The 54980-nt window shown below is 74.8% G+C and carries 53 protein-coding genes and 1 tRNA gene (1 of these 54 running past the window's edge); 19 read left to right on the top strand and 35 right to left on the bottom strand.

Features of this window, described 5'->3' with window-relative positions; all coding sequences use genetic code 11:
• Window positions 1-281, top strand: the 3' portion of a protein-coding gene (locus ACH5AR_RS05215) for a response regulator (protein WP_396300033.1). The gene continues 514 nt to the left of window position 1, outside the view; only the last 281 of its 795 coding nucleotides appear in the window; its start codon lies off the left edge, out of view; it ends in the stop codon at window positions 279-281.
• Window positions 278-1504, top strand: a complete 1227-nt coding sequence (locus tag ACH5AR_RS05210; RefSeq protein WP_396300032.1) for a sensor histidine kinase — start codon at window positions 278-280, stop codon at window positions 1502-1504. Before ACH5AR_RS05215 ends, ACH5AR_RS05210 begins: the two co-directional genes overlap by 4 nt.
• Before the next feature lie 66 nt (window positions 1505-1570).
• On the opposite strand, the gene ACH5AR_RS05205 is transcribed toward ACH5AR_RS05210, so the two are convergent.
• A tRNA-Thr gene (locus ACH5AR_RS05205) sits at window positions 1571-1644 on the bottom strand.
• Between the two features lie 282 nt (window positions 1645-1926).
• Here ACH5AR_RS05205 and ACH5AR_RS05200 point away from each other — a divergent pair.
• The 3 genes from ACH5AR_RS05200 (at window position 1927) to ACH5AR_RS05190 (ending at window position 4542) form a co-directional block, all read left to right on the top strand.
• Window positions 1927-3018: an ABC transporter ATP-binding protein gene (locus tag ACH5AR_RS05200; protein ID WP_396300031.1), complete on the top strand. Its 1092-nt coding sequence runs from the start codon at window positions 1927-1929 to the stop codon at window positions 3016-3018.
• A 162-nt stretch (window positions 3019-3180) separates the two neighbouring features.
• Complete coding sequence (locus ACH5AR_RS05195; protein ID WP_396300030.1) at window positions 3181-3636, top strand: hypothetical protein; 456 nt, start codon at window positions 3181-3183, stop codon at window positions 3634-3636.
• A gap of 54 nt (window positions 3637-3690) precedes the next feature.
• The gene (locus tag ACH5AR_RS05190) at window positions 3691-4542 is read left to right on the top strand and encodes an NDP-sugar synthase (RefSeq protein WP_396300029.1); all 852 of its coding nucleotides are present in this window, start codon (window positions 3691-3693) and stop codon (window positions 4540-4542) included.
• A 178-nt stretch (window positions 4543-4720) separates the two neighbouring features.
• Here the strand turns inward: ACH5AR_RS05190 and ACH5AR_RS05185 are convergent, their stop codons facing one another.
• The 7 genes from ACH5AR_RS05185 to ACH5AR_RS05155 all read right to left on the bottom strand — a co-directional run bounded on the left by ACH5AR_RS05185 (window position 4721) and on the right by ACH5AR_RS05155 (window position 11767).
• Window positions 4721-6403: a DoxX family membrane protein gene (locus tag ACH5AR_RS05185; RefSeq protein WP_396300028.1), complete on the bottom strand. Its 1683-nt coding sequence runs from the start codon at window positions 6401-6403 to the stop codon at window positions 4721-4723.
• 168 nt (window positions 6404-6571) lie between these two features.
• Window positions 6572-7564 carry a 23S rRNA (guanosine(2251)-2'-O)-methyltransferase RlmB gene (gene rlmB / locus ACH5AR_RS05180; protein WP_396300027.1) on the bottom strand — a complete coding sequence of 331 codons (993 nt, stop codon included), beginning with the start codon at window positions 7562-7564 and terminating at the stop codon, window positions 6572-6574.
• Window positions 7565-7701: 137 nt separating this feature from the next.
• On the bottom strand, window positions 7702-9096 hold the full coding sequence (cysS, locus tag ACH5AR_RS05175; protein WP_396300026.1) for a cysteine--tRNA ligase: 1395 nt from the start codon (window positions 9094-9096) through the stop codon (window positions 7702-7704).
• Window positions 9097-9190: 94 nt separating this feature from the next.
• Window positions 9191-9583 carry a PPOX class F420-dependent oxidoreductase gene (locus ACH5AR_RS05170; protein ID WP_396300025.1) on the bottom strand — a complete coding sequence of 131 codons (393 nt, stop codon included), beginning with the start codon at window positions 9581-9583 and terminating at the stop codon, window positions 9191-9193.
• Window positions 9584-9726: 143 nt separating this feature from the next.
• The gene (gene ispF, locus ACH5AR_RS05165) at window positions 9727-10245 is read right to left on the bottom strand and encodes a 2-C-methyl-D-erythritol 2,4-cyclodiphosphate synthase (protein WP_396300024.1); all 519 of its coding nucleotides are present in this window, start codon (window positions 10243-10245) and stop codon (window positions 9727-9729) included.
• Complete coding sequence (gene ispD, locus ACH5AR_RS05160; protein WP_396300023.1) at window positions 10235-10960, bottom strand: 2-C-methyl-D-erythritol 4-phosphate cytidylyltransferase; 726 nt, start codon at window positions 10958-10960, stop codon at window positions 10235-10237. Before ispD ends, ispF begins: the two co-directional genes overlap by 11 nt.
• A gap of 324 nt (window positions 10961-11284) precedes the next feature.
• Window positions 11285-11767, bottom strand: a complete 483-nt coding sequence (locus ACH5AR_RS05155; RefSeq protein WP_014136563.1) for a CarD family transcriptional regulator — start codon at window positions 11765-11767, stop codon at window positions 11285-11287.
• Between the two features lie 437 nt (window positions 11768-12204).
• On the opposite strand from ACH5AR_RS05155, the gene ACH5AR_RS05150 reads away from it, so the two are divergent.
• On the top strand, window positions 12205-12879 hold the full coding sequence (locus ACH5AR_RS05150) for a DUF461 domain-containing protein (RefSeq protein ID WP_396300022.1): 675 nt from the start codon (window positions 12205-12207) through the stop codon (window positions 12877-12879).
• Window positions 12880-12983: 104 nt separating this feature from the next.
• Here ACH5AR_RS05150 and ACH5AR_RS05145 read toward each other — a convergent pair whose 3' ends face one another.
• The gene (locus ACH5AR_RS05145; protein ID WP_030061050.1) at window positions 12984-13679 is read right to left on the bottom strand and encodes a response regulator transcription factor; all 696 of its coding nucleotides are present in this window, start codon (window positions 13677-13679) and stop codon (window positions 12984-12986) included.
• Window positions 13680-13681: 2 nt separating this feature from the next.
• The gene (locus tag ACH5AR_RS05140; RefSeq protein WP_396300021.1) at window positions 13682-15160 is read right to left on the bottom strand and encodes a sensor histidine kinase; all 1479 of its coding nucleotides are present in this window, start codon (window positions 15158-15160) and stop codon (window positions 13682-13684) included.
• A 306-nt stretch (window positions 15161-15466) separates the two neighbouring features.
• On the opposite strand from ACH5AR_RS05140, the gene phoU reads away from it, so the two are divergent.
• The gene (phoU, locus tag ACH5AR_RS05135) at window positions 15467-16156 is read left to right on the top strand and encodes a phosphate signaling complex protein PhoU (protein WP_396300020.1); all 690 of its coding nucleotides are present in this window, start codon (window positions 15467-15469) and stop codon (window positions 16154-16156) included.
• Window positions 16157-16336: 180 nt separating this feature from the next.
• Window positions 16337-16516 carry a hypothetical protein gene (locus tag ACH5AR_RS05130; protein WP_396300019.1) on the top strand — a complete coding sequence of 60 codons (180 nt, stop codon included), beginning with the start codon at window positions 16337-16339 and terminating at the stop codon, window positions 16514-16516.
• Window positions 16517-16601: 85 nt separating this feature from the next.
• Here ACH5AR_RS05130 and ACH5AR_RS05125 read toward each other — a convergent pair whose 3' ends face one another.
• On the bottom strand, window positions 16602-17198 hold the full coding sequence (locus tag ACH5AR_RS05125; RefSeq protein ID WP_396300018.1) for a lytic polysaccharide monooxygenase: 597 nt from the start codon (window positions 17196-17198) through the stop codon (window positions 16602-16604).
• Window positions 17199-17473: 275 nt separating this feature from the next.
• Window positions 17474-18232, bottom strand: a complete 759-nt coding sequence (locus tag ACH5AR_RS05120) for a phosphoglyceromutase (protein WP_396300017.1) — start codon at window positions 18230-18232, stop codon at window positions 17474-17476.
• 147 nt (window positions 18233-18379) lie between these two features.
• Between ACH5AR_RS05120 and ACH5AR_RS05115 the strand changes: the two genes are divergently transcribed.
• Window positions 18380-19729, top strand: coding sequence for an MDR family MFS transporter (locus tag ACH5AR_RS05115; RefSeq protein WP_396300016.1), 1350 nt, complete (start codon window positions 18380-18382; stop codon window positions 19727-19729).
• A 20-nt stretch (window positions 19730-19749) separates the two neighbouring features.
• On the opposite strand, the gene ACH5AR_RS05110 is transcribed toward ACH5AR_RS05115, so the two are convergent.
• Together ACH5AR_RS05110 and mshA are read right to left on the bottom strand one after the other, a co-directional pair.
• Window positions 19750-20313 carry a YbjN domain-containing protein gene (locus ACH5AR_RS05110; protein WP_396300015.1) on the bottom strand — a complete coding sequence of 188 codons (564 nt, stop codon included), beginning with the start codon at window positions 20311-20313 and terminating at the stop codon, window positions 19750-19752.
• A gap of 84 nt (window positions 20314-20397) precedes the next feature.
• A complete protein-coding gene (mshA, locus tag ACH5AR_RS05105; protein WP_396300014.1) occupies window positions 20398-21768 on the bottom strand; it encodes a D-inositol-3-phosphate glycosyltransferase in 1371 nt (456 codons plus the stop codon).
• Between the two features lie 213 nt (window positions 21769-21981).
• Between mshA and ACH5AR_RS05100 the strand changes: the two genes are divergently transcribed.
• Window positions 21982-22815 (top strand): class I SAM-dependent methyltransferase, encoded by an 834-nt coding sequence (locus ACH5AR_RS05100; protein ID WP_396300013.1) that lies wholly within the window; start codon window positions 21982-21984, stop codon window positions 22813-22815.
• 192 nt (window positions 22816-23007) lie between these two features.
• Here the strand turns inward: ACH5AR_RS05100 and ACH5AR_RS05095 are convergent, their stop codons facing one another.
• Entirely contained in the window at window positions 23008-23571 is a 564-nt protein-coding gene (locus ACH5AR_RS05095; RefSeq protein ID WP_396300012.1) for an O-acetyl-ADP-ribose deacetylase, read from the bottom strand.
• Window positions 23572-23806: 235 nt separating this feature from the next.
• Here ACH5AR_RS05095 and ACH5AR_RS05090 point away from each other — a divergent pair, with 235 nt between their 5' ends.
• Window positions 23807-25300 carry a PP2C family protein-serine/threonine phosphatase gene (locus tag ACH5AR_RS05090; RefSeq protein ID WP_396300011.1) on the top strand — a complete coding sequence of 498 codons (1494 nt, stop codon included), beginning with the start codon at window positions 23807-23809 and terminating at the stop codon, window positions 25298-25300.
• A 160-nt stretch (window positions 25301-25460) separates the two neighbouring features.
• Here the strand turns inward: ACH5AR_RS05090 and ACH5AR_RS05085 are convergent, their stop codons facing one another.
• From ACH5AR_RS05085 to ACH5AR_RS05050, 8 genes are all read right to left on the bottom strand, one after another.
• Window positions 25461-25814 carry a DUF2516 family protein gene (locus ACH5AR_RS05085; protein WP_396300010.1) on the bottom strand — a complete coding sequence of 118 codons (354 nt, stop codon included), beginning with the start codon at window positions 25812-25814 and terminating at the stop codon, window positions 25461-25463.
• A 115-nt stretch (window positions 25815-25929) separates the two neighbouring features.
• Window positions 25930-26475, bottom strand: coding sequence for a hypothetical protein (locus tag ACH5AR_RS05080; RefSeq protein WP_396300009.1), 546 nt, complete (start codon window positions 26473-26475; stop codon window positions 25930-25932).
• Window positions 26476-26477: 2 nt separating this feature from the next.
• Window positions 26478-26885 (bottom strand): helix-turn-helix domain-containing protein, encoded by a 408-nt coding sequence (locus tag ACH5AR_RS05075; protein ID WP_396300008.1) that lies wholly within the window; start codon window positions 26883-26885, stop codon window positions 26478-26480.
• A gap of 82 nt (window positions 26886-26967) precedes the next feature.
• Entirely contained in the window at window positions 26968-27771 is an 804-nt protein-coding gene (locus tag ACH5AR_RS05070; protein WP_396300007.1) for an alpha/beta fold hydrolase, read from the bottom strand.
• Between the two features lie 43 nt (window positions 27772-27814).
• Window positions 27815-28912, bottom strand: a complete 1098-nt coding sequence (locus ACH5AR_RS05065) for a MerR family transcriptional regulator (RefSeq protein WP_396300006.1) — start codon at window positions 28910-28912, stop codon at window positions 27815-27817.
• A gap of 34 nt (window positions 28913-28946) precedes the next feature.
• Entirely contained in the window at window positions 28947-29873 is a 927-nt protein-coding gene (locus ACH5AR_RS05060) for an RNA polymerase sigma-70 factor (RefSeq protein WP_396300005.1), read from the bottom strand.
• A gap of 27 nt (window positions 29874-29900) precedes the next feature.
• The gene (locus tag ACH5AR_RS05055) at window positions 29901-30116 is read right to left on the bottom strand and encodes a hypothetical protein (RefSeq protein ID WP_396300004.1); all 216 of its coding nucleotides are present in this window, start codon (window positions 30114-30116) and stop codon (window positions 29901-29903) included.
• Complete coding sequence (locus ACH5AR_RS05050; protein WP_396300003.1) at window positions 30113-33349, bottom strand: SNF2-related protein; 3237 nt, start codon at window positions 33347-33349, stop codon at window positions 30113-30115. The genes ACH5AR_RS05055 and ACH5AR_RS05050 overlap by 4 nt, the downstream gene beginning before the upstream one ends.
• A gap of 182 nt (window positions 33350-33531) precedes the next feature.
• On the opposite strand from ACH5AR_RS05050, the gene ACH5AR_RS05045 reads away from it, so the two are divergent.
• Window positions 33532-34146 carry a YceI family protein gene (locus tag ACH5AR_RS05045; RefSeq protein WP_396300002.1) on the top strand — a complete coding sequence of 205 codons (615 nt, stop codon included), beginning with the start codon at window positions 33532-33534 and terminating at the stop codon, window positions 34144-34146.
• A gap of 112 nt (window positions 34147-34258) precedes the next feature.
• Here the strand turns inward: ACH5AR_RS05045 and ACH5AR_RS05040 are convergent, their stop codons facing one another.
• A complete protein-coding gene (locus ACH5AR_RS05040; protein WP_396300001.1) occupies window positions 34259-35251 on the bottom strand; it encodes a LysR family transcriptional regulator in 993 nt (330 codons plus the stop codon).
• 125 nt (window positions 35252-35376) lie between these two features.
• On the opposite strand from ACH5AR_RS05040, the gene ACH5AR_RS05035 reads away from it, so the two are divergent.
• Window positions 35377-36738, top strand: coding sequence for an MFS transporter (locus ACH5AR_RS05035; RefSeq protein WP_396300000.1), 1362 nt, complete (start codon window positions 35377-35379; stop codon window positions 36736-36738).
• Between the two features lie 9 nt (window positions 36739-36747).
• Window positions 36748-37227, top strand: a complete 480-nt coding sequence (locus ACH5AR_RS05030) for a macro domain-containing protein (protein ID WP_396299999.1) — start codon at window positions 36748-36750, stop codon at window positions 37225-37227.
• 43 nt (window positions 37228-37270) lie between these two features.
• Here ACH5AR_RS05030 and ACH5AR_RS05025 read toward each other — a convergent pair whose 3' ends face one another.
• Window positions 37271-37843: a GNAT family N-acetyltransferase gene (locus tag ACH5AR_RS05025; protein WP_396299998.1), complete on the bottom strand. Its 573-nt coding sequence runs from the start codon at window positions 37841-37843 to the stop codon at window positions 37271-37273.
• A 179-nt stretch (window positions 37844-38022) separates the two neighbouring features.
• Here ACH5AR_RS05025 and ACH5AR_RS05020 point away from each other — a divergent pair, with 179 nt between their 5' ends.
• Window positions 38023-38865: a TetR family transcriptional regulator gene (locus tag ACH5AR_RS05020; RefSeq protein WP_396299997.1), complete on the top strand. Its 843-nt coding sequence runs from the start codon at window positions 38023-38025 to the stop codon at window positions 38863-38865.
• A gap of 60 nt (window positions 38866-38925) precedes the next feature.
• Here the strand turns inward: ACH5AR_RS05020 and ACH5AR_RS05015 are convergent, their stop codons facing one another.
• Both ACH5AR_RS05015 and ACH5AR_RS05010 read right to left on the bottom strand, forming a co-directional pair.
• Entirely contained in the window at window positions 38926-40206 is a 1281-nt protein-coding gene (locus ACH5AR_RS05015) for a GNAT family N-acetyltransferase (protein WP_396299996.1), read from the bottom strand.
• Between the two features lie 40 nt (window positions 40207-40246).
• Entirely contained in the window at window positions 40247-40804 is a 558-nt protein-coding gene (locus ACH5AR_RS05010) for a GNAT family N-acetyltransferase (protein WP_396299995.1), read from the bottom strand.
• Window positions 40805-41010: 206 nt separating this feature from the next.
• Between ACH5AR_RS05010 and ACH5AR_RS05005 the strand changes: the two genes are divergently transcribed.
• Window positions 41011-41244 (top strand): hypothetical protein, encoded by a 234-nt coding sequence (locus ACH5AR_RS05005; protein WP_396299994.1) that lies wholly within the window; start codon window positions 41011-41013, stop codon window positions 41242-41244.
• Window positions 41245-41880: 636 nt separating this feature from the next.
• Here ACH5AR_RS05005 and ACH5AR_RS05000 read toward each other — a convergent pair.
• Window positions 41881-42483 (bottom strand): DUF6000 family protein, encoded by a 603-nt coding sequence (locus tag ACH5AR_RS05000; RefSeq protein ID WP_396299993.1) that lies wholly within the window; start codon window positions 42481-42483, stop codon window positions 41881-41883.
• Window positions 42484-42601: 118 nt separating this feature from the next.
• Between ACH5AR_RS05000 and ACH5AR_RS04995 the strand changes: the two genes are divergently transcribed.
• Together ACH5AR_RS04995 and ACH5AR_RS04990 are read left to right on the top strand one after the other, a co-directional pair.
• Window positions 42602-42859 (top strand): DUF6221 family protein, encoded by a 258-nt coding sequence (locus ACH5AR_RS04995; RefSeq protein WP_396299992.1) that lies wholly within the window; start codon window positions 42602-42604, stop codon window positions 42857-42859.
• A gap of 82 nt (window positions 42860-42941) precedes the next feature.
• Window positions 42942-43469 carry an SMI1/KNR4 family protein gene (locus tag ACH5AR_RS04990; protein WP_396299991.1) on the top strand — a complete coding sequence of 176 codons (528 nt, stop codon included), beginning with the start codon at window positions 42942-42944 and terminating at the stop codon, window positions 43467-43469.
• 197 nt (window positions 43470-43666) lie between these two features.
• Here the strand turns inward: ACH5AR_RS04990 and ACH5AR_RS04985 are convergent, their stop codons facing one another.
• From ACH5AR_RS04985 to ACH5AR_RS04960, 6 genes are all read right to left on the bottom strand, one after another.
• Complete coding sequence (locus ACH5AR_RS04985; RefSeq protein ID WP_396299990.1) at window positions 43667-44989, bottom strand: C40 family peptidase; 1323 nt, start codon at window positions 44987-44989, stop codon at window positions 43667-43669.
• A gap of 228 nt (window positions 44990-45217) precedes the next feature.
• Window positions 45218-46294, bottom strand: a complete 1077-nt coding sequence (locus ACH5AR_RS04980) for a hypothetical protein (RefSeq protein ID WP_396299989.1) — start codon at window positions 46292-46294, stop codon at window positions 45218-45220.
• 88 nt (window positions 46295-46382) lie between these two features.
• Window positions 46383-48107 (bottom strand): threonine/serine exporter ThrE family protein, encoded by a 1725-nt coding sequence (locus ACH5AR_RS04975; RefSeq protein WP_396299988.1) that lies wholly within the window; start codon window positions 48105-48107, stop codon window positions 46383-46385.
• A gap of 206 nt (window positions 48108-48313) precedes the next feature.
• Entirely contained in the window at window positions 48314-48967 is a 654-nt protein-coding gene (locus tag ACH5AR_RS04970; RefSeq protein ID WP_396299987.1) for a DedA family protein, read from the bottom strand.
• A gap of 248 nt (window positions 48968-49215) precedes the next feature.
• The gene (locus tag ACH5AR_RS04965) at window positions 49216-51606 is read right to left on the bottom strand and encodes a tetratricopeptide repeat protein (RefSeq protein ID WP_396299986.1); all 2391 of its coding nucleotides are present in this window, start codon (window positions 51604-51606) and stop codon (window positions 49216-49218) included.
• Window positions 51607-51655: 49 nt separating this feature from the next.
• Window positions 51656-53593 (bottom strand): ATP-binding protein, encoded by a 1938-nt coding sequence (locus ACH5AR_RS04960; RefSeq protein ID WP_396299985.1) that lies wholly within the window; start codon window positions 53591-53593, stop codon window positions 51656-51658.
• A 265-nt stretch (window positions 53594-53858) separates the two neighbouring features.
• On the opposite strand from ACH5AR_RS04960, the gene ACH5AR_RS04955 reads away from it, so the two are divergent.
• A complete protein-coding gene (locus ACH5AR_RS04955) occupies window positions 53859-54194 on the top strand; it encodes a hypothetical protein (protein WP_396299984.1) in 336 nt (111 codons plus the stop codon).
• Here ACH5AR_RS04955 and ACH5AR_RS04950 read toward each other — a convergent pair.
• Window positions 54191-54980, bottom strand: a 790-nt coding sequence (locus tag ACH5AR_RS04950; protein WP_396299983.1) for a TetR/AcrR family transcriptional regulator, incomplete at its 5' end; no start/stop codon positions are given. The two genes, ACH5AR_RS04955 and ACH5AR_RS04950, sit on opposite strands and share 4 nt — an antisense overlap.

Genomic DNA, 54980 nt, shown 5'->3' with positions numbered 1-54980 from the left:
GCTTCGACGGCCTGCTGGTGGACACCGACAGCATGGAGGTCCGGGTGGACGGCCGCCTCGTCCCGCTGACCCCCACCGAACTGCGGCTGCTGCTGGAGTTCACCGCCGCGCCCGGGGTCGTCCTGGAGCGCTCCACCCTGCTCGAACGCGTCTGGGACTACGAGTGGGGCGCCGACACCCGGGTCGTGGACGTCCACGTGCAGCGGCTGCGCGCCAAGATCGGCTCCGGCCGGATCGAGACCGTCCGCGGCTTCGGCTACAAGCTGCGGCGCCCGGCATGACCCTGCGCCGCCAGATCGCCACCGCCGTCGCCGCCATTTCCGTCCTGGTCGCGGTGGCCGTCGGCCTGCTGGTCCACCAGGCGATGATCCGTCAGCACGTCGACCAGGCCCGCGCCTCCGCCCTCGCCGCCCTCGACTCCGCCCTGGACACCTACGAGCGCAAGGGCGCCCCGCCCGGCTCGGCCGGCACATCGGCCGGGCGGGGCGGCACCATGAACGACCCGGCCCTGCCCGACCGGCTGCGCGCCCTCGCCGCCGAGGGCCGGCACGGCTCGCTGCTCGTCGCGGACGGCACCGGCGAGTCCATGTGGGCGGCCGCCCCGGTGCAGAACGGGGTGCTGTCCGTCCGGACGGACTTCGCCCAGGACCGCCGGGCCATCGCCGACCTGGACCGGATCATCCTGCTCACCGTCGTCGCCGCGGTCTTCACCACCGTGCTGGCCGGCGTACTCGTCGCCGACCGGATCAGCCGCCGGCTGCGCACCGCGGCCACCGCAGCCCGGGGCATCGCGGCCGGCGGGACGGACACCCGGATCGGCGAACTCGTCGACGGCAAGGACGAGGTGGCCGACCTCGCCGCCGCCGTCGACCTGATGTCCCGCACCCTGCACCGCCGGCTGGAGGACGAACAGCGCTTCACCGCGGACGTCGCCCACGAGCTGCGCACCCCGCTCACCGGCCTGGTCACCGCCGCCGAACTGCTCCCGCCCGGGCGCCCCACCCAGCTCGTCCAGAACCGGGTCCAGGCCCTGCGCGGCCTGGTCGAGGACCTCCTGGAGGTCTCCCGCCTGGACGCGGACGTCGAGTCCCCCGACCTCTCCGCCGTCCCCCTCGAACGCGCGGCGCGCCGCACCGTCTCCCTCACCGGCCTGGACGTCACCGTCGAGGTCACCGCCGACCGACAGGTCCGCACCGACCTGCGCCGGCTCGACCGCATCCTCGGCAACCTGATCCTCAACGCCCACCGCCACGGCGCCGGCCCGGTCCACCTGTCCGTCGACGGCCCACGGATCACCGTCCGCGACCACGGCCCCGGCTACCCCGACGACCTCCTCCGGCACGGCCCGCAGCGCTTCCGCACCAACGCCCCCGAACGCGGCCGCGGCCACGGCCTCGGCCTCACCATCGCCACCGGCCACGCCCGCGTCATCGGCGCCACCCTGACCTTCGCCAACCACCCCGCCGGCGGCGCACTCGCCACCCTCACCCTCCCCCCGGACTGACCCGCCCGAACGCCGAAGGGCCAGCCCCGCCGGATCACACCGGCGGGGCTGGCCCTTCGTGCTGCGAGCCCCCTGTCGGGTTCGAACCGACGACCCCCGCTTTACAAGAGCGGTGCTCTGGCCAGCTGAGCTAAGGAGGCACGGTGGCCGTCCGCGACGGGTCACGGCGGCACCGGGGGGCAGTCTACCGGGCGCGGGTGACGGGATGGGGGGATATCCAGGGGTTGGTGGGATGGGTGGGCGTGATGGAACCGATGCCGAAATCGGGCGGGGTGGGGGCTGACAAGCGGCGGAAGCGCAGGTAGCGTCGCCGGGAGCCGATGCGTGCAGTGGTTCAGACCACTGGCGGGCCGGCGGAGCACCACGACCCCCTTTACTCGGATCGTCCGGCACGTTCCTGCCGGTGAAGGAGAGCAGCAACCATGGCTTCTGTCACGTACGACAAGGCGACCCGCGTCTACCCCGGGGCGGACAAGCCCTCAGTGGACGCGCTGGAACTGGAGATCGCGGACGGCGAGTTCCTCGTGCTGGTCGGCCCCTCGGGCTGCGGCAAGTCGACCAGTCTGCGCATGCTGGCCGGCCTGGAGGACGTCAACTCCGGTGCGATCCGGATCGGCGACCGCGACGTCACCCACCTGCCGCCGAAGGACCGGGACATCGCCATGGTGTTCCAGAACTACGCGCTCTACCCGCACATGACCGTCGCCGACAACATGGGCTTCGCGCTCAAGATCGCCGGCGTGAACAAGGCGGAGATCCGCACCAAGGTCGAGGAGGCCGCGAAGATCCTCGACCTGACCGAGCTGCTGGACCGCAAGCCGAAGGCGCTCTCCGGCGGTCAGCGCCAGCGCGTCGCGATGGGCCGCGCGATCGTCCGCCAGCCGCAGGTCTTCCTGATGGACGAGCCGCTGTCGAACCTGGACGCCAAGCTCCGCGTCTCGACCCGCACCCAGATCGCCGGCCTCCAGCGCCGCCTGGGCATCACCACGGTGTACGTCACCCACGACCAGACCGAGGCGCTCACCATGGGCGACCGGGTCGCGGTGCTCAAGGACGGTCTGCTCCAGCAGGTCGACACCCCGCGCAACATGTACGACAAGCCCGCCAACCTCTTCGTGGCCGGCTTCATCGGCTCGCCGGCCATGAACCTCGTCCAGGTGCCGCTGGTGGACGGCGGCGTGAAGTTCGGCGGCTCGGTCGTCAACATCTCGCGCGAGAACCTGGCCGGCGCCGGCACCGACAAGACGGTGACCGTCGGTGTCCGCCCCGAGCACTTCGAGATCGTCCCGTCGGGCGGCATCGAGGGCGTCGCGGTGACGGTCAACGTCGTCGAGGAGCTCGGCTCGGACGGCTTCGTCTACGGCACCACCCAGATCGGCGGCGAGGACCAGGACCTGGTCGTGCGCGTGCCCGGCCGGCAGATCCCGGCCCGCGGCGAGACCATCCACGTCGTGCCGATCGCCAACGAGACCCACGTCTTCTCCACCAGCTCCGGCCTGCGCCTGAGCAACTGACGCGGCCGCCACGCGCCCCGGAGCCCGCCGGACCCCCGTGGTCCGGCGGGCTCCGCCGTACGCCCGCGCGTCAACACGGCGAGGGGACGAATCCGGACACTGCGTCACTCGATGGTGTAACGGAGGGCGATCCGGCCCCTACCCACCGCTACTCTCCTGAGGGTGAAGCAGCTTGTGCGCCGTATCGGCCAGACCGTCGCCCTGACCCTGCCGGTCGTCCTGGTGACCACCGGCACCCTCGCCGTGACCAGGGTCCCGTGGGCCCCGCCGACCGGGCTCGACCAGCAGGTGGTGGCGGCGTCCAGCGGCGACGGCGCCGGGATCGGACGCTCCAACAGCGCGGCGGGCGCCGCGGCCAGGACGTCGGACGGGCTCGCCCCGCAGGAGTCGCTGCGGGTGGCGCTGCTGGACGAGCTGCGCGCCAAGAACCCCTCCGCCGCGCTGGACCTGCTGGAGCGCTCGATGCGCGAGCAGCCCTCGCTGACTCCCTACTGCACCTCGCTCTCCACCGAGCTGGGCAAGGCGGCGGTGCGCAAGTACCAGGGCGACGTCCAGCGGGCCCGGTCCTTCGCCCGCCCGGTCTGCGACGGCTCGTTCGCGGCCGGCGTCGTCGGCTGAGGCGCTGAGCGACGAGGCGGCGGACGCCCCCGTCCGCCGCCTTATTGTTCAGGCATGACCGCAGACTCCGGCCGCACCGCCGACCTCCCGTCCGCCGAGCACCAGTCGTCCCGCCAGTCGTCCCCGTCGCCGGCCCAGCAGGCCCGGCTGCTCCAGCAGACCCAGCAGCCGCGGCCGACCACGACGCCCGTCACCCAGGCCGTCATCCTGGCCGGCGGCCAGGGCTCCCGGCTGCGCCCCTACACGGACGACCGGCCGAAGCCGCTGGTCGAGATCCCCGGCACGGGCACGCCGATCCTGGGCCACCAGCTGGCCTGGCTCGCCGAGGAGGGCGTCACCGACGTCGTGGTCTCCTGCGGGCACCTCGCCGAGGTGCTGGAGGAGTGGCTGGACACGGCGGACCTGCCGATGCGGGTGCGCACCGTGGTCGAGGCGGAGCCGCTCGGGCGCGGCGGCGGGCTCAAGTACGCGGCCAAGGCGCTGCCCCGCCCCGACGAGCCCTGGTACGCCACCAACGGTGACATCTGGACCCGCTTCAGCCTGCGCGAGATGGCCGCCTTCCACCACGAGCGGGACGCCGTCGCGACGCTCGCGCTGGCCCGGCCGCGGATCCCCTGGGGCGCCGTGGAGACCGACCAGTTCGGCAACGTGCTGGACTTCATCGAGGCCCCGCCCTCGCCCTTCCTGATCAACGCCGGCCTGTACGTGTTCAGCCCGGAGTTCGCCGAGCTGCTGCCGGACGTGGGCGACCACGAGCGCACCACCTTCCCCCAGCTCGCCCGCGGCAAGCGGCTGGCGGGCTACCAGCTGCCGCAGGGCGTGTACTGGCGGGCCATCGACACCGCCAAGGACCTCACCGAGGCGGCCAAGGAGCTCGCCTCCGGCGCCGGCCGGGCGCCCCGCTAGCGCCCGCGCGCCCCGCGAGCCGGACACCCCGCGAGCCCGGGCGCCCCACCAGCCCAGCGCCCCACCAGCCGAGCCGGACCGCCGACCGAGCGGACCGCCGACCGAGCCCCCTCCCGCGCACGCACGTCGGCCGGGTGCTCCCCCGCGGAGCACCCGGCCGACTGCCGTCCCCGGCCCCTCAGGTCGCGGACGGCGCCCCCGGGTGGGAGGCCCGGCCGCCGGACAGGTCGGCCAGCGGCGCGCTGCCCAGCACCCCGCCGAGCAGCCCGCCGGAGCTCGGGCTGGCCTTGGAGGCCGGAGCCGCGCCGCCCGCGCCCGGAGTGCTGCGTGACGCGGGCGCGGTGCCGCCCGCGCCGCCGGACGGGGCGGACGGCGCCGGGGAGGAGCCCGCCCCGGCCTCCGGCTTGCCGGAGTGCCCCTTGGGGCTCGGCGTCGGGGTGGCCGGCTTGGCGGACGGCGTGGCGGGCGGGGTGGTCGCGCTCGGCGTCGGGGTGGCCGGGCGCGGCGCGGCGGGCTGGGGCGTGGTGGACGTTCCCTTCCCGCCGGGGGTGCCGGACGGGCTGCCGGACGGCCAGACCGGGGTGCCGTAGTCGGTGGCCGGGCGGTCCGGCGCCTGGTGCGCCCGGGCGCCGGTGCGCACGGCGGCCCCGAGCATCGAGCCGAGCAGCAGGGTGAGGCCGACCACGACCGTGGTGACCACCGTGCCGCGGCGCAGCACCCGGCGGCGCAGCGCCCCGGGGGCGTCCGCGCCGTACCGGCGCCAGGCCTCCAGGCCGAGCCGCCCGTCCAGCGAGGCGAACGGCGCCCCGGCGATCAGCAGCGGGCTCCAGGCCGCGAGGAAGATCAGGTCCGGGGTGTCGTAGACCGGGACGGCCCGCCAGCTGACGGTGAACAGCAGCGCGGCGGAGAGCGCCATCGCCGCGGCGGCGGCGAGCCGCTGCCAGAGGCCGAGGACGGTCAGCACGCCGACCACGATCTGGGTGAACGACACCACCAGGCCGGCCCCCACCGGGTGCGCCATGGCGAAGGCCAGCAGCGGTTCGGCGACCTTCCAGGGGTGCAGCGAGGAGAGCCAGCGCATCATCGAGCCGCGCTCGCCGCCGTCGAAGTACACCGGGTCGCAGAGCTTGCTGAACCCGGCGTAGACCGACAGCGAGCCGAGGACGGCGCGCAGCGGCAGCAGCACCAGGCCGAGGTCGACCCGGCGGCCCGGGTACCAGGGCTGGCGGCCCGCGGCGTCGGCGGCGGAGACCTCGGGCAGCTCGCCGCTCGGGGTCCAGCCGTGCGGCTCGCCGACCGGGCCGACACCGGCGTCGGTGGCGGTGCCGGCGCCCTCGCGGGGCTGGCGCGGCAGGGCCCGGGCGCCCGCGAGGGAGGGGAGCACCTGGGTGTCCGCCTCGATCAGGCCGACCCCGCCGGACCGGGTGCCGCCGGGGCGCACCGCCTCCAGCAGCCTGGTGGCCGCGAGGTCCCCGGGGGGCGCCTGGCCGGTCCAGGTGACGGCGGTGACCCGGCCCTTGCGGCGCGGCGCGCCACCGGCCCCGGCTCCGGCTCCGGCCCCCGCCCCGGCCAGCGCCGGGACGGCGGAGGCGGGCACGACGACCTGGGGGGTGACCAGCGGACGGCGGATCAGCCCCTGGTTGGCGTACGGGTCGCCGAAGGCGGCACCGGTGGACAGCAGTCCGGGCGGGGCGTCGATCAGCGGTGCCACCGGGGCCCCGAGCCGGAGCCGGAAGCTCGCCTGGGTGCTGCTGAGCCGCGAAGGGTCGGACTCCACCTTGACGGTGTTGAGGCCGGGGCCCGCGTCTATCCCGGTGCTGCCGTCGCCGAACAGGGGGCGCCGAGGTGTTCTGGTGTCCACGCCCGTCTAACCGGGTGACGGCCGCTTTGGACACTCTCCCGGGTGGATATCCGGCGCACCATTGAAATGATCATGAAAAAAGCGATCGGGCCCGGTCGGGGCCCGATCGCCTTCACTCGCGTTGCGGGGAATTCGGAAGATCGCCTGCGCGCCGCGTCCCCGCCGTGCTCAGCGCTTGGCGCGCAGCCGCGCGGCCTCGTACAGCACGATGCCCGCCGCGACACCGGCGTTCAGCGACTCGGTCAGCCCGGACATCGGGATCCGCACCCGCATGTCGCAGGTCTCCGAGACGAGCCGGGACAGGCCCTTGCCCTCGCTGCCCGCGACGATCACGACCGGGCCGGTCAGCAGCTCCAGGTCGCCGATCTCGGCCTCGCCGTCGGCGGCCAGGCCGACCACCATCAGACCGGCCTTCTGGTAGGCCTCCAGGGCGCGGGTCATGTTGGTGGCCCGGGCGACGGGCAGCCGGGCCGCGGCGCCGGAGGAGGTCTTCCAGGCACCGGCGGTCATACCGGCCGCGCGGCGCTCGGGGATGACCACGCCGTGCGCGCCGAAGGCGGCGGCCGAGCGGACCACGGCGCCCAGGTTGCGCGAGTCGGTCACGCCGTCCAGCGCCATGATCAGCGCGTCCTGGCCGGCGTCGGCGGCCTCCGCCAGGAGGTCCTCGGGGTGCGCGTACTCGTACGGCGGCACCTGGAGCACCAGGCCCTGGTGGTTCATCCCGCCGGTCATCTGGTCCAGCTGGGGGCGCGGGGCCTCCATCAGCGGGATGCCGCGGTCGTTGGCGGCCTGGAAGGCGTCCCGGACCCGGTCGTCGGTGTCGATGAACTGCTGGACGTACAGCGCGTTGGCCGGCACGTCGCCCTGGAGGGCCTCGACCACCGAGTTGCGGCCGAAGACCAGCTCGGCGCTGCCCGCGCCGCCGCGGCCGCCCCGACCGCCGGCGCCGGCCCGGCGCATGCCGGCCCGGGCCTTGGCGTCCCGCTCGCGCTTGAGCGCGGCGTTGGCGGCCCGCTGCTTGGGGTGGCCCTTGCGCTCCTCGCCGGGCGGGGTCGGGCCCTTGCCCTGGAGGGCCCTCCGGCTGTGCCCGCCGGTACCGACAGACGCGCCCTTCTTCGATCCGGGGTTGCGGCGGTTCCTGCGCTGGCTGTTGCCGGCCATGGCTGTACTTCCTGTCTGTCCGGCATGCCCCGGCCGTCCCGGTCTGCCCGGTGGCGGCCGACGGCATGCGCTACGTCATGCGGGAGGGCCGCACCGGTCCGGTACGGCCCACCCATCACCCCGATCGTCGGATGGGGTTACTGGCTGTTGATCGTCCAGCGGGGGCCGGACGGGGTGTCCTCGATCGCCAGCCCGGCCAGGCCGAGCTGGTCGCGGATGGCATCCGCGGTGGCGAAGTCCTTGCGCTCGCGCGCCGCCTGCCGCTGGTCGAGGACCAGGCGGACCAGCGAGTCGACCACGCCGTGCAGGTCCTCACCGCGCTCCGTCCCGGCCCAGTGCGGGTCGAGCGGGTCGAGGCCCAGTACACCGAGCATCGCACGGACCTCGGCCAGTCGCGCCACCACGCTCTCCTTGTCGTCCGCGTTCAGGGCGCCGTTGCCCTGGCGGACGGCGGTGTGCACGACGGCCAGCGCCTGCGGGACGCCGAAGTCGTCGTCCATCGCCTCGGCGAAGGCCGGCGGCACCTCGGGCGCCGCGTCGACCGCGCCGCAGCGCTCGACGGCGCGCTGGACGAAGCCCTCGATCCGGCCGAAGCCGGCCTCGGCCTCGCGCAGCGACTCCTCGCTGTACTCGATCATCGAGCGGTAGTGCGGGGCCGCCAGGTAGTAGCGGAGCACGATCGGCCGCCACGCCCGGACCATCTCGGAGACCAGCACCGAGTTGCCCAGCGACTTGCTCATCTTCTCGCCGGCCATGGTGACCCAGGCGTTGTGCACCCAGAAGTTGGCGAAGTCGTCGCCGTAGGCCTTGGACTGGGCGATCTCGTTCTCGTGGTGCGGGAAGACCAGGTCCAGCCCGCCGCCGTGGATGTCGAAGGCCCCGCCGAGGTACTTGTGGGCCATCGCCGAGCACTCCAGGTGCCAGCCGGGCCGGCCGCGGCCCCACGGGGTCTCCCAGCTGGGCTCGCCCGGCTTGGCGGACTTCCACATCGCGAAGTCGCGCTGGTCCCGCTTGCCGGTCTCGCCCTCGCCCTCGGGCTGGCGCAGGTCCTCCAGCTTCTGGTTGGAGAGCGCCAGGTAGTCGGGGTACGAGCGGACGTCGAAGTAGACGTTGCCGTCGGCCGCGTAGGCGTGGCCCCGGGCGATGAGCCCCTGCATCATCTCGATCATCTCGGGGATGTGCCCGGTGGCCCGCGGCTCGACGGTCGGCCGCAGGCAGCCGAGGGCGTCGTAGCCGTCGTTGAAGGCGCGCTCGTTCTCGTAGCCGATCTGCCACCACGGCGTGCCGAGCTCGCGCTCCTTGGCGATGATCTTGTCGTCGATGTCGGTGACGTTCCGGGCGAAGGTCACCTGGTAGCCGCGGTAGGCGAACCACCGCTGCATGAGGTCGAAGTTGAGGTACGACCGGATGTGCCCGATGTGTGGCGCCGACTGGACGGTAGCGCCGCACAGGTAGATCGAGACACAACCCGGTACAAGCGGGACGAAGTCGCGTACCTGGCGGGTGCTGGTGTCGTACAGGCGAATGCTCACGGCGTCCAGCGTAGTGGGCAGGGAGGGGTGCCCCGCCACATTCCCCGGGACAGCGCGGGCGTCGGCCCGGGGAACGGCGGGGCACGGGCCGGGCTCAGATGTTGCCGAGCACCTTGCGCGGGGAGATCCGGACGACCACCCGGACGTCGTCCGGGCCGTCGAAGCCGTAGTCCTTGCCCATGTACTTGTGGGACAGCTCGTCGATCAGCTCGCGCCCGCCCTCGGTGGTCAGCGTGGCCTCACCGCGCGCCTCGAAGTACTCGTACGGGTTGTCCTTCGAGTTGATGACGAGCGACACCCGCGGGTCCCTGACCAGGTTGAGGTGCTTGCGGCGCCCCTCGACGGTGGAGAACAGGATGTCGTCGCCGTCCCGCTTGACCCAGACCACCGAAGCCTGCGGGCTCCCGTCGGGCTGGATCGTGGAGACCACGGCGAAGCTCTTGCTGTCGAGCAGATCCTTGACCTTGTCGGCGAGTTCGACACCCATCGGAAACCTCTTCTCGTCGTGGCGCGCGGCCCGAGCGGAAGCCCCGCACGGGCCCGGGTCGAACACTAGCGACTCGGGCCCCGGGGACACCGGGTGAACACCCGTCAGGTGCGGTTTCTTCCCGTCCGCCCACCGCGACCGGCTCAACGCCGCTCGTACACCAGGGCGGTGGCGATCGCCGCCAGGCCCTCGGCCCGGCCGGTCAGCCCCAGGCCGTCGGTGGTGGTGCCGGAGACGGAGACCGGGGCGCCGGCCGCCTCCGACAGCGCGGCCTGCGCCTCGGCGCGCCGCTTGCCGATCTTCGGCCGCACTCCGATCACCTGGACCGCCACGTTGCCGATCTCGAAGCCCGCCGCGCGCACCAGCCGGGCCGCCTCACCGAGCAGCTTCACCCCGGACGCGCCGGCCCACTCCGGGCGGTCGGTGCCGAAGTGGGCGCCCAGGTCGCCGATCCCGGCGGCGGAGAACAGCGCGTCGCACGCGGCGTGCGCGGCGACGTCGGCGTCCGAGTGCCCGGAGAGGCCGGCCCCGGCGTCCGGCCACTCCAGCCCGGCCACCCACAGCGGGCGGCCGGCCTCGAAGGCGTGCACGTCGGTGCCGATCCCCACCCGCGGGACCACGGGGGCCTGCGGGCCGACGGGGGTCTTCGGGTCAGTAGGCATCGGCGGCCCTCCGGCGGGCGAGTACGGCCTCGGCGAGCACGAGGTCCAGGGGACGGGTGACCTTGAACGCCTCCTCGTGGCCGGGCACCACGACGACCCGGCCGCCGTAGCGCTCCACCAGGCCGGCGTCGTCGGTGACGGGCGGCGCGTCGGCGGTGCCCGCGCCCTCCTCGGCCAGCGCCTTGGCGTGCACCCCGACCAGGGTGGCCCGGTCGAAGCCCTGCGGGGTCTGCACCGCGCGCAGGGTGGCGCGCTCGGGCGTGTCGAGCACCGGCTCGGGGCCGCCCGGGTTGGGCTCGACCCGCTTCACCGTGTCGGCCAGCGGCACCGCCGGGACGACCGCCGGGGCCCCGGCCCGGACGGCGGCCGCCACGGCGTCCACCACCTCGACCGGGACCAGCGGGCGGGCCGCGTCGTGCACCAGCACGATCCCGACCTCCTCCGGGATCACGGCCAGGCCCAGCCGGACGGACTCCTGGCGGGTCGCCCCGCCGGCCACCACCCGGACGTCCTTGCCGTCCAGCCCGTGGCTGTCCAGCAGGGCGACCACCTCGGCCACCCCGTCGGCGGGCGCGGCGACCACGACCAGGCCGACCGCCCGGCTGCGGGCCAGCGCCCGGACGGCGTGCACCAGGAGCGGCACGCCCCCGAGTCCCCGCAGGGCTTTCGGGGCCCCGGGCCCCAGCCGCTCACCCCGCCCGGCGGCGGGCACCACTGCTGCTGCGACTGCTCCTGACGCGTTCAGGTTTCACTCCTTCGGCGAAGTGGGTATGGCCTTGGCGTGCCCGGCGGGCGCACCGGGCCCCTTCCGAAGAACCACGGTCCACCGCCCGCCGCACAGCTCCGCGAACGCCGCGCGAGGGCGGTGCGGAAACGGTCTTGCAAGCCCGGATCGGCTCGGGCGGGTGGCGTGGTCCGGACATGCCTCAGCGCCCGGAGTGCCACTGCACCACTCCCGGACGGTCCGTCCGAGGAGTGGCGCGCCGGCACCGGGCGCTGTGAGCGTTGGGCGGCAGCCCGACCGCACTGCGGTGGCGTGCTACGAGGCGAGGACCTCGTCGAGCAGCGTCTCCGCCTTGTCCTCGTTGGTGTTCTCCGCCAGCGCGAGCTCGCTGACGAGGATCTGGCGCGCCTTCGCGAGCATCCGCTTCTCGCCGGCCGAGAGGCCGCGCTCGCGCTCGCGGCGCCAGAGGTCGCGGACGACCTCGGCGACCTTGATGACGTCGCCCGAGGCGAGCTTCTCGAGGTTCGCCTTGTAGCGACGGGACCAGTTGGTCGGCTCTTCCGTGTACGGCGCCCGCAGCACCTCGAAGACCCGGTCCAGACCCTCCTGGCCGACTACATCGCGCACGCCGACGAACTCCGCGTTCTCGGCGGGCACGCGGAGCGTCAGGTCTCCCTGCTGCACCTTGAGCACCAGGTAGGTCTTGTCCACACCTTTGATCTGGCGAGTTTCGATGGCCTCGATCAGCGCGGCCCCGTGATGGGGGTAGACCACCGTGTCGCCAACCTTGAACGTCATGTGACAGGACCCCTTCCGTGGCTTTCCAGAATAACATGCTTCTCGGCCCACCCGAAGGGCGTTTTCGCAGGTCAGGGCCGGTCTCGGGGCTTGACAAGGACCCCCCTGACGTGCTTCGACCGGCGTTCGAGAGGGGCTTCCCGCAGGTCGGAGGCGGTTCCGGGCTTCGGCGAAACCCTTGCGCAACACCCCCGCAACCATGATTGGATCTTGAGCTTTCACCCCGTTTCGGGTCGCGGCCGAATCGTTATTCGATCTTGGTCGAACCTTGTCCGTCGGGTGACCAGGACATGCCGGGCGTACCGCCGGACGGCCCCCGACGGCCCGCGGCGGCCCCCGGGAGTGCGACTCGGGGACCACCCCGTGAGGAGCGCATAAGCGAGGTCGATAATCTGAGACCTGACCACCCGACACGTGACCTAGGAGAAGCCGCCGCCGTGAGCCGCAGCCTTCGACGCGGCAGCATCGCCGCCATCGCCGCCATCGCCATCGCCTCGCTGTCCTCCTGCGCCGCCGGCAACACGCCGGACACGTTGCAGATCAAGCCGGACAACGCGGCGGCGACCCTCGGAACGAACCTCCGGCTGAACAACATCGTGGTCGTCACCGGGCAGGGCGCCTCCGGCGACCACACCGGCGCCGCGAACGTGGTCGTGAACATCGCGAACACCGCGACCACCCCGGCCGAGCTCCAGTCCGTCACCGTCGGCGGTACCGCTGCCACCTTCGCGGACGCCTCCGGCGCCCCGCTGTCCACCATCGTCATCCCCGCCGGCGGTGCGGTGGTGATCGGCGGGCAGGGCAACCCGTCCGCCACCGTCGCCTCCGCGACCGTCCCGGTCGGCGGCTTCGCCCCGACCGCCTTCACCTTCAAGGACGGCCAGAAGGTCGAGGCGCAGGCCGCCGTCAGCCCGGACTCGGGCGAGCACGGCCGCGGGCTGTACCCGGGCTACGGGCCGACCCCGTCGCCGACCGCCACCCCGGCGAAGAGCGCCACCCCCGGCGCCACCGCCACCACCCCGGCCGCCGGCGCCACCACCCCCGGTGCCACCCCGGGCGCCACCGGTGTCCCGGCCGGCACCACCGCCCCGGCCGTCCCGGCCGCGCACTGACGCCGCACCCCCGCCTCCGGCGGGCCCCGCCCGGGCCCGCCGGAGCGACGCGAAGGCCCCCTCCGGCTGCTGCCGGCGGGGGCCTTCCGCGTGGACGGGACGGTTTACGGCTCGAACTTGTAGCCCAGGCCGCGGACGGTGACCAGGTAGCGCGGCGCGCCCGGGTCCGGCTCGATCTTGGCCCGCAGGCGCTTCACGTGGACGTCCAGGGTCTTGGTGTCGCCGACGTAGTCCGCGCCCCAGACCCGGTCGATCAGCTGCATCCGGGTGAGCACCCGGCCCGCGTTGCGCAGCAGCATCTCCAGCAGGTCGAACTCCTTGAGCGGCAGGTCGACCTTGGCGCCGTCCACCGTCACCACGTGGCGGTCCACGTCCATCCGGACCGGACCGGCCTCCAGGGCGCCCGGGCCGCCGCCGTTCTCGCCCGCGCCGCCGTCCTCGCCGCGGCGGCGCAGCACCGCGCGGATCCGCGCGACCAGCTCGCGGGTGGAGTACGGCTTGGTGACGTAGTCGTCAGCGCCTATCTCCAGACCGACGACCTTGTCGATCTCGCTGTCCTTCGCGGTCACCATGATCACCGGGACGTTGGAGCGCACCCGGAGCTGGCGGCAGACCTCGGTGCCGGGCAGGCCCGGCAGCATCAGGTCGAGCAGGACGAGGTCGGCGCCGTTCCGTTCGAACTGCTCCAGGGCGTCGGGGCCGGTGGCGGCGACGGCCACCTCGAAGCCCTCCTTGCGGAGCATGTACGAGAGGGCGTCGCTGAACGACTCCTCGTCCTCGACCACCAGTACTCGGGTCACGATCAGGCCTCCGGGGCAAGCTGAGGGGTTGTGTCTGACAGGGGTTGTGCCCGCTCCCCGGCGGGGAGCGGACGTGCCGTGCGGTCCGTACGGTCCGTGGTGAGGGTCCGGGATGCGGCGGCCGGTCCGGCCGGGTCGCCGTCCGGCGCGTGGCCCGGCGTGCGGGCGTGCGCGCGGTCCGGCGCGTCGCTCGGGGTGCCGTCCGGCGTGTCGTCCGGCGTGTCGTCCGGCGTGTCGTCGAACCCGCCGTCGGGCCCGTCCTCGGCCTGCGCCTGCCCGGCGGGCAGGCGCAGGGTGAAGGTCGAACCCTGGCCCTCGACGCTCCACACCGAGACGGTGCCGCCGTGCGAGGCCGCGACGTGCTTGACGATGGACAGGCCCAGGCCGGTGCCGCCGGTCGCCCGGGAGCGGGCGGGGTCGACGCGGTAGAACCGCTCGAAGACCCGCTCGCGGTCCTTCTCGGAGATGCCGATGCCCTGGTCGGTGACCGAGATCTCGATGAGCTCGCCGTCCGCCTCCCCGAGCGCCGCGGCGCTGGAGATCCGCCGGGTGGCGATGGCCACCCGGGTGCGGGGCGGGCTGTAGTTGACGGCGTTCTCGACGAGGTTGCCGAGCGCCGCGGCGAGCTGGCCGCGGTTGCCGTGGAGGTAGAGGCCGGCGATGCCGCCGGCCGCGATGAGGATCTGCTTGGCGGCGGCCTGCTGGCGGCAGCGGTCGATCGCCTCGGCGATCAGCTCGTCCACCGCGACCGGCTCCGGGTCGACCATCAGCCGGTCGTCCTGGACCCGGGAGAGGTCGATGATCTCCTGCACCAGGCTGGCCAGCCGGGCCGCCTCGACCTGCATCCGGCCCGCGAAGCGCTGCACCGCCTCCGGGTCGTCGGACGCGTCGACGACCGCCTCGGAGAGCAGCGACAGGGCGCCGACCGGGGTCTTGAGCTCGTGGCTGACGTTGGCCACGAAGTCCCGGCGCACGGCCTCGACCCGGCGGCGGTCGGTCTGGTCCTCGACCAGCACCAGCACCAGCCGGGAGCCCAGCGGGGCGACCCGTACGGAGACCGCGAGCGGCTCGGCCGCACGGGCCGCGCCCGGCCGGGGCACCTCCAGCTCGACCTGGCGGATCTCACCGTCCCGGCGGGTGGAGCGGGCCAGCGCGAGCATCTGGTCCACGGCGACGGCGCCGCCGCGCACCAGGCCCATCGCGTACGCCGCCGAGCTGGCCTTGACCACCTCGTCGCCCTCGCCCAGCACGATCGCGCAGGAGCGGAGCACGGAGAGCACGGTGTCGACCCCGGGCGGCAGCGGGGGCTCGGGGGTGCCGGTGCCCAGCGACTGGTACCGGCCTGAGGTCCTGCCGCCGGTTGCGCCGTACCTGCCCCTGGCCTGCTCGCGCTCGCTCCAGCGGAAGGCGATGGAGGCGGTGAGGCCGACGCCGAGCCCGGCTATGGCACAGGCAGCGGCGGCGGCCACGTTCACGTCCATGTGGCCAGCGTAAGCGCACGGCCAGGGCACTCCCCAAGCGCTCGATCAAGGCATCGACCACGCGTTGCCGAGAATTCACCTTCAGGTAGCCACTGATTCACCGTAGCGGCCGTGCGCCGTCGCCCTGGCGGCGGAAAGTTGGCCAGGCAGCCCGTGTGCGGAAGATCGGTGTGCCGAACAGCGGCCACCGGCTCGGGTGTGCGCGTACGATGCGCGCCACCAGCAGCGGTCACCCCGACGCCGGAAGGACGGTCGGACGGGCTGACCGGTCGGCACCGCCACCGACACAGCTACTGAGGAGAGAACATGCGCGACGCGTACCACGAGGAACTCGATGCGATCGGCGACGGCCTGGTCGAGATGGCCCGGCTGGTCGGCTCTGCGATGGGCCGCGCCACCACCGCCCTCCTCGACGCGGACCTGGCCCTGGCGGAGAGCGTGATCGCCGCCGACGAGAAGGTCAACGAGCTCCACCACGACCTGGAGAACCGGGCCATCGACCTCCTCGCCCGCCAGCAGCCGGTCGCCACCGACCTGCGCATCGTCGTCACCTCGCTGCGGATGAGCGCCGACCTGGAGCGCTGCGGCGACCTCGCCCGGCACGTCGCCAAGGTCGCGCGGATGCGCTACCCCGACACCGCCGTTCCGGGCGACCTGCAGTCCACCGTCCTGGAGATGGGCCAGCTCGCCCAGCGCCTGGTGGCCAAGGCCGGCCTGGTCATCGCCACCAAGGACGTCGACAAGGCCCTGGAGATGGAGCAGGACGACGACGCGATCGACACCCTGCACCGCGAGCTGCTGTCGCACCTGATCGACGAGCGCTGGCACCACGGCATCGAGACCGCCGTCGACATCACGCTGGTCGGCCGCTACTACGAGCGCTTCGCGGACCACGCGGTGTCGATCGCCAAGCGCGTGGTGTACCTGGTGACGGGCGAGCACGTGGCCGAGTTCGTGGCCGCCGCCGAGGCCGCCGAGGCCGCGCCGGTCGACTGACCCGGGGCCCGGGCCCTCGGCCCTTCCCGCGGGGAGTGAGTAAACCTGTGACGAGGGTGGTGCGGGCGCACGGTTGTCCGTGCGCCCCACCCCTGCGCGCCCGTTGACGCTCCCTCCGTTCGGCGGTTTCACTCGACCTTGGGGGCACAGGACCGTGCCCGTCACAAGGAGGGAAGCTCGATGAAGGCCACCCCGTCCCGACCGGCAACCGCCCACGACACCGTCGAGCCACCCGCCCCGAAGCTGCTCCCCGTCCTCGCCGCCGGCTGCGGCTGCGGCCCGGGCTGCGGCTGCGGCTGCCAGTCCGGGGCGCCGTGCCAGTGCGGCGGGGCGGACGGCGGCTGCTGCGGCGGCCACTGAGCGGCCCGCCGCCCGACGGTCCCCCGAGGTGCACGGTCTTCCGGCGGCCGTGCACCTCGTTCGCTCCGCCCGCTCCCGAGCCCGGTCAGAACCGGACGTCGGTGCAGGAGTAGAAGGCGTTCGGGGTGTCGGCGATCGTCCAGACCGCGACGACCACCTGGTGCCCGGTGCGCCCGCTCGGGACGGTCGCGGTGTGGCTGAGCGTGCTCGGCACCTGCTTGCCGCCGTACGGGACGGTCAGGAAGGGCGTCAGGTCCAGGTTGGCCCGGGTGACCGGCTGGCTCGCGTCGTAGCCCGGCTTGGTCAGGTAGTACCGGAAGTCGCTGGTCGCGTGCCGGGCGGTGAACGTCCAGGTGAAGGTGAGCTGCTGGCCCGCCGTCACCGGCGTGGTCGGCCAGGCGCCCGCGTGCGGGTCGTCCAGCTCGGCGAAGCGGGCGTTCCCGCCGGCGCAGATGGTGCCGTCCGCGGGGCCGAGGGTCGGGAAGCCCTTGGGGCCCTCGACGCTCTGCGGCTCCCACTGGATGTCGCCGCAGTCCCACGGGACGCCGTCGACGTGGGTGTCGCAGAGCGCGGCGCGGCTGGGCGGGGTCGAGACCCAGCCGTGGGACGAGGCCGGGAAGGCGAGGGTCAGCGGGACGGCCAGCGCGGCGACGGCCGCCCCGACCATGTGGCGTGTGCGCATGGTGCTCCTCCGTGGGGGTGGATGGAGTGTGCGCCGGGGGCGCGGACGCGCGCGCGTGGGGGCGCGACGGCCCGGACGGGGAGATCCCGGCATGCCCGCGCCAGTCCGGTGCGCCCACGGTAGGAGCCGCGGACTGCCGCGTCAATGGTCTGAACCACGCCCTGCCGCCCCCAACTCCCGGGCCGGGCAGGCTGGTTGCCCCCACACCGGCCGAGGACGAACGAAGGCCCCGCCCCCGGGTCCACCCGGGCGGCGGGGCCTCGACGGCAAGCGGCCTACTTCTTGCCCTGGTTCTTGACCGCCTCGATGGCGGCCGCGGCGGCCTCCGGGTCGAGGTAGCGGCCGCCCGGGGTGACGGGCTTGAAGTCGGCGTCCAGCTCGTACACCAGCGGGATGCCGGTCGGGATGTTCAGGCCGGCGATGGCCTCGTCGGAGATGCCGTCGAGGTGCTTGACCAGGGCGCGCAGGCTGTTGCCGTGGGCGGTGACCAGGACGGTCCGGCCGGCGGCGAGGTCCGGGACGATGGCGTCGTACCAGTACGGGAGCATCCGCTCGACGACGTCCTTCAGGCACTCGGTGCGCGGACGCAGCTCGCTCGGGATCTCGGCGTAGCGGGCGTCACCGGCCTGCGAGTACTCGGCGTCGTCGGCGAGCACGGGCGGCGGGGTGTCGTACGAGCGGCGCCACAGCTGGAACTGCTCCTCGCCGAACTCGGCCAGGGTCTGGGCCTTGTCCTTGCCCTGGAGCGCGCCGTAGTGGCGCTCGTTCAGCCGCCAGCTGCGGCTGACCGGGATCCAGTGGCGGTCGGCCTTGTCCAGGGCGATCTGCGAGGTGCGGATGGCGCGGCGCAGCAGCGAGGTGTGCAGCACGTCGGGAAGCAGGCCCTCGGCGGCCAGGAGCTCGCCGCCGCGGGCGGCCTCCTTCTCGCCCTTCTCGTTGAGGTCGACATCGACCCAACCGGTGAACAGGTTCTTCTGGTTCCACTGGCTCTCGCCGTGGCGGAGCAGGATGAGTCGGTACGTCGTGTCAGCCATGGTCCCAGCTTAGTGGGGGCCGGAAAAACCCCTGGTGGGGACCTGTGGCCCATGTGTAATGTGTGCATCGCGCATCTGACACTTACATGCGTCGGCTGAACGGACCTGCCGCACCGTCGGCGGACGCCTGCCCCCGGGAGCCCCCACATGCTCGTCGCCCTGGTCGCCAACCCCCGGATCCGAAGAATCGTGCAGGAGACCGTGGGCGGACTGCCGCGGGAGTTCTGGTGGCTCTGGGTGAGCACGCTGGTGAACAAGCTCGGCGCGTTCGTCGTGACCTTCCTGGCCCTGTACCTGACCGTCGACCGGGGGTACTCCGCCTCCTACGCGGGCCTGGTGGCCTCGCTGTTCGGCCTCGGCTCGGCGATCGCCGCGATCCTCGCGGGCGTGCTGGCCGACCGGATCGGGCGCCGGCCCACCCTGGTCGCCGCCCAGCTGGGCACCGCGCTGTTCACCGCCGTACTGGGCTTCGCGGACGGCCAGGTGGCGATCGCCGCGGTGGCCTTCCTGGTGGGCCTGTGCAACAACGCCACCCGGCCGCCCACCTCGGCGATCATCGCCGACCTGGTGCCCGCCGAGGACCGGGTCCGCGCGTACTCGCTGAACTACTGGGCGATCAACATCGGCTTCGGCCTCTCCGCCGCCGTGGCCGGCCTGATCGCCACCCACGGCTACCTCACCCTCTTCCTGCTGGACGCGCTCACCACCCTCGTCTGCGCCGTGGTGATCTTCGTCCGCATCCCGGAGACCAGGCCGCAGGCGGCGACCGGCCCGGACGGCCCCGCCGAGCCGCCGGTCAGCCTGCTCTCGGTGTTCCGAGACGCGCCGTTCATGGCGCTGGTCGGCCTCACCCTGCTGCTGGCGCTGGTCTTCCAGCAGGGCAGCACCACCCTGGCCGTGGACATGGGCGCCTCCGGGATCACCTCCACCGAGTACGGCCTGGTGATCGGCCTGAACGGGCTGCTGATCGTGGTCCTGCAGATCCCGCTCACCCGCTGGATGGAGGGCCGCTCGCGGACCGGACTGCTGATCACCAGCTGCCTGCTCACCGGCTGGGGCTTCGGGCTGGCCGCGCTGGCCGGCTCCTCGGCCTGGCTGTTCGCGCTCTCGGTGGCGGTCTGGACGGTCGGCGAGATCCTCAACACGCCGGTGATGATGGGCATGGTCGCCGAACTGGCACCGACCCACGGGCGCGGCCGCTACCAGGGGGTGCACAGCCTCTCCTGGTCGCTCGCCTCGTTCCTCGGCCCGGCCGGCGGCGGCCTGCTGCTCCAGTACGCCGGGCCGGTGGCGCTCTGGACGGCCTGCGGGGCGGTCGGCACGCTCACCGCGCTCGGGTACGTGGCGCTGGCCCGCCGGACCGGCACGGCGGGGCGCCGCCGGGCACCGGTCGCGGAGGGCGGGGAGGTCGCGGAGGTCACCGCGGCGGGCGCGCCCGGCCCGGCGGCGCCGGTGTCCGCGGTGGAGCGGGCCGGGAAGGCCCCGGCGGACGCCTGAGCGGGCGGGCCGCGGGCGGGTCAGCCCGCCCCGGGAACGTCCGGGGCGTCCGGAGCGTCCGGGCCCTGCGCCGCCGCCTCCCGCGGGCCGGCCAGGTGGGCGAAGGCGGCCAGGTTGCGGGTGGACTCCCCGCGCTTGGTCCGCCACTCCCACTCGCGCCGGATCGCGGTGGCGAAGCCCAGCTCCAGCAGGGTGTCGAAGGGCTCGTCCGCGTTCTCCAACACCGCCCCGAGCAGCCGGTCCACCACCTGCGGGGTGAGCGCCTCCAGCGGCAGCCGTCCGGCCAGGTAGACGTCGCCGAGCGCGTCGACGGCGTACCCGACGCCGTAGAGCCGGGTGTTGCGCTCCAGCAGCCAGCGGTAGACCGCCTCGTGGTTCTCGTCCGGCCGGCGGATCACGAAGGCGTTCACCGACAGGGTGTGGTCGCCGACCCGCAGGGCGCAGGCGGTGCTCAGCTTCCGGGTGCCGGGCAGGGACGCCACCAGCGTGTACGGGTCGGCGGCGGCCGGCTCCCAGGCCACCCCGGCGTCGTCCAGGGCGGCGCGCAGGAGGGTCAGGCCCTCGTCCTTGGTGCGGATTGCCATGGGGGTGACGTTACTCGCCGGTACCGGGCGGGCGCAGCCCCAGGCCGGGGCGCGGGCCCGCGGTCAGCCCACCGGCGAGGGGGCTCAGGCCAGCCGGCGGCGGGCGGCGGCCAGCCGCCCGGCCGGGCGGGCCATGCTCCCGGCGTACACCTCGGCCGTGGTCGCCGCGGCGGTGTCCCAGCCGAAGCCGGCCGCGTGCCGGGCCGCCGCCGCGCCGCGCCGGGCCACCAGGGCCCGGTCCGTGACGTACGGCTCCAGCGCGTACGACCAGTCCACCGGGTCGTGCCCCGCCACCAGGGTGCCCGTCACGCCGTCCCGCACCGCGACCGGCAGCCCGCCCACCGCGGCCGCCACCACCGGGGTGCCGCAGGCCTGCGCCTCCAGCGCGACCAGCCCGAAGGACTCGCTGTACGAGGGCATCACCAGCGCCGTCGCCGCCCGGTACCAGTCGGCGAGGTCCGGCTGGCCGACCGGCGGGTGGAACCGCACCACGTCGCCGATGCCCAGCTGGGCGGCGAGCTTGTGCAGGCTCTCCGGCCGGGCCAGCCCGGTGCCCGACGGCCCGCCGACCACCGGCACCACCAGGCGTTCGCGCAGCTCCGGGCGGCGGCCCAGCAGCGCGGCGACCGCCCGCAGCAGCACGTCCGGCGCCTTCAGCGGCTGGATCCGGCCCGCGAACAGCAGCACCGCGGCGTCCTGCGGCAGGCCCAGCCGGGCCCGCGCGGCGGCGGGCGTGCGCGGGCCGTCGGGGCGGAAGACGTCCAGGTTGACCCCGGGGTGGACGACGGCCAGCTGGTCCGGCCGGGCGGCGTAGTGCAGCGCCAGCTCGGCGGCCTCCTCGGTGGTGTTGGCGATCAGCCGGTCGGCCGCCTCCACCACCTGGGTCTCGCCGATCACCCGGGCCGCGGGCTCGGGCGTGTCGCCCTCGGCCAGCGCGGCGTTCTTGACCTTCGCCATGGTGTGCATGGTGTGCACCAACGGCACCCCCCAGCGCTGCGCGGCGAGCCAGCCGACCTGCCCGGAGAGCCAGTAGTGGGAGTGCACCAGGTCGTAGTGGCCGGGACGGTGCCCCGCCTCCGTCCGCAGCACCCCGTGGGTGAAGGCGCACAGCTGGGCCGGCAGGTCCTCCTTGACGAGGCCCTCGTACGGCCCGGCGGTGACGTGGCGGACCAGCACGCCCGGTGCCAGCTCGACCGTCGGCGCGTCGTCCGAGCAGATCGACCGGGTGAACACCTCGACCTCGATGTTGAGGTCGGCCAGCCGCTTGGCCAGCTCGACGATGTAGACGTTCATCCCGCCGGCGTCCCCGGTGCCGGGCTGGTGCAGCGGCGAGGTGTGGACGCTCAGCATGGCTATCCGGCGCGGGCGGCGGCGGCCGGGGACGAGCGACTGGAGCCGGCCGCGCGCGGCGGCGGGCTGGGCACGGCGTACCGAACGGACGGGGTGCTGGATCACCTGGCTGAAGCCTCCTCTGTGCGGCCCGTCGAGGCGGTCCGCGCCGGGCCGCCCGTTGTCCGGTGTGCGCTGCCCCGTCCGGGCACACATCACCACCAGACTGCCAACCACACGGACCGCGTCCGGCATTCCCGCCCCGGCCCGCAGGCCCGAGCACTCGTCGTCGCCCCAGGTCAGCGCGGTGCCGCCGACGGCCCGACTACCCTTCTGGGCATGGCTGCCTCCTTCGACCCCGCTCCCGCCGCGCCCGCCCGCGGTCGGGCCGGGCGCCCGGTCGGGACGGTCACCCGGGGCACCACCAACACCAACCGGCTGCGCCGGATGGACCGCTGGATCGCCCACGTCCTCGGCCGCCCGCTGCGCGCCGCCGGACGGCCGCCGGTCGCGGTGGACCTCGGCTACGGCGCCGCGCCGTGGACCGCCGTCGAGCTGGCCGGCCGGCTGCGCGCGGTGCGGCCGGACGTCCGGGTGGTCGGCATCGAGATCGAGCCGGAGCGGGTGGCGGCCGCACTGCCGTACGCCGAGCCGCCGCTGCTCACCTTCCGCCGCGGGGGCTTCGAGGTGCCGCTGGACGGCGGGGAGCGGGCCCAGCTGATCCGGGCCGCCAACGTGCTGCGGCAGTACGACGAGTCGGCGGTCTCCGGGGTGTGGGAGCGGCTGTGCGCGCGGCTCGCCCCGGACGGGCTGCTGGTCGAGGGCACCTGCGACGAGATCGGGCGGCGGCACGTGTGGGTCGCGCTCGGCCCCGAGGGGCCCCGGACGGTGACCTTCGCGGCCCGGCTGGGCGGTCTGGAGCACCCCTCCGACCTGGCCGAACGGCTGCCGAAGGCGCTGATCCACCACAACGTGCCGGGGCGGCCGGTGCACGCCTTCCTGGCCGACTTCGACCGGGCCTGGGCGGCGGCCGCGCCGTACGGGGCGTTCGGGGCGCGGCAGCGCTGGGTGGCGGCCTGCACGGCGCTGGCGGGCAGCTGGCCGCTGGTGGACGCGCGCGGGCGGTGGCGGCAGGGCGAGGTCACGGTGCCCTGGTCGGCGCTCGCGCCGTAGCGGGGAGCACCACCGGCCGGGCCGGGGGCGGTGGGTGATGGAGCGTGCGGGCGTCGGCGAGCGCCGGAGCCGGTGGGCACCACGACACATTCACTCGAACGAGTTATCGAATAGCTCTGGCGTGTTGACGCCCCGACACGCCACCATGGTCCCGGCCGCCCGCGTCAGCCGCCTCGCGTCAGCCGTTCCGCGTCAGCCGTTCCGCTCGGTCAGCTCCCGCAGGGCCCGCTCGAACACCCCGTACATCTCCGACCCGAACAGCACGAACCGCACCTCCGCCAGCTCCGCCCCCGCCTGCGCGTCCCCGCCGTCCAGCACCTGTGCGACGGTGCCGAGCGCGATCCGGGCCGCGTCCGCCGGCGGCCAGCCGTAGATCCCGGCCGACACGGCCGGGAAGGCCACCGTGCGCGCGCCGAGCGCCGCCGCGGTGCGCAGCGACTCGCGATAGCAGGAGGCCAGCAGCTCCGCCCGCTCCTCGTACTCCTCCGCCCGGTACACCGGCCCGACGGTGTGCACCACCCACCGGGCCGGCAGCCGTCCGGCCGCCGTCGCCACCGCCCGACCGGTGGGCAGCCCCTCGCCCCAGTGCGAGGCCCGCAGCCGGCGGCACTCCTCCAGGATCCGCGGCCCGCCCTTGCGGTGGATCGCGCCGTCCACCCCGCCGCCGCCCAGCAGGGAGGAGTTGGCGGCGTTCACCACCGCGTCCACCGGCTGTTCCGTGATGTCACCCTCCACCAGGGTGATCCGTGCCACCATCGCCTGCTCCCTCCCCCGGGCCGCCCGGCCGCCGCCGGGACGGGAGCCGAGTCGTCGTCCGAGTCCAGCCACCACACCGCCACCGGCGTGGCAATAACCACAACGGCGCCGGTCGGTCAGAGAAATCCCCGGAGATCACGTTATGGTCGCGAGAAGTTCCCCGACGCGCGGTGCCAGGCGGGCACTGCGGACGGACGTCGACCGTTACGCAGTCGGGGAAAGGGAGGAACCACCGATGCCCGCAACGGGAGACGGGCGGGCACCTGGTGCCGCGGACCTGCCGGGCGCCCATGGCGGCGCCCCCGTCGGCCATGCCCGCAGCCGCGCCAGGACCGGACCGGCCGCGGCGGCTCCCCCGATACCCCACCCCCGCTCCCGGGCGGCGCACGCCTCCCACCCGTCCCACGTCGCCGACCCGGGCGGCCCCGCGGCGGACGGCCCGGCCGACGGCGGGCCGCTGCGGCTGCTGGTCATCGAGGACGACGCCTCGGGCGCCCAGCTGATCGAGGCCGCGGTGGCCGACAGCGGCACCTCGATCGAGATCCACTGGGCCCGCGGCCTGGACCAGGCCACCGAGCTGCTCGCCCCGCCCGCGCCCTGGGCCCGGCGCGGACGCTCCCGCACGCCCGAGTTCGGCTGCGTCCTGCTCGACCTCGCCGCGCCCGCCGACCTGCCGCGCCCGTCCGACTCCTCGGACGGGCTGGCGGGCCTGCACGAGCTGCTCCGCCGGGCCCCGCACACGCCGGTCGTGGTGCTCACCGACGCCGCCGGGGCCGAACTCGGCGCCGCCGCCGTCGCGGCCGGCGCCCAGGACTTCCTGCTCAAGCACGAGACCGACGGCCCGCTGCTCGCCCGCGCCCTGCGCTACGCCGTCGAGCGCAAGCGCGCCGACGAGTCCCAGCGCCGCCTGGTCGAGGCGGAGTTGCGCGGCCAGGAGAACGCCCGGCTCCAGCGCCACCTGCTGCCCACCCCGCTGCTCGACGGCGCCGGGCTCTCCTTCACCCGGCGCTACCGCCCCGGCCGCCGCCGCGCCCTGCTCGGCGGCGACTTCTACGACGCCGTGCGCACCGACGACGGCGCCGTCCACGTCGTGATCGGCGACGTCTGCGGCCACGGCCCGGACGAGGCCGCGCTCGGCGTCGCGCTCCGGATAGCGTGGCGCACCCTGGTCTTCGCGGGCCTCACCGGCGAGGCCCTGCTCACCACCCTCCAGCACGTGCTGGAGCACGAGCGGCGCAGCGACGAGATCTTCGCGACGCTCTGCATGCTGGTCATCGAGCCCGGCGGGCCCGGCAGCGGGCTCGACTCGCTGGGCACCGCCGAACGGGCCCGGCTCTACCTCGCCGGGCACCCGGCGCCGCTGCTGCTCGGCCGGGACCACGCGCCGATCAGCCTGCCCTCGGACCACGCCGGGCCCGCGCTCGGGCTGCTGCCGTGCCACGACGGGCAGGCCGCCTGGCCCGCCCACGAGGTGGAACTGCGGCCCGGCTGGCGGCTGTTGCTCTACACCGACGGGCTGATCGAGGGCCGGGTGGGGGCCGGGTCGCGCCGGCTGGGCCAGGACGGGCTCGCGGACCTGGTCGGCGACCACCAAGCCGCTGGGCTGACCCGGGGGCGGCTGGTCGACAGCGCCATCGCGGAGGTCGAGGAGCTGAACGGCGGGGCGCTGACCGACGACGTCGCGGTGCTGCTGCTGGAGCGCAACCCGATGCAGCTGATCCTCGGCTGACGGGGGCGCGGACGGCGCGGTGGCCTGGCCTGGGCGGCGGACGGCGAACCGGCCCGGGCGTGCGCGGCGGACGGCGCAGTGGCCCGGGCGTGCGCGGCGGGCAGCACAACGGCCCGAGCGGGGAGTTGACCCGCCCGGGCCGTCCTGTCGGCCGCCGCCGCTACCAGGGCCCGTACGGCCCGGTGTTGCTCCGGCCGCCCCGGCCGCCGCTGCCGCCGGTCAGCGCCCGGATCGCCGGGCGGACGTCCACCACGTAGACGATCGACGCGACCAGGCCGGCCAGCGTGCCGATGCCGGTGAAGAAGTTCACCCCGAACAGGAGGTCCCAGCCGAAGGAGATCGCCAGGATCGCCACCCAGAAGCCCTTGGTCTTCTTGTCGGCCGCCCGGTAGGCGTCCTCCCGGCGGGTGGCCGCGTCGGCCAGGGCGAACAGCTTGTAGGCGAGGATGGCGACGGTCGCCCACCAGATCGGGTTCAGATAGGAAAAGGCCAGAATCTGCAACACTCCGACCATTTCGATCTCCTCTGCTCTCGACTCCGGTGCTGACTGCCGCCCATCCTGGCACGGCGACCGTCCGCAACCGGGTCAACGTCCCACGGTCACCGGATGTGCCCCACGGGGCACGAGGTCACTGCGCGGCGTCGACGGCGCCCCCGCGGGCCCGCGCGGGCTGCTCCGGGGCGGGCCCGGCGCCGGCCTCGTCCTCCGCCACGACCTCGGCCACGACCTCGACCGGCTCCGCGGTCAGCAGGGGCTGCGCGGGCTGCTCGGACTGCTCGGTCCCGTCCGAGACCCCCGGGCGCGCCTTGTCGACCACGACCTTGCCGCGCTCGGCCAGCTCGTCGTACGCCTCCTTGGCCTTCACCGCCAGCTCGACCGCGCGGGCCACCTGCTGGAGGGCGAAGCCCTGGGCCCGCTCCTGCAGCCCCTTGAGGTCGGTCGGCAGCGCGGTGACGGTCTCGGTGACCTTGGCCTGCGCCCCGGTCAGCAGCGACTGCGCCTCCTGGAGCTTCGCGGTGGCCTTCTCCTGCGCGCCCTTGCGGTCCGCCGCCAGCGCCTCGACCCGGCCCGGCACCTCGCGCAGCTTCTCGTACGCGAGGTCCCCGGCGCCGGCCAGGGCGTACAGCGGGGTCGGATCGCTGAGGGTCTTCTTGATCTCGTCGGTGATGGGCATGGTTACCGGTCCTCCCGGTGAGTGTTCTGGGCGGCTTCGCCGTCGGCCGCCGGAGCGGAGGCCGAGGCGGCGTTCTCCTTGAGGAAGGCGTCGTAGACCGCGAGCAGCGCCTGCTTCTGCTGCTCGTTGATCAGCGGATCGGCCAGGATCGAGGCCCGCAGCTCCAGGCCCTCGCCCCGCCGCTCCTCCAGGATCCCGGCCTGGACGTACAGCGTCTCCGCCGAGATCCGCAGGGCCTTGGCGATCTGCTGGAGGATCTCGGCGCTCGGCTTGCGCAACCCGCGCTCGATCTGGCTGAGGTACGGGTTGGACACGCCGGCGGCCTCCGCCAGCTGCCGCAGCGAGTACTGGGCGTTGCGGCGCTGCTCGCGGATGTACTCGCCCAGCGAGCCGACGTTCAGTGAGGCCATGGGAACAGCGTGCAGCACCCTGCTTGCTTTTGCAAGCAGGGTGCTAACGCGAGCAAACGCCGCCGCCCCCGGCGGGCGGCGGTCAGGCCAGGTGGGCGAGGAGGAGGTCGGTGAGGCGTTCGGGGGTGCGCAGCGGGAGGTAGTGGTCGGCGTCCGGGAGGAGGTGGCGGCGGGCGCCGGGGATGTCGGCGGCGAGCCGCCGCGCGATCGCCGCGATCTCCGGGTGGTCGCGGTCGCCGTGGACCACCAGGGTGGGCGCGGTGACGGTGCCCAGGAGCGGCTCGGCCGCCCGGACCGGGGCGCCCGCGAGGTGGTGCTCGCTGACGATCCGGCGGGCCGCGTTCTCCTCGACCATCCTCGCGATCAGCTCGCCGCCCAACGCGCCGCGGCCCATCGCGGCCCAGACCGAGAGCTCCAGCCCGGCCAGTGCCGCCGCGTCGCCGCGGCGCCGGGCCTCGGCGTAGGCGGTGGTCTCCGGGGAGGGCGGCCAGTCGTGGCCGCTGACCGAGGCCCCGACCAGGCCGAGCGCGGTGACCCGCCCGGGGTGGGCGAGGGCGAAGTCCAGCGCCGTCTCCCCGCCCATGCTCAGCCCGACCAGCGCGGCGCGGCGCAGCCCGAAGTGGTCGAGGACGGCGGCCAGGTCCGCGAGGTCGTCGAAGGCCCGCTCCGGCGCGTCGGAGCGGCCGAGGCCGCGGGCGTCGTACCGGACCACCTCGTGGTGGCGGGCGAGCGCCGGGGCGACGGCGTCCCACAGCCGGGAGTCCATCCCGGAACCGTGCAGCAGCACCACCGGGCTGCCGCTGCCGCGGCGCTCCGCCCACAGCCGGCCGCCACCGGGGGCGGGGACGGCGGCCTCGGACACGGGGGGATCGTTGTGCGGGCTCATGCGGTGATCCTTCCAGGCCCCCCGGTCCGCGGTCGGGCCCGGGTCAGTCGGACTCGGGCAGCCGGATGGGCATCAGGACGGAGAAGGTGCCCGTCCGGCCGGGCGTGCGGACGGCCAACGGGGCGATCGGACCGCCGAGTTCGAGGACCAGCTGCTCCGGCTGCCCGGCGTCGAGGGCGTCCAGCAGGAAGTCCCGGTTGACGGCCAGCCGGTAGCCGTCGGGGGCCCGGTCCCCGGCGACGGCCAGCCGGCCGTCGCCGGTCAGGGTCAGGACGGTGACCTCGCAGTCGGCTCCGCCCGGGCCGGAGGGCAGGGTGCGGGTGGCGCCGGTCGCGACGGCGGCGCGCAGCTCGGCGGCGGCCAGGGTGATCCGGTGCTCCGGTTCGAGCCGGGTGACGGCCCGGTGGTCGGGGTAGTCGGCGTCAGGCGCGACGCCCTCGATCCGGTGGCCCCCGGCCTCGGCCCGGACCAGCCCGCCGCCGAGGGTGAGCACCACCTCGCCGGGGCCCGCGCCGAGCAGCGCGCGCACCGCGTCCACCAGGGCGGTCGGGACGACGGTGCCGGCCACCGGCCGCTCGGGGCCGGTGCCGGCGGCGGGCACCTCGGCGAGGGCCATCCGGTAGCGGTCGGTGGCGACCAGGCGCAGCACGGGGCCGTCCGGCTCGAAGAGCACTCCGGTGAGCGCGGGCAGCTGCGGGTCGTCGCCGACCGCGAAGCGGACCGCGTCCAGGGCGGTCGCGAGCGCCTCGGCGCGGACGGTGAGCCGCAGGCCGGCGGGGGTGGCGGTCATGGGTTGCTCCCTCTGTTCGATCATCGTGTGGATCAGGGAGAGCTCGCGGCGGGCGTCGGCGAGGCCGTCCTCCAGCCGGCGCAGGTGCGCGTCCAGCACCTGCCGGGCCGTGCCGCTGCCGGGCGCGGCGCCGAGCACGGCGCGGATGCCGGCCAGCGGCAGGCCGACCCGGCGCAGCCGGGCCAGCAGCCGGGCGTCGGCGAGCTGGCCGGGCCGGTACCAGCGGTAGCCGGTCTGCGGGTCGACCCAGGCGGGGGTGAGCACCTCGGCGCCGTCGTAGTAGCGCAGGGTGCCGACGCCCAGGCCGCTGGCGCGGGCCAGTTCGCCGATGCTGTGCAGCTCGCTCTCCATGCCGACGACTCTGTGGGCTCGACCTGGTCGAGGGTCAAGCCCGGTCGGCCAGGGGGCCGCGGGCAGCCAGGTGGGCCAGCTTGCGCGGGTTGCGGACGGCGCGGATCTCGCAGATCCGCACGGTGCCGTCGGGCTGCTCGGCGAACTCGAACACCGAGACCGAGTCCACCGCGCCGTCCACGGTGAGCAGCAGCCCCGGGTCGCCGTTGACGAGCACGGGCCGGCCGCCGACCGCCTCGCCGAGCTGCCGGAACACCCCGAGGAGGAAGCGGGCGACCTTGTCGGCGCCGACGACCGGCCGCAGCGCGGCGCGGATCACGCCGCCGCCGTCCGTCCAGCTGGTGACGTCGGGGGCGAGCAGTTCGAGCATCCGGTTGAGGTCGCCGCCGAGGCAGGCCGCCCGGAACTCGTCGGTGGCCCGGCGACGCAGCTCGGGTGGGGCCTGGTAGCGCGGCCGCCGGGCCCGTACGTGGGCCCGGGCCCGGCTGCCGACCTGGCGGCAGGCGGCCTCGGTGCGGTCCAGCGCCTCGGCGATCTCCCGGTAGGAGAAGCCGAAGGCCTCCTTGAGCACGAACACCGCCCGCTCCAGCGGGGACAGGCTCTCCAGCACCACCAGCAGGGCAACCGAGACCGTCTCGGCCCGCTCGACGCCCTCGGTCGCGTCCGGCTCGGTGACCAGCGGCTCGGGCAGCCAGGGGCCGACGTAGGACTCGCGGCGCACGGCGGCCGAGTCCAGCCGGTTGAGCGCCAGGTTGGTGACCGTACGGGCCAGGAAGGCGCCGGGGTGGGCGACCGGACCGGTGACGGTGCTCCAGCGCAGCCAGGTGTCCTGCACCAGGTCCTCGGCGTCGGCGACGCTGCCGAGCATCCGGTAGGCGATGCCGAAGACCAGCCGCCGGTGCTGCTCGAAGTCGGCCAGCCGGGTGTCGCCGGGCGGGAGCGGGTCGTGGGTGTCGGTCACCCGCGCGACGCTACCCCACCGCGGCCGTCAGCCCCGGAAGGCCCGGTAGGCGGGGGCGAGCAGGGCGGCGAGGTCCCGGCCGTGCACGGTGATGCCCGAGCGGCCGAGGCGGCGCGGCGCGGGCTCCTCGGGGCCCTCCGCCCCGGCCGGGCCCTCCTCCTCGGCCGGGGCGGGGCGCAGGGTGAAGTCGCCGCGCCAGTAGGCGGCGACGTTGACCACCGGCGGCTTCGGTCCGTCGCTCACGCGTCCTCCTCGGCCACGGCGTCCTCCCGGGCGAGGGCGACCAGTTCGCGCAGCGCGTCGACCGGCAGGTCGGTGAGCCAGCGCTCCCCCTCGCCCACCACCGCCTCGGCCAACGAGCGCTTGGTGGCGAGGAGTTCGTCGATCCGCTCCTCGACGGTGCCGACGCAGACCAGTCGGCGGACCTGGACGTCCCGGCGCTGGCCGATCCGGAAGGCGCGGTCGGTGGCCTGCTGCTCCACCGCCGGGTTCCACCAGCGGTCCAGGTGGACGACCTGGTTGGCGGCGGTCAGGTTGAGGCCGGTGCCGCCGGCCCGCAGCGAGAGCAGGAACACCCTCGGCCCGGCCGGGCCCTGGAAGCGCTCGACCAGCTCCTCGCGGCGCGTCCGGGGCAGGCCGCCGTGCAGGTAGAGCACCTCCTCGCCGAGCCGGCGCTCCAGGTACGGGCTGAGCATCGCGCCGAACTCGGCGTATTGGGTGAAGACCAGCGTGCGGTCGCCCTCGGCCAGCGCCTCCTCCAGGAGTTCGGCCAGCCGGGCGACCTTGCCCGAGCGGCCGGCCACCGCCGAGCCGTCGTGCAGCAGTTGGGCCGGGTGGTTGCAGACCTGCTTGAGCTTGCCGATCGCGGCCAGCACCGTGCCGCGCCGCTCCACGCCCCGGACGCCCTCGACCCGCCGCAGCAGGTCGGCGACCACGGCCTGGTAGAGCCCGGCCTGCTCGGCGGTGAGGTTGCACCAGACCGTCATCTCCTGCTTGGCGGGCAGCTCGGCCGCCACCGCCGGGTCGGACTTGACCCGGCGCAGCACGAACGGGGCGGTGCGGCGCCGGAGTTCGGCGGTGCGTTCGGGGCTGCGGTGCAGCTCGACCGGGATCGCGTAGCGCTCCTTGAAGCGCTCCGCGGGGCCGAGCAGGCCGGGATTGGCGAAGTCCAGGACGGCGTGCAGGTCGGCGAGGCGGTTCTCCACCGGGGTGCCGGTGAGCGCGATCCGGTGCCGGGTGACGGGCAGTGCGCGGATCGCCCGGGACTGCGCGGTGCCGGTGTTCTTGACGTGCTGGGCCTCGTCGGCGACGACCCGGCGCCAGCGGACCGTGCGCAGGGCGGCGAGGTCGCGCTGGACCAGCCCGTAGGTGGTGATGACCAGGTCCACGTCCCTGACGGCCGCGGCGAGCTGCTCCGGGCCGAGGCGGCCGGCGCCGTGGTGGACGTACCGGCGCAGGCCGGGGGCGAAGCGCTCGGCCTCGCGCTGCCAGTTGCCGACCAGGGACATCGGGCAGACCAGCAGCGTCGGGCCGGCGGCGGCCGGGGACACGCCGGTGCCGCCGGGCGCACCGGTACCGCCGGGAGCGCCGGCTTCGGCGCCCCCGGGCGCTTCGGTGGCCCGGGGCGCTTCGGTGGCCCCGGGCGCTTCGGCGGCCTTCTCGGCGGCGAGCAGGGCGAGGGTCTGGACGGTCTTGCCGAGGCCCATGTCGTCCGCCAGCACGGCGCCGAGGCCGAGCCCGGACATGGTCCGCAGCCAGGCCAGTCCGCGCTCCTGGTACGGGCGCAGCACGGCCCGGAAGTCCGGCGGCAGCTCCGGCGGCGGGGCGGCGCCGGCCCGCCCGGCCAGCAGCTCGCCGAGCGGACCGTCCACGCTGACGCCGGTGACCGGCAGCCCGGCGACCGTGGCCCGCGGGTCGAGGGCGAGCCGGAGCAGCTCGGCGGCGCCGAGCACGCCGTCGCGCCGGTCGGCGAGGAAGGCGAGGGCGGCGGCGATCTGGGCCGGATCGGCCTCCAGCCAGGTGCCCCGCACCCGGACCAACCCCTGCTTGGCGGCCGCGAGTTCGGCCAGCTCCTGCTCGGTGAGCGGCTCTGCGTCCGGGCCGAGCGCGGCCTGCCAGCGGAAGGCGGCCACGGCGTCCCGGTCCACCTGGGCGGTGCCCGCGAGCGCACCGGGCGCGGCCGGGGTGGTGGCGCGCAGGGCGAGCCCGAGCCGGGGGCGGTGGCGCCACCAGGCGGGCAGCAGCACCCCGAAGCCGCCCTCGGCGAGGGCGGGCGCGGCGGTGCGCAGGAAGTCCAGCGCGCCGGCCCGGTCGAGCGGCAGGGCGGACGGGCGGGAGCGGTGGCGCAGCCCGTCCAGGGCGGGCCAGCGGTGGGCGGCTCGGGCGAGTTCGGCGGCCAGGACGGCGGCCGGTTCGGCGGACTTGCGGGCGAGCGCGGCGTGGGCGGCGCCGCCCTCGTGCAGGTCGGCGGCGCGGACCAGGAGGGAGGGCTCGTCCACGGCCTGGAGCAGGAACTCCAGCTGCCAGGCGTCGTCGGAGGGGCGCCCCTCGGGGCCGTCCTGGTCGGGGCCGAGCGGCTCGACCAGTCGGAAGCAGAGCCGCAGCGCCGGATCGGCCGGCTCGGCGGCGGCGTACCAGGCGCCGAGCCGGCGGCGCAGTTCGGCGAGCTCCTCGGGCGGGGCGCCGTCGATCCCCGCGTCGGGGGTGGTCAGGGCGTGCAGCCAGCGCTCGGCGACGGCCTCCCCCGGCGCGGGGAAGGCCGTGCCCGCCAGGGCGGCGCGCGCCTCGGCGTCCACCAGCGCGCCCAGTGCGGCGTCCAGCAGGGCGTCGCCGCCGCCGGGGCCGTGCGGCCACTCCCCGAGCAGGACGGGCGGGCAGCCGGCGGCCAGTGCCGCGGCCTCGCGGCGGGCGGCCGGGGTGAGGTCGGGCAGCCAGCGGGCCTGCGGGCGGCCGTCGGCGGCCGTCACCGGCAGCGGCAGCACCCGGCCCCGGCCGACCGTCCGCCAGGCGAGGTCGTGCACCCCGGTGAGCCAGCGCAGTGAGGGCCCGTGGACCACGTCGACCCGTCCGGCGCCGGGCAGCTCGGTGCCGGTGACGGCCCAGACCGGGTCGAAGACCTCGCCGAGCAGCTGGGCGGCGGCCGCGGCCTCGAAGAGCAGCGCCGGCACCCGCCAGGGGACGAGGACGGCACCGCCGCGCGGCGGGGTGACCGGCAGGTCGGGCGAGGGCGCGGGGACCGCGCCGACGGTGGGCAGCAGCAGGGTGGCCCAGCGCTCCGGGGCCTGCCCGGCGAGCCAGCCGAGCCCCGGGCCGATCCCGGCGAGCACGGCGGCCAGCTCACCGGCCGGACAGGCGTACGGGTGGGCGCGAGGGGCGGGCCGGTCGGGGTGCGGCTCGGCGCCGGGGTGGGCGCGGGCGTCCTCGGCCCACAGCGCCAGCCGCCCGTCCGCCCGCCAGAGCGCGTGCAGGACGAACATCGGGGGCCTTCCGGGCGGGGTGGGACCGTCCTTCGCAGCCTAACCGGGAGGACCGACAGGGCCGGTCGGCTGAGCCGTCCGGGGACTTCGGAGCGACGTGGTTGAAAGTTGAACGAAGTTCCCCTACGCTGGAGCCAACAAGTTGAAGCCTAAACAACTGGCTTCGAACCAAGGAGGAAGCCATGGGCCTGTTCAACCGCACCAAGACCGTCACCGCCCCCGCCGCGGCCGCCGTCCGGACCCCGGCCGGCCCGGACCTCGCCCACCTGACCGGCGACTGGACCATCGACACCACCCACAGCGAGATCGGCTTCTCGGTCCGCCACGCGATGGTCACCAACGTCAAGGGCCGCTTCACCGAGTACGACGGCACGCTGCACCTGGACGGGACCCACCCCGGCAACTCCACCGCCGAGCTGGTGATCAAGGTCGCGAGCATCGACACCAACCAGGCCCAGCGCGACGAGCACCTCCGCACCGGCGACTTCTTCGCCGTCGACGCCCACCCGGAGATCCGCTTCCGCAGCACCTCCGCCCAGCTGGTCCACGGCGACTCCTACCGGATGACCGGCGACCTCACCATCAAGGGCACCACCCGCCCGGTGGTGCTCGACCTGGAGTACACCGGCAGCGCCACCGACGCGTACGGCGCCGACCGGATCGGCTTCGAGGGCAAGGCCGTCGTCGACCGCACCGAGTTCGGCCTGACCTACAACGCCGCGCTGGAGACCGGCGGCGTGCTGATCGGCGAGAAGGTCAAGCTCAGCTTCGACATCTCCGCCGTCAAGGCCGCCTGACCCGCCTCCCCTCCCAGCTCCGCCCCTGCCCTTCCCCCCGGGGCAGGGGCGGTCGCCATCCCTCAGCCGGCGGCTCCCGTCAGCCGGCGGGCCCGTCAGTCAGCGGCTCCCGTCAGCCGGCGGCTCCCCGCGGCAGCAGCGCCGCGTCCGCCGCCGGGAGCCAGCAGCCCGGCGGGCGGCGCAGCCACCCCTCGGCCGCACCGAGCGCCGCCGCGGCGGCGGCCAGCACCCCCAGCCCCGGATGGCGCTCCCCGGGCCGGTGCACCAGGCTGACCAGGCTCAGCGGCACCGGCTCCACCAGCGGAACGGTCACCGTGCCCGGGATCCGCGGCCCGCCGACCGTGGTCAGCATCGGATCGCCGTGCCGGGCCAGGTAGCGGGCGGTCTCGTCCACCCCCACCGGCGGCGCGTACGGCGCGGCCGCCGTCAGGCCGTGCTCGTGCAGCAGCCGGGTGCCGAGGTCGGCCCACTCGGTGGTGGCCGGGTTGCCCCCGCAGACGTCGACGGGGTGGCCCGCCAGTTCGGCCACGCGCAGCACCGGGCGGTCGGCGAGCGGGTGGGTGCCCGCCATCATCACCGCGATCCGCTCCAGCCGCACCGGCAGCTGCGCCAGCCGCCCGCGCACCGGGCCGGGCAGCCCGGCGAAGCGCCCGAAGGAGGCGTCCAGCCGGTGGGCCAGCAGTTCGGCGGCGGCCGCGGCCAGCCCGCCGTGGAAGCGGGCCAGCAGTTCGCCCTCCGGCCAGGCGGCGCGGGCGCGTTCGAGCACCCGGTCGGGGGTGAGGTCCGGGCCGGTGACGTCGCTGTTGAGGTCGAGCAGCAGCGGCCGGACGGCCCCGGCGCCGCGCGCCGAGTCGCCGAGGATCTCGTCGTGCAGGGCCAGGAACCGCCGTGCCCGGGGCAGCAACCGCCGCCCGGCCGGGGTGAGTTCGACGCTGCGGGTGGTGCGGGCGAAGAGCGCCTCGCCGAGCAGCCCCTCCAGCGCCCGGACGTCCCGGCTGAGCGCCTGCTGAGCGACGTGCAGCCGCTCGGCGGCCCGGCCGAAGTGCAGGGTCTCGGCGGTCGCGACGAAGCCGCGGAGCAGACGGGGGTGCAGGTCACGGGGCATGCGCGGGAGATTAACAACACGGTGTTGTGAGAGCGGCCGGAACAGGTGTTGGACGCCCGCCCGGCACCGGAACCAGGCTGGGGAACGCCCCCTCCCCCTCCTCTCCCCGTGCCCTCAGGAGCCCGATGCCCCCGCGCGCCCTCCTCACCTCCTACCGACGGCTGTTCGCGGCCCCCGGCGCCGTCGCCTTCACCCTGGCCGGGCTGCTCGGCCGGATGGCGCTGTCGATGAACGGCGTCGCGCTGGTGGTGCTGCTCTCCGAGCGGCGCGGCTCGTACGGGCTGGCCGGGGCCGTCTCGGCGGCCGGGCTGGTCACCGGCGCGATCGGGATGCCGCTGATCGGACGCCTGGTGGACCGGTACGGGCAGGCGCGGGTGACGGTGCCGGCCGCGCTCGGCAACGCCGTGCCGCTGACCGGCCTGCTGCTCTGCGTCCGGCTCGGCGCCCCCGACTGGGCGCTCCTGCTCTGCTCGGCGGCCTGCGCGACGGCGCCCAACCTCGGCGGCATGGCCCGCACCCGCTGGGCCCACCTGTACCGGGACGACCCGGCCGCCCGGCACCTGGCCAACTCCTTCGAGCAGGCGCTGGACGAACTCTGCTTCATGGCCGGGCCCGTGATCGCCATGCTGCTCTGCACGGCGATCGCCCCGGAGGCCGGGCTGGTCTCCGTCGGCGTCCTCGGCACCGCCGGCGCGCTGCTGTTCGCCGCCCAGCGGCGCACCGAACCGCCCCTGCCCGTCGGGGAGTCCACCGGCCGGCACGGCTCCCCGCTGCGGGTGCCCGGGCTGCGGGTGCTGGTGCTGACCTTCCTGGCGACCGGGATGGTCTTCGGCGCGACGGAGATCACCACCGTGGCGTACGCCGACGCGCTGGGCCACAAGGCCTCGGCCGGGCTGCTGCTGGCGCTGGTCGCGGCCGGCTCCTGCGTGGCCGGGCTGCTGTTCGGGCTGCTGACCCCGCGCCGGGCGGCGGGGCCGCGCTTCCTGCTCGGCGCCTCGGCGATGGCCGCGGTGCTGCTGCTCCCGCTGGCCGCCGGACTGGGCGGGGCCGGGCTCGGGCTGCTCGGCGTGGCGCTGTTCGCGGCCGGAACCGCCACCGCGCCGACCATGGTGACCGGGATGACACTCGTCCAGGAGCTGCTGCCGCGACGGCAGTTCAACGAGGGGATGGCGCTGGCGGTGTCCGGCATCGTGGTCGGCATCTCGATGGGGGCGGCACTCGCCGGGACGGTCGCCGAGCGGGCCGCCCCGGGTACGGGGTACGCGCTGCCGGCCGCGGCGGCCGGGCTCGCGCTGCTGGTCGCGCTCGCGGGGCGGCGGCAGCTGACGGGGCGGCGGGCGGCCGCGGACGGCCCGGGCGGCCCGGGCGACGGGGGTGGCGGCGGGGCGGTCGGCGCGGCAGCGGGCGGGGGCGGCGGCGGGGCAGCGGGCGGGGCGGGCGACGGGGCGCCGGAAAATGCCGAGCGCGTTGTCAGTCCCTCCCTCTAACGTCGAGGCATGGGGGAAATCACCTACGTCCGAGGCGATGCCACCACGCCCCACGGCAAGGGCGTGAAGGTGATCGCACACGTCTGCAACGACCTCGGCGGCTGGGGCAAGGGCTTCGTGCTCGCGCTCTCCAGACGCTGGCCCGAACCGGAGTCCGCGTACCGCCGCTGGCACCGGGAGCGGGCACAGAACGACTTCGGCCTGGGCGCCGTCCAACTGGTGGCGGTCGACCCGCAGCTCTGGGTGGCCAACCTGGTCGGCCAGCGGGGGGTCCGCACGGCGCGCTCCAGCGGCGCTCCGGTGCGGTACGAGGCGATCGACACCGCCCTGGCCGCGCTGGGCGGGCACGCGCTCCGGCTCGGCGCCTCCGTCCACATGCCGCGGATCGGCTGCGGCCTGGCGGGCGGGCGCTGGGAGCGGGTCGAACCGCTGGTCACGGCCCGTCTGGCGGCCCGGGGCGTCCCGGTGACCGTCTACGACGTCGACTGACCGGGGCGCTCCCGCACCTCCACCGCGTCCACCGATCCGCTTCCTACCGGCCCGTCGGCTCCGGCCGCCCGGGCCCGACCGCCACGCGCCCGGCCGGCCAGGCGTACACGTACTCGGGCAGCAGGAACCCGCCGGGGAACTCCCCCTCCTGCGCCCGGACCCGCTCGGCGCCCTCGCGTTCGTAGAAGGCGATCGCGCGGGTGTTGTCCCGCAGCACCTCCAGGGAGAGCGCGGCCCCGGGGTGCCGCTCGGCGACGTACGCGCGGGCCGCGGTCAGCAGCTCACGACCGATGCCGCCGCCGTTCGACCCGGGCCGCACGTGCAGGTTGTCGATCAGCACCCCGCCGTCCGGCTGCGGGACGAGGTAGATGAACCCGACCGTCACACCGGCCCGTTCCGCGATCAGGAGCTCGGGGGTGTTCCCCGGCTCCCCGTAGTCGGCCTCCAGGCGCAGCTTCCACAGCTCGCGCCGCTGGACCACCATGCCGTCGCCCAGACCCTCCTCCGGGACGATCCCCCGGTAGGTGGTGCGCCAACTGTGGGCGTGCAGCTCGGCGACGGACTCCGCGTCCTGCACCCCGCCACGGCGGATGACGGTCTGCCCTGAACTGATCATGTGACCAGCCTCCCACAGAGATGGAGTTGAACATGTTCAACCGATACGTCTACAGTTCCAGCACGCTTTTGAACGCGTTCGAAATGACGGGGGTCGTCGTGGTACCGGGTGCGGAGGGGGCATCCGGTACCACGAACACCGACACCGGTTGGAACGTCGTCTCCGGCTAGGCTCGTCCCGTGGACGACCTGGCAGCGACGAACCGAACGGACGACGGGAACGGCACGGCCGGCACTCCGGCCGTGCCCGGACCGGAGACCGGGCCGGAGACCGGGCCGGAGACCGGGCCGGGCCCCGAAAGCGGCGCCCTCCCCGGCGGCCGGGCCCAGCCGAAGACCGACAAGAGCGAGGCGACCCGGGCCCTGATCCTGGAGACGGCCATGCGGCTGTTCCAGGAGCGCGGCTACGAGAAGACCACCATGCGCGCCATCGCCACCGAGGCCGGCGTCTCGGTGGGCAACGCGTACTACTACTTCTCCGCGAAGGAATTCCTGATCCAGGGGTTCTACGACCGGATGACCTACGACCACGCGGCGGACGCCAGGCGCCGGATGGCCCACACCCGGGACTTCTCCGAGCGGTTGCGGATCGCCCTGGACTCCTGGCTCGACACGGCCGCTCCGTACCACGAGTTCTCCGCGCAGTTCTTCCGCACCGCCGCCGACCCGACCAGCTCGCTGAGCCCGTTCTCCAACGAGTCCCACCCGGCCCGGGCGACGGCGGTCGAACTGTTCCGCGACGTGCTCCAGGGCTCGGAGCTGGCGCCCAAGCTGGACGCCGAACTGGTCGAGCTGCTGCCCGACGTGCTCTGGCTGTACCTGATGATCGTGGTGCTGTACTGGGTCTTCGACCGCACCCCGGACACCGAGCGGACCAGGGAGTTCGTCCGCCGCTCGGCACCGCTCGCGGCCCGGGTGATCAACCTGTCCCGCTACCGGGTGTTCCGGCCGATCGTCCGCGACGCCAAGGGGCTGATCCAGGACTTCATCCTGCCCACCATCGGCAGGACGGCGGCCGGGTAGCCCCCGCCGAAACGCGGAAGGCCGGCCCGCGGACGGACCGGCCCCCGGCACGGCGACGGCTCAGAACTCGGTCGGCGTCCAGGCCCGCACCGGCGCGCGCAGCAGCAGGTCGGCAGCGGCGGCTGCGCCCGGGCGCAGCTCGGCCACCAGGGCGGCCGCGGCCAGCCGCGGCGCCGTCTCCGCGCCCAGGAAGAGCGAGCCCAACTGCGCGGCGCCGAGCGCGAGGTCGGCGTCGTCCGTGGTCCTGGTGCAGCGGCCGGTGCCGTCGTCGGCCACCTCCAGCGCCCAACGGCCGGACGCGTAGCCGAGCTTGTCGTCGACCTCCAGCACCACCCGGCCGGGGGCGCCGTACCTCCGGGCGCCGAACGCGGCCTCGACGTCCAGCACCCGCACCCACAGCTCGTCGGTGTTGGCCTTGTGCGGGGTGGCCGCGCGCGGGTCCTGGAGCAGCAGCGGCAGCGGGTCGTCCGGGCCGAGCCGGGACGCCGTGATCCGGGCCATCCAGTCGACGGACATGACGAAGCGCCACAGCTCCACCGCGGTGGGCAGGTCGAGCGCGATGAACTCGTCCACCGAGAGCGTGCCGTCGGGGTAGCCGCCGTCCCACTTGGCGTCGATCCGGTAGAGCACCAGGCCGGTGACGGTGCCGTCGGCGTCCCGGTGCACGGCGGCGAACGGCTCCTTGAAGTCGGAGCCCGGCACCCGGACCTCGCCGACGGTGCGCCGCCACCACAGGTCGTCGCGCTCGATCGCGCCCGGCTGGGTGAGCCGCCAGCGCTCGTACAGGCCGGCGCCCAGCTCCCGGACCTCCGCCATGGTCACGAAGTCGATCCGGCCGCCGGGCACGCCCGGCAGGCCCTCGCGCAGGCCCCGGGTGCGGCTCAGCTCGATGTCCAGGCCGCCGCCGTAGGTGGCCGGGCCGAAGCCGAAGCGGCCGTAGATGTTGAACTCGGAGGCCATCAGGACGGCGACCGCGCGGCCGCGCTCGACGGCGGCCGCGAGGTCCCGACGCATCATCGCGCTGAGCAGGCCGCGCCGGCGGTGGGTGGCGCTCACCGTGACGTTGGTGATGGCGTCGGCCGCCACCACGGCCCCGCCGGGGACGGTCAGTTCGGTGTCGAAGCTGCGGAAGGTGGCGACCTGGCGCTCGCCGTCGAAGGCGGCCAGCATCCGGCCCGGCTCCCACTGCTCACGGCGCAGCTCCGTCGCCCGACCGATGTGCGAGCACAGGAACCCGACGGCGAGCGCGCGGTCCCAGGCCTCCGTCTCGTCCTGGGAGACGGCCCGGATCCGGAGCCCGTTCACGCTGTCCACGGCCGTGTGATCGATGCTGTTGCCCATGGGGCCACGGTACGGCGGCCCCTTCCGGCGGGCATCCGAATTATTCCGTGCCCGATCCGTACGCGGTGCCGGGCTCGTCGCCGGCACCCGCCCCGGTGTGCTCCCCCGGCACCACCACCCAGTGGTTGACGCGCAGCACGCGGCCCGCGAAGTCGAGGTCCCGCTCGCCGAACAGCCGGAAGCCGAGCGACCGGCAGATGCCGTTCGACGGCCCGTTGGCGACGCCCGGGTTGGCGTGCACCTCGCCCCAGCGGCCGTCCGCGGCGGCGGCGTCCAGCACCCGGCGGACGGCCGCCTTGGCGAGGCCGCGGCCCTGGTACCCGGGCAGCACCATCCAGCCGATCTCGGAGACCGGCACGCCGTCCTCCTCGTCGGACCAGAGCGTGACGGTGCCCACCGCCCCGTCGTCCTCGGCGCCGTCCGGCACGATCATCCTGACCCAGGAGGTGTCCTCGGTCGCCAGGGCGAGGTCCTTGCGCAGCCGCTCCTCCACCACCGCCCGGGGCAGCGGGCCGCCCAGTTCCGCCATCATTGCCGGGTCGCACCGCAACCCGACGTACGTCTCCAGGTCCTGTTCCCGTACGTTCCGCAGTCGCATGACGCCTCCTCAGTTCCGTTCCGGGCGGCCACGCTAGCGCGGCCCACCGACAGTGGCGCCCCGGCGGCCGGGCTCCGCATCCTCGTGCCGGTCCGGGTACGGGCGACCCGCTGTCGGGGGGCACCACGGAGGTCGAGTACGTCCGCACACTGAAGGCGTACGAGGGCCGGGCGCCGGCGGCGAAGCGCGTCGGCGGCCTGACCGCCGTGGGCTGGCTCCGGGCGCTCCGGCCGGTGCCCGTCCCGGGCAACGGGCCGTGCGGCGCACCGGCCTTCCACGAGCCGACCGGCTACCACATGGCGGGGGCCTGCGACTCCGGGACGGTCGGCCGGGTCGGCAGCGCGTTCGCCGTCCCCCTGCTGCCGCTCCCGATCGCCGCGCCCTGGGGCTGGAGCGTCGTACGGCTGCGCGACGGCCGCACGGCCCTGGCCGGCCGGTAGCCGTCCGGGCCGTCCGGGTGCCGACCGTCGTGGCGTCATCCTCGCTTTTACTTCCGGGAGTTGATCGGCCCGCGCCCTCCGCCGCCCCGTGCGTGATCACCCCGCAGGCGCCCTCCAGCCGACCCGGAACGGGGCCCCGCGCCGACCCACGCCGATCCCACTGCACTCACACCCGCTGTCACCCGCCCACCGGACGGCCCACCGGAACAAACCGACACAGCGGGAGACCGCCGTCGCGCTCGACCGGGCCCGGGCGCTGCCCGATCCGCCTGCCCGGCGACCGCGTCCACCGGGGCGCCCGGAGGACCACGAGCAGCTCGCCCGGCCCGACACCCCGACGCCGAGTGCCCGGCCCCGGCCGGGCACGGGGGCGACGCCCTCGCCACCCTCGGCCCGGCGCTCGCGGCCGCCGCAAGGGCTGGTGCCGACCGGTGGCGTGCAGGTTCCACTCGTGATCTTCATTCGGCTTCGGCATGAGCTGGGCTGTTGTCGCTCTCCCCAGTGATCTTGCGCGGGTTTTGACCCATCTTCTTTGCGCTTTCCTCGCTGGCGGGGTGGGCGGACTGTCTCTGTGTACTCGTTGAAGTGCCCAGGCAGGTACGGGATCACCAAGTGCTGTCATGGATCTCGCGACGTCTACTTGGGCGAATCCGCCAGTGCGCACAGCTCATCGATGAACCGGCTCGGCGGCGAGGGCTTGAACTGGGCTTCGTTCCACTGGTGCCACAGACCTCCGGGAGCGAGGAAGCGACCGGAGTGTTCGGTCCCCGTCTGACTGTCGATGTGGAGCAGCGCGCTGATGGCCCAGTGCTGGTCGTACTGGCAGTCGGGCTGCTGGAGATAGCGATCCAGGTAGGCCACCAGGTGCAGGGCATCCTCCTCCGTGCAGAAGCGTGCGAGAGCGAAGCAGTAGCCCTGGCCGGAGAAGCACAGCTGGCTGGCGACAAGCAGGTCACCCAGCACGTCTCGGAAGTGCTGACGGCGGTCCACGCCGATCAGCCAGGCAGCGGTGAGGCGCGAGCGCCATTCGCTCTCCAGGAGGATCTCGAGTTCCTCATCGGTGATCGCCTGGGCAGCTGAGCGCAGTGATCGGAGGAAGGGTGTGCGCTCACGCTCGTCGTCTCGGGTGAAGTTGGCGTGAAGGAGGTGGAGGTAGCGCACGGTGTCGTTGGCCATGGGCTTGACGTAGCGCTCGATGACATCGAGCAGTTCGGGGTCCGAGGAACGAGGAAAGCGCATGTCGGCATCTTCCTGTTCTCCGTTGGTCTGCAGCCAACTGATTCTGAGAGCTCGGGGTGGGAACCGTGAGCGACAGAGCTCTTCCCCCGCATCGCCGAAGCTGGGCGATCATCTCCTCATGGATGACCTCCTGAAGTTCCTGCACGCCCGCTACGAGGCGGACAACCATGCCTATGCCGAGGTGGCCTACCGATTCGGGGCTGACGCCTTGCTTGACAGCCACCTGCCGATGCTCGACCTCGTCGACATGCTGGCCCGGGACTACGAGGCAATGGATCCGTCCGATGTGCGCTACGTCGGCCTCGGCCATGCCCTGTGCGTGCTCGCGCAGTCGTACGCCGAGCACCCCAGCTACCGGGAGGAGTGGCGACCCTAGAACCTGGTCCAATGGATGCTGGCGTCTCGTCCGTCAGGGGTGAGCCGACGTTGATGACACTGGTAGTCGCTAGCCTCTCCACGTGACTCGGACCAGTGATCGACAGCTCCCTGCCGCACTCGCCGCCGCGCTGTCGGTCCCGTTCGACTACGACGACGGCAAAGGGATCGACTTCGAGCCCTTCCCGGCATTCCTGTCCGCCAAGGACACCACCGACTGGCTCCGGTCCTGGACCGGCAATACGGAGTTGAGCGGTGACGACTTCCGCGTGTTCGGCCAAGACGGCACGGGTGGGTATGCGGCGTTCTGGCTGATCCGGCCAGACCGTCCACTTATCGACCAGCCCATCGTCTTCCTCGGCTCCGAAGGTGAGACCGCTGTACTGGCGCGGGACCTGGGCGGCTTCCTGTGGCTGCTCGCTGGCGGCTTCGGCCCCTGGGAAGCGGCCACCACGTACGAGCCCAACTGGAGGCCACATCCCAACCGGCAACTGGCGGCCGTCGCGGAGCAATTCGCCCCCGGCCGACAGCAGCCGGCCACCGCCGTCATCGAGGAGGCAACCCAGGAGTTCCCCAACTTCGACGACACCATCATGGAGCTGTGCCGCTGACTCCGACAGGCACTCTGCCGTCTCGGAACGCGTTTGAGTCAGATCACCCGTGATGGTGAAGAATCAGGGAATCGGTAGGCGTGGCCGTCGAACCGCCTACTCGGCGTCCCACTGATCTTGCGCATGCGCAACGTAGGCGCAGGATCAGCGGGAAAGCGCAAAGTGAAATGGGAACCTACAGGCGGCCGGGCCCGGGGTCAGGGGCGGGCGTAGAAGTTCGGGGTCCCCATGATCCAGAGGCTGGCCTGCTTGACCGGCAGGCCGGCCCGCGGCGCCTCGATCATCTGGTCGTCGCCGATGTAGAGCCCGACGTGGTAGATGTCGGCGGCGCGCCCGGTGTCGCTCCAGAAGACCAGGTCCCCCGGGCGGAGCTGGCGGTAGCCGATCGGGGTGCTCTGGGCGTACTGGTCGGCGGCGAAGTGGTTGAGCGGCCGACCCCCCGCGCGCCAGGCCATCATGGTCAGCCCGGAACAGTCGTAGCCGCCCGGGCCCTCGCCGCCCCAGACGTAGGGCAGGCCGATCTTGGACCTGGCGAAGGCGACGGCCGCCGCCGCACCCTCGGCGGACCACGGACGGGCGGCGGGCGGCGGGGCCTGGGCCCGGGCCGCGGCGGCCGCTGCCTCCGCCGCCGCTGCCTCCGCCTCGCGGGCTGCCTGTTCGGCGGCGGCGCGGGCGGCCGCCTCGGCCTCCCGGGCGGCGATCGCCTCCAGGGCCTCGCGGCGTTGGCGCTCCAGCTCGACCGTGGTGCTGCGGGCGGCGGCCAGTTCGACGAGCAGTTGCTCGCGGCGCCGGCCGGCGGCGGCCACCTCGGTCCGCTGGGCGGCCAGCCGCTGCTCCGCCCGCTCCCTGGCCGCGCCGACCTCGGCGGCGGCCCTACCGGCGGCCCCGGTGGCGGCCCGGGCCTCGGCGGCGGCGGTACGGGCGGCGGCGGCCGTGGCGGTGGCGGCGTCCAGGATCTGCCGGGTGCGTTCGCCGACCTGGGCGACGGCGGCGGCGCGGGCGCCCGCCTCCCGCGGGCCGTGGGCGCCGAGCAGGGCGTTCAGGGCGGACAGTTCGGCGCCCGCGCCCTGCCGGTAGGTCTCGGCCGCGAGCCGGGCCGCGTCCTCGGCGGCGGCCGCCCGCTCGGCCTCGGCACCGGCGGAGCGGCGCGCGGCGGCCTCCTCCGCGACGCGGGCCCGGGTGAGGGCGAGCTGGGCGCCGTTGTAGGCCTCGACGGCCTGTTCGGCGGCGCGCCCGGCCCGGTCCAGGTCGGTCCGGGCGGCGGTGAGCGCGGCCTCCAGGGCGGTGGCCGAGGCGGCCTTGCGCTCGGCCTCGGCCCGGGCCCGGTCGATCTCCTCGGTGCTCGGGTACCCGTCCCCGTCCCCGTCCCCGTTCCCGTCCGCGGCCGCGCCGACCGCCGGTTCGCCCGCGCCCGGCTCGCCGGGTGCCGGGGCGGCCTGGGCGGCGGGAATCAGCCCGAGCAGCGCGGTGAGGGACAGGGTGAGGGAGAACAGGAGGGTCGGCAGGAGCCTGCGTGTCACGCGACATCCCTTCTGACGGGTCCGGAGGGGACGGCGTCGGACGGCGCGCGGCGGCCGGGCGGGGCGGCCCGGCCGGCCGGGGAGTCCGATGAATCATCCCATCACGTGACAGAACGGTCATACGACGCTCATGGTCTCAATTCCGGCGGCCATCACACCGGGAAAGCGCTCCGCCGGTCGGGTGGCCATCGGATGATCCGACCGCCGTCCGGGCCGCCGAGCGGCGGACTACCGTCCGATCCGGCGGGTGTGGGTCCGCAGCCGGGGGTGCCGCTCGGGCCGGCTCTCCAGCCCGGTCGGACCGACCGCGAAGGTCCGGCTGCGCCCGGCCCGGACGGTGCGGCGGCGCTGCTGCGCCAGGCGGGAGCGGGTCGGTCCGGCCCCGACCGCCCCGGTCGCCGGATCCGCCGTGCCCTGGGCCGCCCCGGGCGCCCCGGCCGCCGAGCGGCGGTCGGCCAGCCGGGCCCGACGGCGGGCCAGCGCCCGGGCGGCGTGCGCGTCCAGGTGGGCGGTGGCCCGGGCGGCCATCCGCTCGGCCACCCGGTGCGCGGCGGGGTGGTTGGCGGGGACCTTGTCGGGGGCACCGGCGATCAGGTCGAAGAGCCAGGTGCGGGCCCGGTCCGCGCGCCGGTGCAGCAGGCGCTCGCGCCGCAGCGCGCGCGCCCGGCGGCGGGGGCGCGCGGCGTACCGCCAGCGGGCCCAGGGGCTGCTCGGACGGGCCAGCCGGACCGCCCCGATCCAGGACAGGCCGGGGACCATGATGCCGAGCAGGCCGGTCCACACCTTGCCCTTGAACAGCGTGATCACCGAGGCCAGCGAGTTCACCGAGATGATCGTGATCAGGCCCCACCTGGTCTCCTCGCCGGGCACCACGCCGAGCGGAACGTACCCGACCAGCAGCAGGGAGGTGAACAGGATGCCGAAGATCACCGCGTCCACCGACTTGCGGCCCTGTTCGCTCCAGTACACGTCGTCCAGGTGCAGGATCAGCGCGAACTCGTCCAGCACCAGGCCGCAGCCGATGCCGAAGGCCAGCCCGAACCAGTCGATCCACGGGTGCCCGCCGTAGGTGGCGAACACCCCGATGCCGCCGAGCAGCAGGAAGCCCAGGCCGAACACCATGTGGTGGATGTGCAGGCCGCCCGGGGTCACGTTGCCCGGCCACCAGCGCACCTGGGCGCGGATCATCCGGACGCTGAACCGGATGAAGACGAAGGAGGTGATGAATCCGACCAGCAGCAGGAACAGCGGTTGCTTGTGGGTGGCGACGATGTGCTCGCGGTAGCCGTCCAGCAGTGTCGTCATGGGTCTTACCTTCGTTCCTGGTCCTGCGTCCTGCCTGCCGCGACATTGCCCGGGGGCCAAATCGGCCCCAACACCGGGCGGCGGCCGGTCAGAAGCCCCGGGTGCGCTTGGCCGCCCGGCGCGGCATCACCGGGTAGAGCGACGGGCGTTCGGCGCCGACCGGCAGTTTCAGGAAGAGCCGGGCGATCTCCCCGCCCAGGTTCACCCCGACCGCCAGCGCCATCGCGATCGCCGCCGCGCGGAAGACCGACACCAGGCCGGCGCTGGAGTGCCCCTGGGTGAAGGCGAGCATCCCGAGGTAGAGCGCCGAACCGGGCATCAGCGGGCCGATCGCGGCGGTCACGTAGGGCAGCGCCGAGCCGTTGCGGTAGCGCGCCATCAGCTGGCCGAAGAGGCCGACCAGGCCGGCCGCCACGCCGGTCGCCGCGATCGGGTTGACGCCCGCGTTGTACACCAGCGCGCCGTAGCTGGCCCAGCCGATGCCGCTGTTGACGGTGACCAGGGCCAGCGTGCGGCGGTCGGTCTGGAGCAGCGTCGCGAAGGCCAGGGTCAGCAGCATCGCGGCGGCCATCTGGACCGGCGGGTAGTTGACGCCCACCAGGCTCTCGTCCGGGCGCAGGTTCGCCTCGAAGCCGACGCCCAGGTAGAGGATCACCATCACCCCGATCACGATGCCCGCGACCAGGTAGACCACTTCCAGCAGCCGGGCCGCGGCGGTGATGTAGAAGCCGGTCAGGCCGTCCTGCACGGCGGCGACCAGGGCGCGCCCGGGCAGCAGGGCGAACAGGCCACCGGTGATCACGACCGAGCCGCGCAGGCCCCAGTCGTTGAGCGAGAGGATGATGCCGGAGGCGGCGGCCGGCATCGCGGCCGCGACGAACTGGTAGAACTCCGGCAGCCGGCGCCGGGCCAGCGCGGAGGCCAGCCGGTCGCCGAGGACGGCCGCGACGAAGGCGCTCGCGAAGACCAGCCAGGCCTTGTCGTCGGTCTTCCCGCCGACCAGGAAGGTCGCCGCACCGGCCAGCAGGCCGGTGGTCAGGGCGAGGAACCAGGCCGGGTACGGGTGCCGGTTGCGGCGGATCGCGGCGAGCCGGCGGTAGGCGTCGTTGACCGTCACCTGCTCCGCGGTGATGTCCGCGACCAGGGCGTACACCGCGTCGAGCCGGGTGTAGTCGGAGGTGCGGCGGCGCACCACGCGGTCGGCGGTGACCGGCGGCTCGACCAGCGAGGGCTGGTACGAGATGCCGATCAGGGTGAAGGTGACCTGCGGCTCGCAGCGGTCCAGCCGGTAGGCGTGGGCGATGCCGAGCATCGCCGCCTCGACGTCCTCGGCGGCCTCGCCGCTGGCCAGCAGCAGCTCGCCGATGCGCAGCGTCAGGTCGAGGATGCGCGGGACGTTGCGGGTGGCGGCCGACGAGGGGTGCATCTCACGGGCGGTGCGCTCGAAGGCGGGGCGCTCGGACATCGGGGTGCGCAGCAGGGTGCGCATCCGGTCCGGCCAGGGCGCCTCGCCGGGGGCGGCGGCGATCAGGTCCGGGACGGGGATGCCGGTGGGCGGGGTGTAGCCGGCCGCCCGCCACTCCTCGGGGGTGAGGGTGTCCTCGGCGACGGAGCGGCGGCGCGCCGGGCGCTCGTCCTCGGTCCGTCCGGCCGCCGGGCCGGCCGCCGGGGCGGACACCGGCTCGGGCTCGGGGGCCAGCAGGCCCCTGGTCTCCGGGACGGGCGGGGCGAGCGGCACGACGACGGTGGGCTCGACCACCGGGGCGGGGTGGCCGAGCAGGCCCTCGGTGGGCGGGGCGTCGGCGGGGTGCACCGGCTTCGGGGGTGCCTGCCGCGTCTGTCGGACCGCCCGGCCTCCCCTCGCCCGCTTGCCCGCACCCGGTCGGCCCCGCTTAGGCACTTCCGCTCCTCGCCACCCCTGGTGGCCGCCGGCCACCGCTCGATCTCGGGTTACACCTTGCCTGATCGAACAGCCCGACGCACATGTACGCGGCGTCACGTGGCCGGAGCAGCGGACGCCTACCCGGCGCGGTGCCGGGCGGCCGCGGCCGCGCCGGAGCGGCGTGCCCGCAGCAGCTCGATCGCCACCGGGATCACCGAGACCAGCACGATGCCGACCAGGATGGCCTCGATGTTGTCCCGGACGAACGGGATCTGCCCCAGGAAGTAGCCGAGCACGGTGACGCCGCCGCCCCACAGCACGCCGCCGACCAGGTTGAACACCACGAAGGTGCGGTAGTGCATCCTGCTCACCCCGGCCACGACCGGGGTGAAGGTGCGCACGATCGGCACGAAGCGGGCCAGCACGATCGCCTTGGGCCCGTGCCGGTCGAAGAAGGCGGCGGCCTTCTCCACGTTCTCCTGCTTGAAGATCCGGGAGTCGGGGCGGCTGAACAGGCTCGGGCCGACCTTGCGGCCGAAGAGGTAGCCGACCTGGTCCCCGGCCACCGCGGCGACCACGATCAGCGCGCAGACCAACCAGAGCGGCTGGTGCAGGTAGGTGCCGCCGGCCACCAGCAGGCCGGTGGTGAACAGCAGCGAGTCCCCCGGCAGGAAGAAGCCGACCAGCAGGCCGGACTCGGCGAAGACGACGGCCAGGATGCCGATCAGGCCGAAGGTGGAGATCAGGGTGGTCGGATCGAGCCAGGACGGGCCGAGGGCGAGGCTGGTCACGGTGCGGGCACTCCGGGGGTCGGGTCTTGGCAATGAAATAGTAAAGCAATGACAAAGACTCGGTAGTGCCCCGGATGGTTCCCGGGCCCGCGGCACGGACGGCCGCGGCTGCGGACAGCTGCGGCTGGGGACGGCGGCGGCCCAGGACGGCCGCGGCCCCGGCGGGGGCCCGGGAGGGCCGGCCCGCCGGGGCCGCACGGTCGAGGACGGTGGAGGACGGTGGAGGACGGTGGAGGACCGCCGGGCGGTCAGAGCCCGTAGCGCTCGACGGTCTCCTCGTGCCGGGCGAGGTCCGCGCCGGCCGCCTTGGCCAGCTCCGGCCAGGCCAGCGGGTGGGCCCAGTCCTCCGTCAGCCGCAGCAGCAGGGCGTCCGCCTCGGCGGCCGAGGCGGTCGGCGGCACGCCGAGGGCCGCGTAGACCCCGGGCAGGGTGTCGCCGCCCTCCGCCGGGTCGGTGATCCGGTACTCGTCCCCGCTGTAGACCCAGACCGCGTACCCGGCCTCGTGCAGCTCCTCGCGCAGCGCGGACCACCGCTCGTCGCCGGGCCAGCCGCCGTCGATCCAGTAAGTGGTGTACCCGGCCGGGTCGAGCAGGGTGAGCACCTCGAACACCGGGCGCCAGCGCTGCCGCTCCTCCTCGGGGGCGTCCTCGGCCGGTGGCGGCTCCAGCAGGGCCGGGGCGAAGACCACCACGTCGCCGTGGTTGAGCGTCAGGTCGTCGCCGAGCACCGGCAGCACCCGGGCGGTGGCCGGGCCCGTCCGGAGCGCTGGCAGGTCGGCCGTCGCACCGTTGGTACGGGTGGCGCGGACGGTGACCAGCTGCCACTCCTCGTCCACCGGGCCCTCGGGCTCGTCGAACTCGATGCCGAGCAGCGCGCCGGTGGAGCGGACCACGGCCCAGTCCCGGTTGGCGGTGGCCGCGGTGATCAGGTGCCACAGGTCCGGCTCGCGGACCGCCCGGTGGCCGTCCTCCCCCTCCGACCCTTCTTCTTCCCCGTCCGCCCCGTCCTCGCCGGCGCCGGCCGGCGCCGCGCGCTCCAGCAGCTCCAGGTACATCCGCTGGGCGGTGGCGTGGTCCCCCAGCTCGGTGGCGGCGCGGGCGGCGAGGCGGCGGGTGTTGAGCACCCCGTCGTCCAGCTCCAGGATCGACCGGCAGCGCTCCAGCGCCTCGGACCAGCGGCCCTCGGCGGCGGCCCAGCGGGCCCGTATCCAGTGCCCGTCGGCCGGGGCGTCGGCGGCCACCCGGTCGGCGAGGCGGCGGATGCCCTCGGCGTCCCCGGCCTCGATCAGCAGCTCGCCGAGCGCGCCCGTCAGCTCGTCGTCCGCCGGATCCAGCTCCAGGTGCCGCCAGAGCAGGTCGGCCGCGGCGAGGGCGTGGCCGAGGCCGCCCAGCACGGTGGCCAGCAGCACCGCCAGTCGGGAGGCGCCGGCCTGCTCACCCCGGTACCGGTCCAGGGCGACGGAGAGCAGGTCGGCGCCGGTCTCGTAGGGCACCCCGACCTCGGCCAGGTGTGCCGTCAGCTCGCCCGGCGGGACGGGCAGCTCGGGCCGCGGCAGCGCCTCGGCGGCCGCGCGCAGGGCCGCGACCTGCTCCGACACGCCGTCGGTGCGACGCAACCGGGTGAGCTTACGCTCTCCCGTCGCCGCGAGCGTCAGCGCCACCGTACGGGCGCCGCGGGCGAGCGCGAGCCGACCGGCCGCCAGCAGCAGGTCCAGGCACGGGCGGTGGGCGCCGACGCCGTCCAGGTAGCCGACCCAGCCGGCCAGGACGGCGCCCAGCTCGGCGTCGTTCTGCCACGCACCGGCCGCGACCAGCAGCTCGACCGTCTGCGTCCAGGCGGCGCGCAGGTCGGCGTGGCGCTCGGCCTCGGCCCGCTCGGGCAGCAGGGCGAGCGACTCCTCGGTGCGGCCGAGCGCGGCGAGCGCACGGGCCCGCAGCAGGGCGCCCCAGCGCGCGTCCCGCTCGTCCAGCCGGCGCCCCTGGGCCTGCTCGGCCCGCTCGGCCGTCTCCAGCAGCTCCAGCACCTCCTCGTGCCGGCCCAGCAGGTGCAGGGTGCCGGCCCGGGCCTGGTGGAAGCGGAGCGAGACCGGCTGCCCGGCCGCGCGCATCCGGTTGGCCGCGGAGTCCAGGTAGTCCAGTGCCTCGGCCGCCCGGCCGTCGTCCTCCAGGGCGTCGGAGTACTCCCGGGAGAGGCAGTCGTAGCAGGCGCGGTCGGGCTCGATCCGCTCCAGCGTCTCGCCCACCACGGCGAGGCGCTCGGCCACGTACCCCGGGCCGTCGACCCGGGCGTGGCAGATCGCGAAGTCCTGGACCACGCAGACGGACTGCGGGCAGGAGGCGGTGTCCTCGCGGTGCGCGAACTCCAGCAGGTCGACCGCCTCGGGCAGCACGGCCTCGCCCTGCTGGCGCTTGTTCAGCAGGTTCTGCATCCGCCAGTGCCGCAGGTAGACCTCGACCCAGGGCAGGCCGAGCGCCCGCGCGGCTGCCACCGCCTCCGGGTAGAGCGCGTCCAGCTGCTCGTTGCGGCCCTCGGTGGCGTGCTCGGGCAGCTCGACGACGGCGTCGGCCAGGCGGTGGTGGCCGGCCTCGGCCAGCTGCCGGTGGGTGTCGCGCACCCAGGCCCAGATGTCGGTGGTCATGCCTGTTCCCCCTGCGTCGTGCTGATGAGTTGTCTTGACAGTCCGTCCGTCACGGCCCCTCCGTGAGGGCTCCGGGGCTGTCCGGGACATCCGGCAGGCCGGCCGGGACGGCGGCGGTCAGCGCCGAGACCGCGGTGCCGATGCCGCCCAGGGCGGCGGTGAGGTCCCCCTCGGACGGCCCGGCCGAGGCCGCGGCCGCCATGATCACCTTGATCGAGCGGAGCAGCCCGGCCGCGGTCGCGCTGCCGGTGTGCCCGGCGCGGTAGGCGGCGAGCAGGTCCCGGACCGCCGGGCTGTCCAGGTTGAGGTAGAGCCGGGCCCGGACCCCGCCGTCGGTGCGGGCGGTGAAGGCGCGGGCCAGCCGCAGCGCGGCGGACGGTATCCGGGCGTCCGCCTGGTCGTCCTCGATCCGGGCCTTCAGCTCGGCCTCGCGGTCCGGCACCAGTACCAGGGGCAGGCCGGGCGGGTCGAAGCGGGCCGGGACGAGCTGCTCGCCCGGGTCGGCGAGGGCGCCGGCCAGCCAGGCCGCCTCGTGCTCGGGCAGCGGGTGCTCCGGGTCGCGGAACAGCTCGCGGTCGCCCCGCTCGCTGCCGAGCTCGACCACCCGGCAGCCGCGCAGTTCGGCGTAGCGGTGCAGGAACGGCAGGACGGCGTAGCGGTCGCCGCGCGCGATCGGCACCCGCATCGCCCGGTACAGCATCTCCTCGAAGCCGCCGCCGCTGCCGAGCGCGACGTGCACCGCGCCGCCGCCCGCCGCCCGCAACGCGCCGGCCGTGAGGTCGCCCTGCGAGGTCGGCACCGGGACGTCGTCGGCGAGCAGGGTGAACAGCCGCTCGTCGCAGAGCGCGGCGCCGAGCAGGTCGCTGCCGTGCCGGGTGAGGATCCGGCGCCAGACGGCGGGCCGCAGCCGGGCGGTCTCGTACAGGCCGTCCACGACGGCGTCGGCGAGGACCTTGCGGAGCGCGTGGTAGTGCTCGTCGCGCTGGAGGTCCTCGCGGCTGGCAGTGGGGGTGAGCCGGTTGGACTCGACCACCCCGCCGACGAAGCCGGCCCAGCGGGGCAGCAGGTCGCGGGCGTCCTCGGCGAGCAGCATGCCGCGCAGGTAGACGGCGAGGTCGCGGTTGTCGCTGCTGCCGTAGCTGCCGCCGTCCTGGATCCAGAGCAGGCCGACGGCGTCGGTGACGCCCTCGACCGGACGGACCGGGAAGGCGGTGAGCGGCTCGAAGCGGCGGCCGAAGGCGGCGGCGAAGCGCATCCGGGCCGCGTACCGGTCGCCGTCGGAGGAGCCGCCGCCGGAGCGGTCGCCGTCGGAGGGGTCGCGCCAGGGCACCGCGACGGAGTTGACCGGCTGCTCGTCCTCGCCGACGTACACCGGGACGGACAGCAGCACGCAGTAGCGGCCGAGCACGTCGCGCAGGACGTCCTCGTCGGCGAGGTGTCCGTGCTCGGCCTTGAGCGCCAGCTCGACCACCGTGCCCGGGCCCGGCCGGGCGGGCACCGGCTCGACCCGGTACTGCTCGCCGCCGCGGCTGCGGTAGCGGTGGCCGAGCCCCGGCTCGCGGTGCGAGGTGGTGGTGACGGTGACCTCGTCGGCGACCGAGAAGGCGGAGAGGAAGCCCAGGCCGAAGGCGCCGATCAGCTCCTGGTTGCCGGTCAGGTCGCGCAGCATCCGGGTGTAGCCGGTGCCGACGGTGGCCAGGTAGGAGTGGATCTCGGGTTCGGTGAGGCCGGCGCCGGTGTCCTCGATCGCGACCGTCCGCCGGGCGGCGTCGGCACGCACCCGGATCAGCGGGCGGTGGCCGCCGTCCGGGTCCTCCAGGAGCCGGCGGGTGTGCGAGTCGTGGGCGTTCTGGACGAGTTCGCGCAGGGCGACCAGCGGGGTGGAGTAGAGGTGGGTGGCGAGGACGTTCACCAGGCCGCCGAGGTCGACCTCGGTCGTGCGGAGCTCGTCGGCGGGGGCGGGCTCGGGCAGGGCACCTTCAGACATGGGTCCTCAGTGTGCCAGTGCGACTATCGGGCGACCATTTCTTTCTTCTCATGACCTCCCGCCGTTGCTTCCCGGCGAACGGAATGACGGAATGCGGTCAACTCCGAATTGACCAATCCTCCCCCATCGGGGGAATTGCCACTCGTCCGGTGGAGTTCGTCCACCTCCCTGGTGAATGCTGGACACGCGACGTCAGGCCCCGGCACCCCGGAGCGGCCGCTTCAGGACGGCGCCCCGATTCGCTCCTCTTGTCAGGGAGACCACCGTGTCCCGTATTCGCGCAGCCGCCGCCGTCACCGCCCTCGGCGCGTTCCTCCTGGTCGGCTTCGGTGCCGCCGCCGCGCACGCCGACGGCGGCGCCGGCGCGGCCGACCACTCCAACGGGAGCGTGGTGAGCAACGCCGGCTCGGGCAACGTCATCGGCAACGTCCACGGCAACATGGTCGGCACCCAGCAGACGGCCACCGGCTCGGGCGCGGCCAACCAGGACAACGGCCTCGCCGTGGCGGGCAACAGCGGGTCGGTCAGCGCCGTCCAGGGCAACGAGCACGGCAAGCGCGGTGTCGAGGCGCGGGTCTACTACCCGCACGTCCTGTACTAGGAGACCTCCGCAGGGCTGCCGGGGGCGGGGGTGTCCTCCGGGGGGAGCCCCAGCACCGCCCGGCCGAGCCGCAGCAGCCAGTCCCCGAGGTCCGGCCGGGCGCTGTGCGGGCGGTTCCGCACCCCGTCGTTGACCAGCGCGAACAGCGCGTGCACCCGGATCCGGGCGGCCGCCGCGTCGTCCCCGGGGCGGACCTGCCGCAGCAGACCGACCCAGGTGCGCAGGAAGTCCCGCCGGAAGTCCACCGCGGCCCGGCGGTCGGGCGGGGCCAGCCGCTCCGTCTCGCTGAGCATCGCGCCCAGGTAGTCGCCGTTGCGCAGCGCGAAGCCGACGTACGCGCCCAGCCCGGCGTCGAGCGCCGCGCCGGGCCCGTCGGCGGACGCGATGGCGCCCTCCACCTCGTGCCAGAGCCGTTCGCGGCCACGCACCAGCGAGGCGGCGAGCAACTCGGCCTTGCTGTCGAAGTGCCGGTACACGCTGGGGCCGGATATGCCGACGGCGGCGCCCAGTTGGTCGGTGCTGACGTTGTCGAAGCCGCGCTGGTGGAACAGCCGCACCGCCGCCGCGAGCAGTTCCTCGCGGCGTGCCCGCGGCCCGGGCCCCGTACCGGCGCCCCGGCGCGGCTCCCGCCCGGGCTCGCCCCGCTGCTCGGGCCCCGGCACCGCCGCCGTACCGCCCGGCCGGACCGCGAGGACGGCCGCGACCAGCTCCCGCAGCAGCGCCTCGGCCCGGCGGGGCTGCGGCGCCGCCGACTGGTAGGAGAGCCCCGCGCAGGCCGAGAGCGCC

It is taken from the genome of Kitasatospora sp. NPDC018619, assembly GCF_044391605.1.
In the GTDB taxonomy this organism is placed as follows: domain Bacteria; phylum Actinomycetota; class Actinomycetes; order Streptomycetales; family Streptomycetaceae; genus Kitasatospora.
The sequence above is the reverse complement of the archived record's forward strand: the minus strand, read 5'-3'. Positions and strand labels throughout refer to the sequence as shown.

What these genes read in the sequence shown, in the direction of transcription:
- ACH5AR_RS05200 (WP_396300031.1), top strand. Translation starts at nt 1,927, where the DNA reads ATGGCTTCTGTCACGTACGACAAGGCGACCCGCGTCTACCCCGGGGCG.
- ACH5AR_RS04965 (WP_396299986.1), bottom strand. Translation starts at nt 51,606, where the DNA reads ATGACCACCGACATCTGGGCCTGGGTGCGCGACACCCACCGGCAGCTG.
- ACH5AR_RS05120 (WP_396300017.1), bottom strand. Translation starts at nt 18,232, where the DNA reads ATGGCTGACACGACGTACCGACTCATCCTGCTCCGCCACGGCGAGAGC.
- ACH5AR_RS05085 (WP_396300010.1), bottom strand. Translation starts at nt 25,814, where the DNA reads ATGGTCGGAGTGTTGCAGATTCTGGCCTTTTCCTATCTGAACCCGATC.
- ACH5AR_RS05100 (WP_396300013.1), top strand. Translation starts at nt 21,982, where the DNA reads ATGGCTGCCTCCTTCGACCCCGCTCCCGCCGCGCCCGCCCGCGGTCGG.
- ACH5AR_RS05010 (WP_396299995.1), bottom strand. Translation starts at nt 40,804, where the DNA reads ATGCGACTGCGGAACGTACGGGAACAGGACCTGGAGACGTACGTCGGG.
- ACH5AR_RS05210 (WP_396300032.1), top strand. Translation starts at nt 278, where the DNA reads ATGACCCTGCGCCGCCAGATCGCCACCGCCGTCGCCGCCATTTCCGTC.
- ACH5AR_RS05110 (WP_396300015.1), bottom strand. Translation starts at nt 20,313, where the DNA reads ATGGCAATCCGCACCAAGGACGAGGGCCTGACCCTCCTGCGCGCCGCC.
- ACH5AR_RS05015 (WP_396299996.1), bottom strand. Translation starts at nt 40,206, where the DNA reads ATGGGCAACAGCATCGATCACACGGCCGTGGACAGCGTGAACGGGCTC.
- ACH5AR_RS04980 (WP_396299989.1), bottom strand. Translation starts at nt 46,294, where the DNA reads ATGACGACACTGCTGGACGGCTACCGCGAGCACATCGTCGCCACCCAC.
- ACH5AR_RS05070 (WP_396300007.1), bottom strand. Translation starts at nt 27,771, where the DNA reads ATGAGCCCGCACAACGATCCCCCCGTGTCCGAGGCCGCCGTCCCCGCC.
- ACH5AR_RS05040 (WP_396300001.1), bottom strand. Translation starts at nt 35,251, where the DNA reads ATGCCCCGTGACCTGCACCCCCGTCTGCTCCGCGGCTTCGTCGCGACC.
- ACH5AR_RS05035 (WP_396300000.1), top strand. Translation starts at nt 35,377, where the DNA reads ATGCCCCCGCGCGCCCTCCTCACCTCCTACCGACGGCTGTTCGCGGCC.
- ACH5AR_RS05030 (WP_396299999.1), top strand. Translation starts at nt 36,748, where the DNA reads ATGGGGGAAATCACCTACGTCCGAGGCGATGCCACCACGCCCCACGGC.
- ACH5AR_RS05075 (WP_396300008.1), bottom strand. Translation starts at nt 26,885, where the DNA reads ATGGCCTCACTGAACGTCGGCTCGCTGGGCGAGTACATCCGCGAGCAG.
- phoU (WP_396300020.1), top strand. Translation starts at nt 15,467, where the DNA reads ATGCGCGACGCGTACCACGAGGAACTCGATGCGATCGGCGACGGCCTG.
- ACH5AR_RS05155 (WP_014136563.1), bottom strand. Translation starts at nt 11,767, where the DNA reads ATGACGTTCAAGGTTGGCGACACGGTGGTCTACCCCCATCACGGGGCC.
- ACH5AR_RS05125 (WP_396300018.1), bottom strand. Translation starts at nt 17,198, where the DNA reads ATGCGCACACGCCACATGGTCGGGGCGGCCGTCGCCGCGCTGGCCGTC.
- ACH5AR_RS05080 (WP_396300009.1), bottom strand. Translation starts at nt 26,475, where the DNA reads ATGCCCATCACCGACGAGATCAAGAAGACCCTCAGCGATCCGACCCCG.
- ACH5AR_RS04995 (WP_396299992.1), top strand. Translation starts at nt 42,602, where the DNA reads ATGGATGACCTCCTGAAGTTCCTGCACGCCCGCTACGAGGCGGACAAC.
- ispF (WP_396300024.1), bottom strand. Translation starts at nt 10,245, where the DNA reads ATGCCTACTGACCCGAAGACCCCCGTCGGCCCGCAGGCCCCCGTGGTC.
- ACH5AR_RS05130 (WP_396300019.1), top strand. Translation starts at nt 16,337, where the DNA reads ATGAAGGCCACCCCGTCCCGACCGGCAACCGCCCACGACACCGTCGAG.
- ACH5AR_RS05095 (WP_396300012.1), bottom strand. Translation starts at nt 23,571, where the DNA reads ATGGTGGCACGGATCACCCTGGTGGAGGGTGACATCACGGAACAGCCG.
- rlmB (WP_396300027.1), bottom strand. Translation starts at nt 7,564, where the DNA reads ATGGCCGGCAACAGCCAGCGCAGGAACCGCCGCAACCCCGGATCGAAG.
- ACH5AR_RS05170 (WP_396300025.1), bottom strand. Translation starts at nt 9,583, where the DNA reads ATGGGTGTCGAACTCGCCGACAAGGTCAAGGATCTGCTCGACAGCAAG.
- ACH5AR_RS05190 (WP_396300029.1), top strand. Translation starts at nt 3,691, where the DNA reads ATGACCGCAGACTCCGGCCGCACCGCCGACCTCCCGTCCGCCGAGCAC.
- ACH5AR_RS05065 (WP_396300006.1), bottom strand. Translation starts at nt 28,912, where the DNA reads ATGGAGAGCGAGCTGCACAGCATCGGCGAACTGGCCCGCGCCAGCGGC.
- ACH5AR_RS05045 (WP_396300002.1), top strand. Translation starts at nt 33,532, where the DNA reads ATGGGCCTGTTCAACCGCACCAAGACCGTCACCGCCCCCGCCGCGGCC.
- ACH5AR_RS05115 (WP_396300016.1), top strand. Translation starts at nt 18,380, where the DNA reads ATGCTCGTCGCCCTGGTCGCCAACCCCCGGATCCGAAGAATCGTGCAG.
- ACH5AR_RS05050 (WP_396300003.1), bottom strand. Translation starts at nt 33,349, where the DNA reads ATGTTCGTCCTGCACGCGCTCTGGCGGGCGGACGGGCGGCTGGCGCTG.
- ACH5AR_RS04960 (WP_396299985.1), bottom strand. Translation starts at nt 53,593, where the DNA reads ATGTCTGAAGGTGCCCTGCCCGAGCCCGCCCCCGCCGACGAGCTCCGC.
- ACH5AR_RS05025 (WP_396299998.1), bottom strand. Translation starts at nt 37,843, where the DNA reads ATGATCAGTTCAGGGCAGACCGTCATCCGCCGTGGCGGGGTGCAGGAC.
- ACH5AR_RS05000 (WP_396299993.1), bottom strand. Translation starts at nt 42,483, where the DNA reads ATGCGCTTTCCTCGTTCCTCGGACCCCGAACTGCTCGATGTCATCGAG.
- ACH5AR_RS05090 (WP_396300011.1), top strand. Translation starts at nt 23,807, where the DNA reads ATGCCCGCAACGGGAGACGGGCGGGCACCTGGTGCCGCGGACCTGCCG.
- ACH5AR_RS05140 (WP_396300021.1), bottom strand. Translation starts at nt 15,160, where the DNA reads ATGGACGTGAACGTGGCCGCCGCCGCTGCCTGTGCCATAGCCGGGCTC.